We start from the raw sequence: 57,175 nt of genomic DNA, 5'->3' as shown, positions 1-57,175 counted from the left end.
ACGACCGCCGCCGCCGGCTGAGGCGGACCCCGGGAACGGAAGCGGGCGCGGCCCGACCACCGGTCCGGCCGGTGCCCGCCCGGTCCGGTGGTCGGGGGCGGTGCGCCGATCGGGGAGAATGGCCGCCATGAGCGATCGTTCCCCGTCCCAGCCCCGGCCGCAGGCCGCCCCGCACCGCGCGGGCTTCGCCTGCTTCGTCGGCCGCCCCAACGCGGGCAAGTCGACCCTCACCAACGCCCTGGTGGGGACGAAGGTGGCGATCACCTCCAGCCGGCCGCAGACCACCCGCCACACCGTCCGCGGCATCGTGCACCGCCCCGACGCCCAGCTCGTGCTGGTCGACACCCCGGGGCTGCACAAGCCGCGCACCCTGCTCGGCGAGCGGCTCAACGATGTCGTGCGGACGACCTGGGCCGAGGTCGACGTCATCGGCTTCTGCCTGCCCGCCGACCAGAAGCTGGGCCCCGGCGACCGGTTCATCGCCGGGGAACTGGCCAAGGTCAGGAAGACGCCGAAGATCGCCGTCGTCACCAAGACCGACCTGGTGGACTCCAAGCAGCTCGCCGAGCAGCTCATCGCGGTGGACCGGCTCGGGCAGGACCTGGGCCTGGACTGGGCGGAGATCATCCCCGTCTCGGCCGTCGCCGGGCAGCAGGTGTCCCTGCTGGCCGATCTGCTGGTGCCGCTGCTGCCGGAGGGGCCCGCGCTCTACCCGGAGGGCGATCTCACCGACGAGCCGGAGCAGATCATGGTCGCGGAGCTGATTCGCGAGGCCGCGCTGGAGGGCGTCCGGGACGAGCTGCCGCACTCGATCGCCGTCGTCGTGGAGGAGATGATCCCCCGCGAAGGGCGGCCCGAGAACAAGCCGCTGCTGGACATCCACGCCAATCTCTACATCGAGCGGCCCAGCCAGAAGGGCATCGTCATCGGCCCCAAGGGCGCCCGGCTGAAGGACGTCGGCATGAAGTCCCGCCAGCACATCGAGGCGCTGCTGGGCACCCCGGTCTACCTCGACCTCCATGTGAAGGTCGCCAAGGACTGGCAGCGGGACCCGCGGCAGCTCCGCAAGCTCGGCTTCTGACGGGCGTCCCGCGCGCGCCGGGGTCCGGAACATTCCGGAGTGCCGGGAATGAGGGATACCGCACGAACGCCCCCATGGCTCCCCGCCGTCCCGCATACTGGAATCACCCCACACGTCACGGCTCCCCTCGGCTAAGGTGCTGTGCACCATGCGTATCGGGCTGCTTCTCCTTAGCCGCCGCGGCGAGGGCCTGTAGTCGAGGCCGACCCCCTCCCCGCGGAGTTCGGTGATGCCACCGTCGGCCGTCGAGAATCCTTCGACAGGAGCCCCGCGCAGATGTCTTCCTCCCAGCCCGCCGCCGGTCACCGCCCCGTCGGCCGCACCACCCCCGTCACCGCCGCCACCGTCTCCCAGCGGCCCTCCGGGATGCCGGTCCACAAGTACGGGCCCTACGAGGCCGTGGCGATCCCCGACCGCACCTGGCCCGAGAAGCGGATCACGAAGGCCCCCCGCTGGCTGTCCACGGACCTGCGGGACGGCAACCAGGCGCTGATCGACCCGATGTCCCCGGCCCGCAAGCGGGCGATGTTCGATCTGCTGGTCTCCATGGGCTACAAGGAGATCGAGGTCGGCTTCCCCTCCTCCGGCCAGACCGACTTCGACTTCGTACGGTCGATCATCGAAGAGGACGCGATCCCCGAGGACGTGACGATCTCCGTCCTGACCCAGGCCCGCGAGGAACTGATCGAGCGCACGGTCGAGTCGCTGCGCGGCGCCCGCCGCGCGACCGTCCACCTGTACAACGCCACCGCGCCCGTCTTCCGCCGCGTCGTCTTCCGCGGCAGCCGCGAGCAGGTCAGGCAGATCGCCGTCGACGGCACCCGGCTGGTCATGGAGTACGCCGAGAAGCTGCTGGGCGAGGAGACCGTCTTCGGCTACCAGTACAGCCCGGAGATCTTCACCGACACCGAGCTGGACTTCGCGCTGGAGGTCTGCGAAAGCGTCATGGACGTCTGGCAGCCCGAGCCCGGCCGCGAGATCATCCTCAACCTCCCCGCCACGGTGGAGCGTTCGACGCCCAGCACCCACGCCGACCGCTTCGAGTGGATGTCGCGGAACCTCTCCCGCCGCGAGTTCGTCTGCCTGTCCACACACCCGCACAACGACCGCGGCACCGCCGTCGCCGCCGCCGAGCTGGCCGTCATGGCCGGCGCCGACCGCGTCGAGGGCTGCCTGTTCGGGCAGGGCGAGCGCACCGGCAACGTCGACCTGGTCACCCTGGGCATGAACCTGTTCTCGCAAGGGGTCGACCCGATGATCGACTTCTCCCGGATCGACGAGATCCGCCGCACCGCCGAGTACTGCAACCAGATGGAGATCCACCCGCGCCACCCCTACGCGGGCGACCTCGTCTACACCTCCTTCTCCGGCTCCCACCAGGACGCCATCAAGAAGGGCTTCGACGACATGGACGCCCGGGCCGCCGAGGCCGGGAAGACCGTGGACGAGATCGAGTGGGCCGTGCCGTACCTGCCCATCGACCCCAAGGACGTCGGCCGCTCCTACGAGGCCGTCATCCGGGTCAACTCGCAGTCCGGCAAGGGCGGCGTGGCCTACGTCCTCAAGAACGACCACAAGCTGGACCTGCCGCGCCGGATGCAGATCGAGTTCTCGAAGATCATCCAGGCGAAGACCGACAGCGAGGGCGGCGAGGTCACCCCGGCCCAGATCTGGTCCGTCTTCCAGGACGAGTACCTGCCCACCACCGACGCCCCCTGGGGCCGGATCGCGCTGCGCTCCGCCCAGACCTCGACCACCGGCGAGGGCGGCGACGCGCTCACCGTCGAGGCGGTCGTCGACGGGCAGGAGACCGTGCTGACCGGCAGCGGCAACGGCCCCATCGCCGCCTTCATCAACGCCCTCGGCTCGATCGGGGTGGACGTCCGCGTCCTGGACTACGCCGAGCACGCCCTGAGCGAGGGCGCCGGCGCCCGGGCCGCCGCCTACGTCGAGTGCGCCGTGGACGGCAAGGTCCTGTGGGGCGTCGGCATGGACCCCAACACGGTCCGCGCCTCCCTGAAGGCCGTGGTCTCCGCGGTCAACCGCTCCGTCCGCGCCGCCTGACCTCTCCCGGGCCGCGCGAGGCCAACCCGCGCCACGCGCTCCCCACCCGTGCCGCCGTCCCGTACCCGGGGTGGCGGCACGGTTGTTCTCCCGCTGGTCCCCGCTGTTTTTCCGCCGGTTCCGGCCAGGCCGGCCCGGCGTGAACCGCACGCTCCGCGAGGGCTGCGGCGCAGGTCGGGGCATGCGCACGGGGTTCGAACGGCCGTTCCCGGCCATCGCCGGCCGCCGCGGGGCCTCCGCATCCTCCGTCCGGGGTGCTGACGGCACCCGCCGGCTGTGGTTAACATCACGTCCATACGGCACCGTTGCCGCAGGGCGCGACCATCACGCGGCGCACGGTGCCCCGATGTTTTGGGATGAGCCGCCGGAGGTGCGCGAGATGCGCGTGTGGGGAGTGGGCGCCAGCTGGCACACGGTCGGCGACGGTGAGTTCTTCTGCCCGGACTGCGGCGGCGACCGCAACTACCGGCGCCGCACCGGGCGCCGCCGGTTCACCTTCCTCGGCATCCCCGTCCTGCCCCGGGGCAGCGCGGGCCCGGTCGTCGAGTGCTCCTCCTGCCGGGGCCACTTCGGCACCGAGACCCTGGACCACCCCACCACCGTCCGCTTCTCGGCGATGCTCCGCGACGCCGTGCACACCGTCGCGCTCGCCGTCCTCGCAGCGGGCGGCACCGAGGCCCGCCCGACCCGTGAGGCGGCCGTCTCCGTGGTGCGCGCCGCGGGCTTCGCGGACTGCACCGAGCAGCAGCTCCTCACCCTCGTCGAGGCGCTGGCCACCGACGCCGGACGGCTCCCCGGCTGGGCCGAGGACTTCGGCGAGGGCAGCGGCACGGCGCTGACCATAGAGCTCCACGAGGCCCTGGGCCCGCTGGCCCCGCATCTCGCCCCGGCCGGCCGGGAGAGCATCCTGCTGCAGGGCGCCCGGATCGCCCTCGCGGACGGGCCCTACCGCCCCGCCGAGCGGGAGGCCCTCTCCGCCGTCGGCACGGCCCTGACCATCCGCCGAGAGGAGACCGAGCGGCTCCTCACCGCCGCGGCCCGCACCCCCTCCTGAGCCCTCCCCGGAGCCGTACGGGCCGCCCCGGGCTTTCCCCGCCCCCGCGTCCGGCAGCGCTCTCCGTGCGGGACAATGGCCCGCATGACTCTGTTCCGCGACGACGGCATCGTGCTGCGCACCCAGAAGCTGGGTGAGGCGGACCGGATCATCACCCTGCTCACCCGGGGCCACGGCCGGGTGCGGGCGGTGGCGCGCGGGGTGCGGCGGACCAAGTCGAAGTTCGGGGCCCGGCTGGAGCCCTTCTCCCATGTGGACGTGCAGTTCTTCTCCCGGGGCGGGGAGCTCGTCGGCCGCGGTCTGCCGCTGTGCACCCAGAGCGAGACCATCGCTCCGTACGGCGGCGCCATCGTCACCGACTACGACCGCTACACGGCGGGCACGGCCATGCTGGAGACCGCCGAGCGGTTCACCGACCACGAGGGCGAGCCGGCCGTCCAGCAGTATCTGCTGCTGGTGGGGGCGCTGCGGACGCTCGCGGGCGGTGAGCACGAGCCGCGGCTGGTGCTCGACGCCTTCCTGCTCCGCTCGCTGGCCGTCAACGGCTACGCGCCCAGCTTCGCCGCCTGCGCCAAATGCGGCCTGCCGGGCCCGAACCGCTTCTTCTCGGTGTCGGCCGGCGGCGTGGTGTGCGGGGACTGCCGGGTGCCGGGGAGCGTCGTGCCCTCGGGGGAGGCCCTGGCCCTGCTCGGGGCGCTGCTGGCGGGCGACTGGGAGACGGCGGACGCGTGCGAGGCGCGGTACGTCAGGGAGGGCAGCGGGCTCGTGGCAGCCTATCTGCACTGGCACCTGGAGCGCGGACTGCGTTCCCTCAGGTATGTGGAGAAATAGGAGACGTGGACCGCATGGCACGACGCGGGATTCTGGGCCGTACCCGTCGCGAGTACCAGCAGCCGGAGCCGCACCCCAGCGGCGCGCGCCCGCCGGAGATCCCCGGGGAGCTGATCCCGAAGCACGTGGCGGTCGTCATGGACGGCAACGGGCGCTGGGCGAAGGAGCGCGGGCTGCCGCGCACCGAGGGGCACAAGGTCGGTGAGGGCGTCGTCCTGGACGTGCTCAAGGGCTGCCTGGAGATGGGTGTCAAGAACCTCTCGCTGTACGCCTTCTCCACGGAGAACTGGAAGCGCTCGCCCGAGGAGGTGCGCTTCCTGATGAACTTCAACCGGGACGTGATCCGCCGCCGCCGGGACGAGATGGACGCCCTGGGCATCCGCATCCGCTGGGTGGGGCGGATGCCCAAGCTGTGGAAGTCCGTGGTGCAGGAGCTGCAGATAGCGCAGGAGCAGACCAAGGACAACGACGCCATGACGCTGTACTTCTGCGTCAACTACGGCGGCCGCGCCGAGATCGCCGACGCCGCGGCGGCCATCGCGGCCGACGTGCGGGCCGGGAAGCTCGACCCGTCCAAGGTCACCGAGAAGACGGTGCAGCGGTACCTGTACTACCCGGACATGCCGGACGTGGATCTCTTCGTCCGGCCGTCGGGGGAGCAGCGCACCTCCAACTACCTGATATGGCAGAGCGCTTACGCCGAGATGGTCTTCCAGGACGTGCTGTGGCCGGACTTCGACCGCCGCGACCTGTGGCGGGCCTGCCTGGAGTTCGCCCGGCGCGACCGCCGCTTCGGGGGCGCGGAGCCGAACCCGGCGCAGCCGGGCGAGGGGGCGGCCGGGGCGTCCGCCTGACACTCTCCCCGGGCACGGAGCGGCCCCGGCCGGGTCTTCCCCGGCCGGGGCCGCTCTCGCCATCCGTTCCGCCCGCCTCCCGGGCGGGCGGGTCAGCGCTTGCCGCCGCCCGCCGCGGCCTTCGCCGCGCAGTCGCCGCAGGTGCCGAAGATCTCGATGGTGTGCGCGACGTCGACGAAGCCGTGCTCGGCCGCGATCTGCTCGGCCCAGGTCTCGACGGCCGGGCCCTCCACCTCGACCGCCCTGCCGCAGCCCCGGCAGACCAGGTGGTGGTGATGGTCGTCGGTGCTGCACCGGCGGTAGACGGCCTCGCCCTCGTCGGTGCGCAGGACGTCCACCTCGCCCGCGTCGGCGAGCGACTGCAGGGTGCGGTAGACGGTCGTCAGGCCGACGGAGTCGCCCCGGTGCTTGAGGACGTCGTGCAGCTCCTGGGCGCTGCGGAACTCGTCCACCTCGTCCAGGGCCGCGGCCACGGCCGCGCGCTGCCGCGTCGACCGGCCGCGTACCGGCGCCGTGCTCGTTCCGCCGCTCCCCGCTGTGGCCACCGTTGCCTCCTCCTCGCCGGCCCGCATCCGACTGGCCATTGTGCCAGCCCCCGCGGGCGCCCTCGCCGGTCCCGTCCGGGACCTCAGACCTTCACGTCGTCGCCCGCCGGGCGCTCCCCTGCCGCCTTCTCCACGCCGCACCGCTCCCCCTGCTCCGCCGCGGCCCGGCGGGCCCGGGCGCGGGCCAGCGGCGCTGTCACGGCCGCGAAGGCCAGGAAGACGGCGATGGCCAGCAGGACGATCGCGGCGCCCGAGGGCGCGTCCACGTAGTACGTCGTCACCGTACCGGTCAGCGAGACCGTGACGCCGATCCCCATCGCGATGGCCAGGGTGGCCGCGAAGCCGCGGGTGACCCGCTGGGCGGCGGCGACCGGGATCACCATCATCGCGCTGACCAGCAGCAGCCCGACGATGCGCATGGCGACGGTGACCGTCAGCGCGGCCGTGACCGCGAGCAGCAGGTTCAGCAGCCGCACCGGCAGCCCGGTGACCCGCGCGAACTCCTCGTCCTGGCACACCGCGAAGAGCTGGCGGCGCAGGCCGAGGGTGATCGCGATCACGAGGGCCGCGAGCAGGCAGATCGCCACCACGTCCTCGGGGGCGACGGTGGTGATGGAGCCGAAGAGATAGGTGGAGAGGTTGGCCGTGGAGCCGCCCGGCGCCAGGTTGATGATCATGACACCGCCGGCCATGCCGCCGTAGAACAGCAGGGCGAGCGCGACGTCGCCGCTGGTGCGGCCGCGGGAGCGGATCAGCTCCATGCCGACCGAGCCGGCCACCGCGACCAGGGTCGCCATCCACACCGGGCTGGTGTTCAGCAGGAAGCCGAGGGCGACGCCGGTCATGGCGACATGGCCGATGCCGTCGCCCATGATCGCCTGACGGCGCTGGACGAGGTAGATGCCGATGGCCGGCGCGGTGACGCCGACGAGCACGGCGGCGAGCAGGGCCCGCTGCATGAAGGCGTAGTTCAGGATCTCCATCAGCTCAGCAGCCCCGTCCGGGTCGGTTCCGCCGCCGGGCCGGCGTGCGGGTGGACATGGTCGTGGCCGGGCAGCGCGTGCTGGCCCACGGCCTCGGGCGGCGGCCCGTCGTGCACCACGCAGCCGTCGCGGAGGACGACCGCGCGGTCGATCAGCGGCTCCAGCGGGCCGAGTTCGTGCAGGACGAGGAGGACGGTGGCGCCGGCGGCGACCTGGGCGCGCAGGATGTCCGCGAGGACCTCCTGGCCGGCGAGGTCGACGCCCGCCATCGGCTCGTCCATGATCAGCAGTTCGGGTTCGGAGGCCAGCGCGCGGGCGATCAGCACCCGCTGGTGCTGGCCGCCGGAGAGGGCGTTCACGGAGTCACCGGCGCGGTGGTCCATGCCGACGAGCTCCAGCGCCCGGCCGACGGCGGCCCGGTCCGCCTTCCGCCGCGGCCGCAGCCCCGTACGGGCCAGCCGGCCGGAGGCCACGACCTCGCGCACGGTCGCGGGCACCCCGCTCGCGGCGGTGGTCCGCTGCGGTACGTAACCGACGCGGGCCCAGTCGCGGAAGCGGCGCAGCGGGGTGCCGAACAGCTCCAGGGAACCCTCCTCCAGCGGCACCTGGCCGACGACGGCCCGTACGGCGGTGGACTTGCCCGAGCCGTTGGCGCCGAGCAGGGCGACGACCTCGCCCCGGCCGACGGTCAGATCGACCCCGCGCAGCACGGTGCGCGCACCGAGCCGGGCGGTGGCACCGCGCAGGGAGACAACGGGCTGTACGGCCATGGTCCGGGCCTTTCGGGGACGGTCGTGGGGCGGTCGCGGGGGCGGGCGGGGCGGCCGGGGGAGGCCGCGCCGGGTGGCGGTGGGGTCAGCCGGAGCCGAGGGCCTTCCGCAGCGCGTCCAGGTTGGCGCGCATGACCTCGAAGTAGTCATCGCCGGCGGACCGGTCGGTGATTCCCTCCAGGGGGTCGAGCACATCCGTCTTGAGGCCGGTGTCCGCCGCCAGGGTCTTCGCGGTGGCGTCGCTGACCAGCGTCTCGAAGAAGACGGTGGTCACCTTCTCACGCTCCGCGACGGTGTGCAGTTCCCGCATCCGGGCGGGGCTCGGCTCGGCCTCGGGGTCGAGGCCGCCGATCGCCTCCTGCTCCAGGCCGTACCGGGAGGCGAGGTGGCCGAAGGCGGCGTGGGTGGTGATGAAGGTGTCGGTGGTGCGGTTCCGCAGGCCGTCCGCGAACTCCTTGTCGAGCGCGGTGAGCTTCTTCGCCAGGGCGCCGGCGTTCTTCTCGTAGGCGGCGGCGTGGTCGGGGTCGGCCTCGGCGAGGGTCTTGGCGAAACCTTCGGCGACCTCGGCGTACTGGGTCGGGTCGAGCCAGAGGTGGGGGTCGGAGGCGCCGCCGGAGTGGTCGTGGCCGTCTCCGCCGGACTCCGGCTCCCCGGAGGGCTCGTCGCCGTGTTCCTCCGCGTGCTCGTCGCCGTGCTCGCCGGCGCCGAGTTCCGCGGCGTCCACGGCGGTCTTCACACCGGACTGGGCCACGGCGGCGTCCACGGCGGGCTGCAGCCCCTTGAGGTAGAAGGCCACGTCGGCCTCGCTCAGCTCGGCCGTCTGGCGCGGCTTGATCTCCAGGTCGTGCGGCTCCACCCCGGGCTTCGTCAGCGTGGTGACGGAGACGTGCTCCCCGCCGACCTCCTCGGCGAGGTACTCCAGCGGGTAGAAGGACGCGACGACGTTCACCTTGCCGTCCCCGCCCGCGCCTCCCGCGCCGGTGCCGCAGGCGGTGAGGGTGACGAGGCCGAGGGCGGTGGCCCCGGCGGCGGCCGCGGCGGCGGTTATTCGGGAGGCGGGGCGGTTCCGGCGTACGTTCATGACATCCATTTTCAACAAAGGTGGAAACGATTGTCAATAAATCGGGTGAGAGGCCCGCCGCACGGACCCCCGCCGGGCCCGGATGGCCAAAGCCCGGACACCAATTGGTCCCGGAGGACCGCCCGCCGGTAGCCTGTGTCATTCCGCTGTTCGTCGTCATCATGAAGAGAGCACCGTGGCCGCCGACAAGATCGACACCATCGTCAGCCTCAGCAAGCGCCGTGGCTTCGTCTACCCGTGCAGTGAGATCTACGGCGGTCAGCGCGCCGCCTGGGATTACGGGCCGCTCGGTGTGGAGCTCAAGGAGAACATCAAGCGTCAGTGGTGGCGCGCCATGGTCACCTCGCGCGAGGACGTGGTCGGTATCGACTCGTCGGTGATCCTCGCCCCCGAGGTCTGGGAGGCCTCCGGCCACGTCGCCACCTTCAGCGACCCGCTCACCGAGTGCACCTCCTGCCACAAGCGGTTCCGCGCCGACCACCTGGAAGAGGCGTACGAGGCCAAGCACGGCCGGCTGCCGGCGAACGGCCTGGCCGACGTCAACTGCCCGCACTGCGGCAACAAGGGCGGCTTCACCGAGCCCAAGCAGTTCTCCGGGCTGCTCGCCACCCACCTCGGCCCGGCCCAGGACTCCGCCTCCGTCGCCTACCTCCGGCCCGAGACGGCCCAGGGCATCTTCACCAACTTCGCCGCGGTGCAGCAGACCTCGCGGAAGAAGCCGCCGTTCGGCATCGCGCAGATGGGCAAGTCCTTCCGGAACGAGATCACGCCCGGCAACTTCATCTTCCGGACCCGCGAGTTCGAGCAGATGGAGATGGAGTTCTTCGTCAAGCCCGGCGAGGACGAGAAGTGGCACATCTACTGGATGGAGGAGCGCTGGAACTGGTACCGCGACCTCGGTATCCAGGAGGAGAACATCCGCTGGTACGAGCACCCGGCGGAGAAGCTCTCCCACTACTCCAAGCGCACCGCCGACATCGAGTACCGCTTCAACTTCGGCGGCAGTGAGTTCTCCGAGCTCGAAGGTGTGGCCAACCGCACCGACTTCGACCTCGGCGCCCACTCCAAGGCCTCCGGCCACGACCTGTCGTACTTCGACCAGGAGGCCGGCGAGCGCTGGACGCCGTACGTCATCGAGCCGGCGGCCGGCGTCAACCGCGCCATGCTCGCCTTCATGCTCGACGCCTACGTCGAGGACGAGGCGCCCAACGCCAAGGGCAAGATGGAGAAGCGCACCGTGCTCCGCCTCGACCCGCGCCTCGCGCCGGTCAAGGCCGCCGTGCTGCCGCTCTCCCGCAACCCCGAGCTCTCGCCCAAGGCCAAGGGGCTCGCCGCCGACCTGCGGAAGAACTGGAACATCGAGTTCGACGACGCGGGCGCCATCGGCCGCCGCTACCGCCGCCAGGACGAGATCGGCACGCCGTTCTGCGTCACCGTCGACTTCGACACCCTCGACGACAACGCGGTGACCGTCCGTGAGCGCGACACCATGAAGCAGGAGCGTGTCTCCCTGGACCAGATCCAGGGCTACCTGGCCTCCCGCCTCCTGGGCTGCTGACCGCCGCCCTGCGCACCCACCGGCGCCCCGGTACCCGCTCACGGCGGGCGCCGGGGCGCCGGTGTGCGGGGCCTCCGGCACGGTCCGCGGCGTCCGGGGGATGCGGGACAATGGGAGGCCGCCCCTTCCGCCGCTGCCCCGTACACGGGCGGCCGGAACCGTACGAACCGAGGAAAGCCGCTCGATGTCGCAGTTGCAGATCGGCCCGCACACCGTGCAGCCACCGGTGGTGCTCGCCCCCATGGCCGGGATCACCAACGCGCCGTTCCGCACGCTCTGCCGGGAGTTCTCCGGCGGCAAGGGCCTGTTCGTCAGCGAGATGATCACGACCCGGGCGCTGGTCGAGCGGGACGCCAAGACGATGCGGCTGATCCACTTCGACGGCGCCGAGAAGCCCCGCTCCGTCCAGCTCTACGGCGTGGACCCGGCGACCGTCGGCAAGGCCGTCCGGATGATCGCCGACGAGAACCTGGCCGATCACATCGACCTCAACTTCGGCTGTCCGGTGCCCAAGGTGACCCGCAAGGGCGGCGGTTCGGCGCTGCCGTACAAGCGGCCGCTGCTGCGGGCGATCCTGCGGGAGGCCGTCGCGGGCGCGGGCGGGCTGCCGGTCACCATGAAGATGCGCAAGGGCATCGACGACGACCACCTCACCTATCTCGACGCCGGGCGGATCGCCGTCGAGGAGGGCGTCACCGCGATCGCCCTGCACGGCCGGACGGCGGCCCAGCACTACGGCGGCACCGCCGACTGGGAGGCCGTCGCCCGCCTCAGGGAAGCCGTCCCGGAGATCCCGGTGCTCGGCAACGGCGACATCTGGTCCGCCGCCGACGCCGTGCGCATGGTGCGCGAGACCGGCTGTGACGGCGTGGTGGTCGGCCGCGGCTGCCTGGGGCGGCCCTGGCTGTTCGGCGATCTGGTGGCGGCCTTCGAGGGCGGTGGCGAGATCGCGGCGCCCGCCTTCGGGGAGGTCGCCGCCGTGATGCGGCGCCACGCCCAGCTGCTGGGGGAGTGGCTGGAGGACGAGGCGCGCGGCGTCATCGACTTCCGCAAGCACATCGCCTGGTACACCAAGGGCTTCTCGGTCGGCTCCGAGCTGCGCAAGCGGCTGGCGACCGCCTCGTCCCTGGCCGAACTGGACGAGCTGCTCAGCCGGCTGGACCCGGACCAGCCCTGGCCGGCCCACGCGGACGGTCCGCGCGGGCGCACCTCGGGACGGAACCGGGTGGTGCTGCCGGACGGCTGGCTGGCCGACCCGTACGACAGCGCCTGCGTGGGCGCCGACGCGGAGCTGGACACCTCGGGCGGCTGACGCCGCCGGGCCGGGCCCGGGCCGTTAGGCCTCGCGGCGGGGCGGCCGCGGTCGCCGTACCAGGCTGACCCGGACCGGTACCGGCTCGCACACCTCGTCCGGAGCGTCCCCGCCGGTTTCCGCGCCGAGCACCGCCGCCTCGGCCGCGGCGACCACCGGGGACCGCACCGCGCGCGGCTCCGCGCCCGGCACCCCGGCCCCGGACTCCGCGCGTTCGGCCGCCGTCAGCAGGTCGAGGGCCAGCGCCGCCGTCCAGCCGAAGTCCCGGCTGCCGCGCGCCAGTCCGCTGTGCGGGTCGACGTACTCGGCGAAGCCCGAGGCGTCGGCCGCGGCCAGCGTCGCGGCGCGCAGCTCGTCGGCCGCCGCCACGGCGCCGTACTGCCGCAGGCCCCGCTCCAGCAGCCAGTTGACGTTGAACCAGGCCGGCCCGCGCCAGTAGCGGGACGGGTCGAAGGCCGGTCCGCGCAGGTCGTAGCTCGGCACCAGCCGCACCGTGCGGCCGAGGCCGAAGTGCGGTCCGGCGGCGGTGGCCAGCAGCCCGGTGACGACCTCGTCGGGCAGTCCGGGCACGGCGAGCGGCAGCAGCCCGGCGGCGCTGAGCCCGGAGAGCGGTTCGCCGCCCGGCACGTCGTGGCCCCGGAAGATCTCCGTCTCCGGGTCCCACAGGTGCTCGACCAGAGAGCGCGTGAGACGTTCGGCGCGGGCCCGGTGCTCCGCCGGATCGGTGCCGAGGGAGGCGGCGATCCGGGCGAGGGCGTGCTCGGAGACGATGAGCAGCGCGTTGAGGCCCACGTCCTCGACGGCGAAGGAGTGCGGGGCGTCGTCGCGGTAGCCGTGGTCGCGGTAGTCGGCGGCGAGCCGGACATAGCGGCCGTAGTCCAGGTCGGTGGGCCGGTCGGTGAGATCGCAGTGGTCGAGGTCCGCGCGCCGGAAGGTGCTGCGGCAGGCGGGCTCGACGCGTTCGAGCGGCGCGTCCCAGCAGGGGCTGTTGTCCATGCCCGACTCCCAGGGATGGACGATGGAGACCAGTCCGTGCCCCCGGAGGTCGCGGCGCTCCACGAGGTAGCGGTGCCAGGCGGCCAGCCGCGGATACAGCCGGGCCAGGAAGCCCTCGCGGGCGGAGGACTCCGGGTCCGCCTCGTGGACCAGCCAGGCGGCCAGCGCGTGGACGGGCGGCTGGACGATGCCGGAGGTCTCGGTGCGGGCGGGCGCCCCGGTGCCGGAGCCGGCCCGTGAGGAGCGCCAGAACTCGGGCCCGGGGAAGTAGGCGCCGGCCGGCACCTCCGGGTTGAAGACGATGTGCGGGACGCGCCCGTCCTCCCACTGCGCGTCGAGCAGCGTGGACAGCTCGCGCCGGGCGCGGGCGGGGGAGAGGTGGCGCAGGCCGATGGCGATGAACGCGGAGTCCCAGCTCCACTGGTGCGGGTAGAGGCCGCGGGAGGGGACGGTCGAGGTGCCGGTCCAGTTGCCCGCCAGGACGCGCTCGGCGCCGCGGCGCAGTGCGCCCGGGAGTGACGCGGGCATGGCGGGTCGCGGGAGGCGCGGGTTGCCGGCGGGGGCGACGCTTTCCACGAGAGGCTCCGGGACTCCGAGTAGGGGACGGCTTGTCGACGGGCTTGTCGATACCGCACGAACGTACCGGAGGGTTTTGTCCAGTCCCAGGGCAAAAGTCTCATTGTGATGCGTGCCTCAGCCGGGCCCGGCACCCTTATCGCTCATTCGAGCGATTGGCCGCCCTCATGTGTCCATGTCGTGAGACGGGGTACCTGGACAGTGCGTGATTCTCGCCACTGTGATCGGAGGCTCGCTCAGATGAGCGTTTTGCGGTGGCCTGCATCTCTCAAAGGGTGGCACCCAGTGCCACCCATCTTGCCTTCAAGAGGTCGCGGATCACGTGACGCGCTGTGGGGCCGCGACCGCGCTCCGGTCCCTCACGCCCGTTCTCCCGTCGCTGTGAGTTCACTTCCTGAACGCATAACGATTCCGCCAGGAGAGCGAGCTCACTTTCGATCCGGTGGCAGATGCGGGGTTACAACCCGATGACCACCAAGTGGACGTACTCATCAACCTTCGATCTGGGTACGCTCCCCGCCGTCAGGGCAGCCCCTCCCCCGAACCGCTCCGAGGGGGAACCCCACCACGAGGAGTGCGAGATCCCGTGTCGGAAACCACGAACCCCCATGTAGCCGCAGCCGAGCAGCAGAAGTTCGTTTACGACTTCACCGAGGGCAACAAGGATCTCAAGGATCTGCTGGGCGGCAAGGGCGCCAACCTGGCCGAGATGACGAACCTCGGTCTCCCCGTGCCGCCGGGGTTCACCATCACCACCGAGGCCTGCAAGGTCTACCTGGAGACCGGGGCCGAGCCCCCCGCCCTGCGCGACGAGGTGAGCGCTCACCTCACCGCCCTCGAGGCGAAGATGGGCAAGAAGCTCGGCCAGGCCGACGACCCGCTGCTGGTCTCCGTCCGCTCCGGCGCGAAGTTCTCCATGCCCGGCATGATGGACACCGTCCTCAACATCGGCCTCTCCGACGACTCCGTCGCGGGGCTCGCGCGGCAGGCCGGCGACGAGCGCTTCGCCTGGGACTCGTACCGCCGCCTCATCCAGATGTTCGGCAAGACCGTGCTGGGCGTCGACGGCGAGCTCTTCGAGGACGCCATCGACGAGGCCAAGCGGGCCAAGGGCGTCACGGTCGACATCGATCTCGACGCCGGCGACCTGAAGCGGATCGTCGAGCGCTTCAAGGGCATCGTGCGCGAGGAGACCGGCCGCTCCTTCCCGCAGGACCCGCGCGAGCAGATGGACCTGGCGGTGTGCGCGGTCTTCGAGTCCTGGAACACCGACCGGGCCAAGCTGTACCGCCGCCAGGAGCGCATCCCCGGCGACCTGGGCACCGCCGTCAACGTCTGCTCCATGGTCTTCGGAAACCTCGGGCCCGACTCCGGCACCGGTGTCGCCTTCACGCGCGACCCCGCCAGCGGCCAGCAGGGCGTCTACGGCGACTACCTGCAGAACGCGCAGGGCGAGGACGTCGTCGCCGGTATCCGCAACACCGTGCCGCTCGCCGATCTCGAACAGCTGGACAAGAAGTCCTACGACCAGCTGATGGAGATCATGGAGACCCTCGAAACGCACTACAAGGACCTGTGCGACATCGAGTTCACCATCGAGCGCGGCCAGCTCTGGATGCTGCAGACCCGGGTCGGCAAGCGCACCGCCGGTGCCGCCTTCCGGATCGCCACCCAGCTCGTCGACCAGGGGCTGATCGACGAGGCGGAGGCGCTGCAGCGCGTCAACGGCGCCCAGCTCGCGCAGCTGATGTTCCCGCGCTTCGACGAGACCGCCGCCTCCGAGCAGCTCGGCCGCGGCATCGCCGCCTCGCCGGGCGCCGCCGTCGGCAAGGCCGTCTTCGACTCGTACACCGCGGTCAAGTGGTCCCGCTCGGGCGAGAAGGTCATCCTCATCCGCCGCGAGACCAACCCGGACGACCTCAACGGCATGATCGCCGCCGAGGGCATCCTGACCTCGCGCGGCGGCAAGACCTCGCACGCCGCCGTCGTCGCCCGCGGCATGGGCAAGACCTGTGTCTGCGGCGCCGAGGAGCTGGAGGTCGACACCAAGAAGCGCTGCCTGACGGCCAAGTCGCCGGACGGCAAGGGCCGGGTCGTCGTCGAGGAGGGCGACGTCATCTCCATCGACGGCTCCACCGGCAAGGTGTACCTCGGTGAGGTCCCGGTCGTGCCGTCGCCGGTCGTGGAGTACTTCGAGGGCCGGATGCACGCCGGCGCCGAGGACGCCGACGACCTGGTCAAGGCCGTGCACCGGATCATGGCCTACGCCGACCGCGTCCGCCGGCTGCGGGTCCGCGCCAACGCCGACAACGCCGAGGACGCCTCCCGCGCCCGCCGCTTCGGCGCCCAGGGCATCGGCCTCTGCCGCACCGAGCACATGTTCCTCGGCGAGCGGCGCGAGCTGGTCGAGCGGTTGATCCTCGCCGACACCGACGAGGAGCGCGAGGAGTCGCTGGACGCGCTGCTGCCGCTCCAGAAGGCCGACTTCGTCGAGCTGTTCGAGGCCATGGACGGGCTGCCCGTCACCGTGCGGCTGCTCGACCCGCCGCTGCACGAGTTCCTGCCCGACATCACCGAGCTGTCGGTGCGCGTCGCCCTCGCCGAGGCCCGCAAGGACTCCAACGAGAACGACCTGCGGCTGCTCCAAGCCGTGCACAAGCTGCACGAGCAGAACCCGATGCTGGGTCTGCGCGGCGTGCGCCTCGGCCTCGTCATCCCCGGCCTCTTCGCCATGCAGGTCCGGGCGATCGCCGAGGCGGCGGCGGAGCGCCGGACGGCCAACGGCGACCCGCGCGCGGAGATCATGATCCCGCTGGTGGGCACCGTCCAGGAGCTGGAGTTCGTCCGCGAGGAGGCCGAGCGGGTCATCGCCGAGGTCGAGGCCGCCGCCGGCGCCGACCTCAAGCTGACCATCGGCACCATGATCGAGCTGCCCCGGGCCGCGCTGACCGCCGGCCAGATCGCCGAGGCCGCGGAGTTTTTCTCCTTCGGCACCAACGACCTGACCCAGACGGTGTGGGGCTTCTCCCGCGACGACGTGGAGGCGAGCTTCTTCACCGCCTACCTGGAGAAGGGCATCTTCGGCGTCAGCCCGTTCGAGACCATCGACCGCGACGGCGTCGGCTCGCTGGTGCGGAACGCCGTCGAGGCCGGCCGGGCCACCCGGCCCGACATCAAGCTCGGTGTCTGCGGTGAGCACGGCGGCGACCCGGAGTCCGTGCACTTCTTCCACGAGGTGGGCCTGGACTACGTCTCCTGCTCGCCGTTCCGCATCCCCGTCGCCCGCCTGGAGGCGGGCCGCGCGGCGGCGGAGAGCCTGGGCAGCGACAGCCGCTGACCGGGAAGCACCGACCGAACCGGAGCCGGCCGCCGCGGCCACGACCCTCACCGGCGGCGGCCGGGCCCGGGTTCCCCGGGGGAAGGGGGCGGCGCCTGTGCGGGGCGCCGCCCCCTTCCGCATGCCCGGACTTCCGCTTCCGCCCGTACGGGTCCGCGGCGGCAGCGGGCGGCGGGGCGGCGACGGGTGGAGCGGGACGGAGCGCCGGAGCGGCGAGGGCCCCGGCTTCCACGGCACGGGCGGGGACCGGGCGCCGGGGACCCGCGACGGCCGGGCGGCGGGCGGGGCGGGCGGGGCGGGTCGGCGGGAGCGGACCGATTGCCACCGCTAATTTCGCGCCCCTTTTCGGTGGCGGTTCGATGGCGCGCCCCCGGCCGCGGCGAGAAATGTTCGGGAATTCAACCTGACCGGAAAGCGCATTCTGCACCGGAAGCGACGGGACCGGACACCGGGGCGCACATAACTGGACTCCCGCGGTCCGGCGAGCTCGAGAATCACCGGACCGCGGTCCTCCACCCCATCGGGCCCATGGGCGGTACCCAGCCGCCCGGAAACGGTTTCCGCACTGCCCCCACGACAGCCTCACAACCGTTTCCCGGTGCCCGACGGGTTCCACCCTTCCGTGGACCGGGAGTCCGCCGCGACCCGTTTCAACTGTGGCCAAAAGCACGTGGTGACCCAATGTGTGCAGGTGCATACTCGTCGGGAAGCCGGACGGGGGGATACTTGTGGGGGTTTGGTGCTACGCATCCATTTCACCGGACGCGACCTCGGGCGCATACGCATAGCCGCGCGCCCGGACGCCTTGTGGGAAACCGTTCTGAGTTTCCACCGGCTGCGCGACAAACGTTCCGCGACCGTCTTCGGGGAATGGCGGAGGGAGACCCGCACCCGCTTGAACGGTGAAGCACGCCTGCTCGCTTCCCTGGTGCCCGTGCGCGGCTATTTTCCCGACTTTCTGACACCGCCGGAGGGTATTTGCGGGATGGAGCCCGCCATGGAGGCGCTCCGCGGGACCCCGGAGGAGCGCCTGCGCCGGGACCTGGGACTGCTCGCCGCCGGCGGGGGTTCCCACCCGTCCGGGCCCGCCCCGCGGCACGAGGAGCTGGCCGCCGGGCGGCCCAGGGCCCTGGGCGACCTCATCGCCGCGCTGCGCGGCTACCACCGGGCCGCCATCGCCCCGTACTGGCCGCACATCCGCGCGCAGATCGAGGCCGACCGGGCCGCCCGCGGCCGCGCGCTCCTCGACGGCGGCGCCGACCGGCTGCTGGCCTCGATGCCGGCGGCCATGCGCTGGCGCCCGCCGGTGCTGGAGGCGGACTACCCGGTGGACCGGGACCTCCATCTGGACGGCCGGGGCCTGCTCCTGCTGCCGTCCTTCTTCTGCCGGGTCACCCCGGTCGCCTTCCACGACCCGGAGCTGACCCCCGTGCTCGTCTACCCGGTGCGGCACTCCGGTGAGAACACCGCCCCCGCGCCGCTGCGGCCGTACGCGGCCGACGTCGGCTCGCTGGGCAAGCTCGTCGGCCAGACCCGCTCCGCCGTGCTGCGCACCATCGAGGGCGGATGCACCACCGGAGAGCTGGCCCGCCGGGTCGGCGTCTCCCCGGCCTCCGCCAGCCAGCACGCCAGCGTGCTCCGCGACGCCGGGCTCGTGGTGACCCTGCGGCACGGCAGCGCCGTCCTGCACACCCTGACGCCGCTCGGCGCCGCCCTCCTGCACGGCGGCGCCGACGATTCCCCGCCGGCGGACGGGGCGGGGCCGGCCGGCCGCTCCGCCGGCCCCGCCGCGGGCGCCCGGGCCGCCGCTACGAGCGGAACGGGCCGGTGACCTCGTAGGTGATGCCACCCGAGGAACGGCCGCTGGTGCCGCGCTGGCTGGAGAAGTAGAGCCGGCTGCCGTCGGGGGAGAAGGCCGGTCCGGTGATCTCGGAGGAGGACTGGCCGTCGACGCGCAGGAAGGGGGCGACCACGTTGTCCGGGGTGATGACGCAGATCTCCATATTGCCCCCGTCCTCGGCGACGAACAGGTCACCGGAGGCGGTACGCGTGACGTTGTCGACGCCGGTCAGCGGGGCGCCGCCGCTCACCAGCGAGTCGTCGTAGGCCAGTTCGATGGTCTGGGCGGCGGCGTTGTACTGCCAGACCCGGTTGTCGCCCTTGGTGGTGAACCAGCAGGTGTCGTCGGCGTAGTGGCAGCCCTCGCCGCCGTTGAAGCGCTTGGCGCCGGAGACCTGGTCGCGGGTGGCGGTGGAGGCGCCGCTCGGGTCGGGCACGGGGGCCCAGGTGACCGGACCGGAGGTGCCCGACCCCATCCGCAGCACCTCCAGCGTGCCGGAGGAGAGGTCGCCCCAGGTGGTGGGGCGGAAGCGGTAGAAGCAGCTGTCGGAGACGTCCTCGGTGAGGTAGACGACCTTGCGCACCGGGTCGGCCGCGGCGGCCTCGTGCTTGAAGCGGCCCATGGCGTCCCGGCGGACGGCCGCCTTCGCGCCCCACGGGTCGGTCTCGTAGACGTAGCCCCGGTCGACCTCCTCGCAGGAGAGCCAGGTGTTCCACGGGGTCTTGCCGCCCGCGCAGTTCTGCCGGGTGCCGGAGAGGATGCGGTACGCGCCGGTGATCGCGCCGGAGGAGGAGAAGCGGACCGCGCCCGCTCCGCCCGAGGGGTTGATCTCGGAGTTGGAGACGTAGATCCATCCGCTGCCGTCGGCGTAACAGGCGCCGCCGTCGGGGGCGTTGTGCCAGGTGTAGGAGGTGCCGGACACCTTCTGTCCGGACCGGGCGATCACTGCGCTGCTGAAACCGGCCGGCAGCCGGATGCCGTTGGCGTCCGCCGACCGCAGGGTGCCGTAGGGGCCGCTGCCGGGCTGGGCGGGTGCCGCGTACGCGGCACCGCGCCAGAGACTGCCGCCGAAGGCCGCGGCCGAACCGCCGACGACGGTGGTGCGCAGGAAGGTACGACGTTCCACAGATCCTCCCACCGGGATCGTGTCTGCCCCGCGCCGGACCGGGCGCGGAGTCGGGTGTCCGGAGTCTGTGGGGCGGTAGTTGACTGTGCATCAACAAGTGGTGACGGGCGGACGGCGGAGCGGGGACGACCGCGGCCGAACCGGGCACGGCTGCCCCCACGGCCCGGACGGCACGCGAGCACGGTGTCTCCTCGGTCGCCCCAAGGGCCGGGCCTGCCTCGCGGACCGCTCTTGTCCCGTGGTGGGGCGGGATGCGAAAGAGGCGGAAGGGCCGGGAAGGAGACGCGCTACCGCGGCCTACACCGACGGAGGCACGTCCAGGGCCTCGTAGCGGACGCCGGTGAGCTCCTCCGAGCGCCGCCACAGCCGTTCGGCCGCCCCGTCGTCCAGCGTCCGTGCCGCGCGCCGCGCGGGAGCCGGCCCGGTCCGGGGCGGCATCGCGCGGCCGGGGCCGTAGAAGCCGTCCGGGCGGACGTCCGGCGCGGTGGCCGCGTACAGCGAGGGCAGCGCGCCGGCCGCCGCGGGCTGGGCCAGCAGCCGGCCGCCGAGCCCCACCAGGCGCTCGGCCCCGCGGCGTCCCTCCATCCGCAGGCCCGCCGTCTGCAGATTGGTGGCGGCGTAGCCGGGGTGGGCGGCGGCGGCCACCACGTCCGAGCCGGCCCGCCGCAGCCGGCGGGACAGCTCGTGGGTGAAGAGCAGATTGGCGCTCTTGGAGCGGGCGTAGGCCGTCCAGCGGCGGTACGGTTCCTCGCCGGACGGATCACCCGGGTCGCCCGCGCCCGGCAGCAGGTGCATCGCGCTGGAGACCGTGACCACCCGCGCGCCAGGTGTCGCGAGCAGGGCCGGCAGCAGCAGGCCGGTGAGGGCGAAGTGGCCGAGGTGATTGACCCCGAACTGCGTTTCGAAGCCGTCGGCCGTTCGCCGGTACGGCAGCGCCATGACGCCCGCGTTGTTGACCAGCAGGTCCAGCCGGGCGGTGCCCCGGCTGCCGCCCGGGACGCCGGAGGCGCGCGCCGCGTCCCCGGAGCCGCCTTCCCCGGAACCGCCGTCGGCGGACCCGGACCCGCCGGTTCCGGAGGGTCCGGCGAAGGACCGGGCGAACTCCCGGACGGAGGCCAGGTCCGCCAGGTCGAGCAGGGCCAGCCGTACCCGCGCGCCCGGCACTTCCTCCGCGATCCGGGCCTCGGCGGCCCGGCCGCGCGTCTCGTCCCGGCAGGCGAGCACCACCTCGGCGCCGCGCCGGGCGAGTTCGCGGGCCGTGACGAGCCCGAGGCCGCTGTTGGCGCCGGTCACCACGGCCGTACGGCCGCTCTGGTCGGGGATGTCGCTCACGGTCCAGCGCCGCACGCCCTGCTCCTCGGATCGGCTGGTGGCGGGCCGCTCACGCGGCCCGCCGTCAGCCTAGAGGGACCGGCCCGAGGGCGCGACGGCCACGGTGCCGCTCTCCTCGCGCGCCGGCTCCGGCGCCGCCGGGGCCGCGCCCTGCCCGGGCACACCCAGCCGGTGCACCATGGCCGCACAGACCATCCGCCGGCAGTGCCCGACGGTGCGCTCCGCCCCGTTCAGCCGGAGCCGGGCCGTGTGCCGGATGTCGGCGCTGGACGCGCCGAGCCGCAGCTCCAGGTCGCCCGGCTCCACGATGCGGCGGCCGTCGCGCGTGGTGTACGCGGCGAGGTCGGTGTGGAAGCCGAACCGCACCTCCGCGGCCTCCCCCGGCCCGAGCGGCACGCGCGCGTAGCCGATGAGGCGGTTCACCGGACGGGTCGTCCGGGCCACCGGGTCGTGCAGATAGAGCTGGACGGTCTCGGTGCCGGGGCGGTCGCCGGTGTTGCGCACGGTGAGCCGGACGGTCGCCTCGCCGTCGGTGTCCAGCAGGACGGTTCCGTCGCCGTCACCATCGGCAGCGCCGGCCGCGGAGCCGTCCGCCGCCTCCACGCCCCCGCCGGTCCAGTCGAACGCGGTGTACGACAGGCCGTGCCCGAAGGGGTAGAGCGGCGTGGGGTCGAGCGAGCTGGCCTCGTTGTGCAGCCCGAGCTGCGGGGCCAGGTACGTCCAGGGCTGGCCGCCGGGACCGTACGGCACGCTGACCGGCAGCCGGCCGGAGGGGTTGACCTGCCCGGACAGCACACCGGCGACGGCCGGGCCGCCCTCCTCGCCGGGGAAGAACGCCTGGACCACGGCGGCGGCCCGGGGCGCGCCGGCGGAGCGGCCGGGGCCGGCGTACCGGCCGAGGGCGTACGGGCGCCCGGTCAGCAGGACCAGCACGACCGGGGTGCCGGTGGACAGCAGGGCGTCCAGCAGCGCGCCCTGCGAGCCGGGGAGTTCGAGGTCCGCGGCGTCGCAGCCCTCGCCGGAGGTGCCCCGGCCGAAGAGGCCGGAGCGGTCGCCGAGGACGGCCACGCAGACGTCCGCCCCGGCGGTCAGCGCGACCGCCTCGGTGAGCAGGTCCGCCTCGGCGTCGAGCAGTTCCGCGGCCGTGGGAAGCCCGGGACCGCCGGACGGCGTCTCCGCCTTGGTGAGGACGCCGCCGAGGGGCGCGGAGCCCGCGCCGGTGACGCCCGCGGACACCGCGCCGGACTTGTCCGGCTCCGGCGGGGCGCAGCCGGGCGCGTGCGAGATCTCCGCCCCGGGCAGCGCCTCGCGGACGGCCTCCAGCAGGGTGGGGACCTCCACGCCCAGCGACAGCTCCGGGTGCTCCACGCCGACGTGGCGGGGGAAGGTGTAGCAGCCGAGCATGGCGGCCGGGTCGTCGGCCATCGGGCCGACCACGGCGATCCGGGAGCCCGGGCCGGCGCTGAGCGGCAGCAGTCCCGTGTCGTTGGCGAGCAGCACGACGGACTCCTCCGCGAGCTGCCGGGCCACCGCGCGCATCTCGGCCGGGTCGAAGTCGGCGCCCGCGGTGCCCGGGACGGTGCCGGGCCGCAGGGACGCCGCGCGGGCGGCGGCCAGCGGGGCCACGGCGCTGCCGTCGTCCGCCGCGTCCGGGGCGGCGGCGCCGTTCTCCGTGGTGCCGTCCTGCGAGGCGCCGGCGGAGCCGGTGACCGCGGCGGGCGGTCCGGCGAGGACCGGCGGGGCCGGGTCCCAGTCCGGGTCGAGGAGGCCGAGTTCGCACTTCTGCCGGAGGACGCGGGTGACCGCGCGGTCCACCAGGGCTTCGGGGACGTCCCCGGCCCGTACGGCGTCCAGCAGCGGGGTGCCGTAGCAGCGGACGGCGGGCAGCTCGACGTCCACGCCGGCGGCCAGGGCCTGCGCGGCCGCGTCCCGGGGGGAGCCGGCGACGTGGTGGGCCGACTCCAGGAAGGAGATGCCGAAGTAGTCGGCGACGACGGTGCCGGTGAACCCCCACTCGTCGCGCAGCAGTTCGGTCAGCAGCCAGGAGTCGGCGGCGGCCGGCACCCCGTCGATCTCGTTGTACGCCTGCATGACGGAGCGCGCGCCGCCGTCCCGTACCGCCAGCTCGAACGGCGGCAGGAGGACATCGGCCAGCTCGCGCCGCCCGGCGGAGACCGGGCCGTGGTTGCGGCCGGCGCGGGAGGCCGAGTAGCCGGCGAAGTGCTTGAGGGTGGCGATGACGCCGCTGGACTCCAGCCCCCGGACGTAGGCGGTGCCGACGGTCGCCACCAGGTACGGGTCCTCGCTGATCGACTCCTCGGTGCGGCCCCAGCGGGGGTCGCGCACCACGTCGAGGACGGGGGAGAGGCCCTGGTGGATGCCCGCGGAGCGCATGGTGGAGCCGATCAGCTCCGCCGCCCGGCCGACCAGCGCCGGGTTGAAGGTGGCGCCCCAGGCCAGCGGGGTCGGGAAGACGGTGGCGCCCCAGGTGGTGAAGCCGGTGAGGCACTCCTCGTGGGCGATCGCCGGGATGCCGAAACGGTTCGCCGCCGCGATCCGGGCCTGGGTGCGGGCCAGGGCCGCGGCACCCGCCGCCGGTTCGAGGGGCGCGGTGCCGAAGGCCCGGGTGAGCTGGCCCAGTCCGTGGCGGATCAGGGCGTCGAGGTCCACGGGCTCGTCGGACGCCGTCATCTCGTGCTGCAGCGGGGCGACGTCCTCGCCCTCGTTGTCGGAGCCGGGCCAGATGCTGAACAGCTGGGCGAGCTTCTCCTCCAGGGTCATCCGGGCGAGCAGGTCGCTGACGCGGGCCCCGGCGGACAGCGAGGTGTCCTGCCAGGGGCCTTTCGTCTCGGGTTGCATGGGACTCCTGTCCGGCGCATGAAGTAGTGGGGGGCGGTGCCGTCTACTTGCCGCCGACACCCATCAGGCCGCTGACCAGCTGACGGCGGGCGAAGAGATAGACGACGAAGATGGGCACGATCGACAGCACGACCGCCGAGAGCAGCGCCGGGATGTCCACCCGGAACTGGCCGACGAAGTCGTAGAGGCCGAGGGTCAGCACCCGGGTCTCCGGGGACTGGGTGAGGATCAGGGGGAACAGGAAGTTGTTCCACGCCTGGAGCGAGGCATAGACGATCACCGTGGAGATGCCGGACCGGCTGAGCGGTACGACGAGCTTCCACAGGATGCGCAGCGAGTTGGCCCCGTCCAGGGCCATGGACTCGTACATCTCCTCGTCGATGTCGCGCATCGTGCCCGCCAGGATCACGACGCTGACCGGCAGCGTGAAGGCCGCGGTCGGCAGGATGATCGCCAGCAGCGAGTCGTACAGATGCATCTTGGTGATGATCAGATAGACCGGGATGATCACAGCCTGCGCGGGAATGGCCAGTCCCAGCAGGAAGACCTGGAAGATCCGGTTGGACATCCGGCTGCGGGTGCGGACGACGGTGTACCCGATCGTCACGGCGAGCACCACCACGAGGGCCGCGGTCGCCACGGTGACGATGGCCGTGTTGGTGAGATAGGTCAGGAAGTCGCTCTCGAAGACCTTGCGGTAGTTGTCCAGCGTCGGGTCGCTCGGCACCGACAGCGCACCGCTGTCGAGGTAGTCGTCCCGGGTCCTCAGGGTCGAGGTCAGCAGGGCGTAGAGCGGCACTCCGACGATGAGCAGCCAGATCAGGGAGGCGAAGCCGGCCGGGTAGTTCCAGCGCGGCAGCCGGAAGGACCGCCGTCCGGACGCGGGCCGGGGGCCGCCGTGCTCCGGTGAGCCGGTGGCGGGGCGCTTGGACAGCACGTCGGTCACATTCCCTCCCGGGTACTGCGCATGGCGCTGAAGCCGGTGAGTCGTACGAGGAGCAGGGAGATACCGGTGGCGATGGCGACCAGGATGGTGGCGATGGCGCTGGCGTAGCCCATGTCGAACGCGTCGAAGCCGGTGGTGTACATGAGGAACGGCACGATGGTGGTGTCCGTGCCGGGACCGCCCTCGGTCAGGATGAGCACGGTGTCGAAGAAGGTCAGCGCACCCACCACCATCAGCACCGACGAGGTGATGATGGTGTTCTTCAGCTGCGGCAGGGTGACGCTGAAGAACTGCCGGACGGTGCCGGCCCCGTCCACGTACGCCGCGTCGTAGAGCGACTTCGGGATCTGCCGCGCGCCGCCCTGGTAGAGCAGCGTGTGGAACGGGATGAACTGCCAGGAGGCGACGAACAGGACGGCGGCGAAGGCGCCCTGCGGGTCGCCGAGCAGATTGCCGTCCGGGAAGCCGATGTACGGGCCGATGTCGGCGATCAGGCCGAAGTTCGGGTCGAGCAGCGACTTCCACAGCAGGGCCAGCGCCACGGAGGACGCCAGCAGCGGCAGGAAGAAGATCGCGGAGAGGACGGCGCGGTTGCGCTGCTTTCCCGCGGCCCAGACGCCCAGCAGCAGCGCCACCGGGGTCTGGAAGAGCCAGGACAGCCCGGTGAGCAGCACGCTCAGCCAGATGGCCTGCCGCATCTCCGGGTCCTCCCAGAGACGGGACCAGTTGGCGCCGCCGGTCCACTCGGGGAGGCCGAGGCCCTGCCACGAGGTGAAGGACAGAGCCACGACCAGCAGCATCGGGACGATCGCGAAGAGGGTGAAGAAGAGCAGCCCGGGGACGGCCCAGCCGAGGCCCGGCCGCCCCGCGCCTGATGTGGCGCGGGACGGCCGGGCCCTGACCGCTCCCGTGGGGGGCTCTTTCACCGTGGTTCCAGGGGTGGCGGACGCCGGCATGTGACTTACAGACCCTTCATCGCTTCGACGAAGTCCTTCGGCGAGAGCTGGCCGTTGAAGAGCTTCTGGATGTTGGTGAGCATGGGCTCCGCCTGCTGGGACGGGAGCGCCTGGTCCCAGGAGAGGGTGAAGTCCGGGGCGGCCTTGACCATCTCGTACTGGAACTCCGCGTACTGCGGGGCGTCGTGGGCCTTCAGCCGCTCCTCGGCGTCGGAGGTGGTGGGCACGTCACCGTTGGCGACCAGGTCCTTGACGTACTCGTCCTGGGCGGCGGTCTTCACGAACTCCAGAGCCGCCTTCTGCTCCTTGGCCTTGGCGTTGATCGACCAGTAGTTCGTCGGGTTGCCGACGACGCTCTTCGGGTCGCCCTTGCCGCCGGGGATGGCCGGGAAGGAGGTCCAGCCGAGGCCGTCCTCGGCGAACTTGGGCTGGTTCGCCTTCTGGTTGGCGTACTCCCAGCTGCCCATCAGGTGCATGGCGGCGCGGTCCTTGGCGAAGAGGGTGGAGGCACCGTCCTCGGTGTAGTTGACCGACGCGTAGTTCTTGCCGAACGCGCCCTTGTCCACCAGCTCCTTGATCTGCTCGGCCGTCTTGAGGACGGCCGGGTCGCCCCAGGCCTCGGAGTCGCCGTCCTGGATGCGCTGGAAGACCTCGGCGCCGCCGTTGCGGTCGAGCAGGTACTCGACCCACATCAGCTCGGGCCAGGCGTCGGCGCCGGCCAGGGCGAACGGGGTGACGCCCTCCTTCTTGAAGGTGTCGACGAGGTCGAGCATGTCCTCCCACGACTGCGGGGGCTCGGCGCCGGCCTTCTCGAAGACGTTCTTGTTGTAGAACAGGATCACCGGCTGCATACCGCGCATGGGCACGCCGTAGTACTTGTCGTTGACCTTGCCCGCGCCGACAATCGAGTCGATGAACGCACCCTTGAGGTCCGGGTCCTTCTCGAACTCCGCGGTGAGGTCGACGAGCATGTCCTTCTCGACGAAGTTGGCGATGCTTCCGCCGCCCCAGTTGAAGAACACGTCCGGCGCGTTGGGGGTGCCCATCGCGGTACGGAGCTTGTCCTGGTAGCTGTCGCCGGGGACCTTGGTGAGCTTGGCCTTGACGTCGGAGGTCTTGTTGAACCGCTTGACGGCCTCGTCCTGCACCTTGGTGGAGGCGTCTCCGTAGACCCAGACGTTGAGGGTCCCCTCCTCGCCGCCCCCGGCGCCTTCGGGGCCGCTGCTGCCACAGGCGGCCAGGACGGATGAAGCGACGATCGTGGCCGTGAGCGCGGCGATGGCCCGGCCGCCTCTACGTGACAGTTTGTTCCGCATGGCACACCTTCCGGAAGCTTTCCGAAAATTATCGGTCGATGTTTCTGGAAGTTACGGATCCATCATGAGCTGTGTCAACGGCTGTAACGAAAATGGGATCAGAGGGTTCGTGCCGGGACGGTGCGGCGGGCCCCCGGGACCGGCCCGGCGATGCCCGAAAGCAGGCGTGAGAAGGGCCGGTTGACGAAACGTCGGAGGTCCTGGCGCCCGGCGCCGCCGGCGGAGTGGATGTGTGGATCCGGGAGGCCTACCGGTTGCCCGAGGCTACCGCTTGGGCTTTCCGCTGGACTTCCGTGGGGCTCCCGGCTGCCCGGAGTTGACGGTAGCCGGGCTCGGCACGAAGAGCCGGGGACGGCGCGCGGACCCGGCGGCTGCCGGGGCTGTCGTCCGCCGGGAGCGCCGGGGCTCGCCGGGAGGCGGGCGGCGCCAAGAGGAGCGCTGGGGCGTGCGGGGCCACAGGGAGCGCCGGCGCCCGGCTCCGGGGGTGCGCGGGCGCTCAAGGGGCCGCCCGGGGCCGGGAGAGGCGCCGGGGCGGGTCCGGCGGCGCTTCAGGACCTCGGGGCGGGCGCCGCCGAGCTGTGCCGGACGATCAGCTCGGTCGCCAGCTCGACCCGCGGGGAGTCCAGCTCCTCGCCCCGGGCCTGGCGCAGCACCGTACGCGCCGCGACCTTCCCCATCTCGGCCAGCGGCTGCCGCACCGTCGTCAGCGGGGGCGAGGACCACCGCATCTCGGGCAGGTCGTCGAAGCCCACGACGCTCACGTCGTCCGGCACCCGCAGCCCCCGGCGGCGCAGCGCCTCGATCGCGCCCAGGGCCATCTGGTCGCTGGAGGCGAAGATGGCGGTGGGCGGCTCGGGCAGGTCCAGCAGTTTCTGCGCCCCGGTGAAACCGGACTCGTGGTAGAAGTCGCCGCCCACCATCAGCTCGTCCAGCGCGGGGATGCCGGCCGCCTCCAGCGCGGTGCGGTAGCCGTCCATCCGGGCCCGGCTGCACAGCAGCCGCATGGGGCCGCCGATGAAGCCGATCCGGCGGTGCCCGAGCTCCAGGAGGTGCTCGGTGGCGGCCATGCCGCCCGCCCAGTTGGTGGCGCCGACGGTCGGGGCGTCCAGGGAGGGCGAGCCGGCCGGGTCCACCACCACGACGGGGACGTCCAGCCGCCGCAGTTCCTTCTGGAGCAGCGGTTCCAGGGCCGAGGTCACCAGGATGACGCCGTCGGAGGCGCGGTCCCGCAGATTCTCCAGCCACTGCCGGGTGGCGCCGGCCCGGCCGTGGGTGGCGGAGACGACCGTGCCCATGCCGGCCGCGTGCGCCACCTCCTCCACGCCGCGGATGATCTCCACGGCCCAGGGGCTGTCGAGGTCGCTGAACACCAGGTCGATCAGGCCCGCCCCCTCGCGGCCGGCGCTGCCCCGCCGCTGGTAGCCGTGGCGGCGCAGCAGGTCCTCCACCTTGGCGCGGGTCTCCGGCGCCACGTCGGACCGGCCGTTGACCACGCGCGAGACCGTCGGGACGGAAACACCCGCTTCCTGTGCGATCGCCGTGATCGTGACCTTGGGTCGCGACTGCCCGGCTTCGTCGACCGCCATGGAACCTCCTTGCACCACACCCGTTGACGGGTGTCCCAACCAGCTCTAGCGTTCCCGGCGCAGCCTCCGAAAACTTGCAGCATTCTTCCGGAAAACTGGAAGCGCGTGAAGCTGAGAGGGAACCTCATGAATTTACTGCGCGTTCGCAGGGCCGCGGTGGCGGCTCTCGCCGCGACCGCCCTGCTCGGTGGTCTCGGCGCCGTCTCGGCAACGCCCGCCTCCGCCGCGGAGGCCCCCGGAGGAGCCCACGGCAGACTCACGGCAGAACGCTGAGCGAGGCCGCTGCGGCCGGCCGGACGGGCGGTCCCACCTGCGAGCGTACAGTCGCCACGCAGTTCAGCCGGTTCTCGGGAGGAACCCCGGGTGTTCACGCCCGGGAGGAATCGCATCTTCCGGCCCCGGGCCGCGCAGCGGTCCGGTAGTCTCTTCGCATCCGTTTGGGAGCCTGCAAGGCACGAACCGGCTTGCCGGGGATACGGCTCAGATGGCGCTGACCGGGCGGATGTCGCCGGGCCTGCCCCGGCGTGGGGCCCTGTCAACGGTCCCGCACCGCAACCCCGCGGTGGATGTGACTCCGGGCGCGGAAGCCGGCCGCGCAGGAGAGCATGAACCGGTGTGACCGACTGAGCCGACAAGCTCGGTCCGTTCACGGTCGAGAAGTTGACTAGCATCACTCCCGACAACGCGGCACCTTTTGGGAGACCGTGAAGCCCGCCTGCACCGTGGTGGGATGGCAGCACCACCTGCCCGGACGCGGCGGTGACCGCCGGGGAGACAGCCGCGGAACAGCGACCGCACCGCATGGCTCCGGCGCGCCCCGGCCCGTGAGGGACCGGTGGCGCGCCGGACGCGTGTGAGGGCGACGGCAGAGGCAGGGGTGCCGGCCGTGGCGGTCTCAGCCCCTGCGCGCGGTGTACGCGGGCACGGCCACCGAGGCGTCGTCCAGGCACTGGCCGGTGGCCAGGTCGAAGCGCTGCTTGAGCAGCGGCGAGGCGACGAAGGGCCGGCCGTCCCGCCCCGTGCGGCCGATCAGCCCGCGGGAGAGGACGTAGGCGCCGGTGAACGGGTCCTGGTTGCCGATCGCGTACACCGCGCCCGCCCGGTCCAGGAAGACGGCCGCCTGCCGCCCGTCCGGCAGCAGCACCGCCACCCCGCGGCCGGGCGTGAGGTCGGCCGCGTCGCAGACCGCATGCCAGTGGCCGCCGGCCAGCAGTTCGACACGGGTCGCGGTGATCGTGGCCGTACCGGCGGACGCCGGGGCGGGCCGGTCCAGGGTGGTCTCGGGTGCGAGCGTCATCGGGCGGAGCTCCCTTCGAGGGTGCGGACGGGGAGGACGGGGCCGGCCAGGATGCCGAGGTCCGGCTTGACCTGGTCGCGCTCGGGCACGAAGCGCACGGACGGGTCGGGGGTGCCCGGGGCGTTGACGAAGGAGACGAAGCGGCGCAGCCGCTCCGGGTCCTCCAGCGTCGCGCCCCACTCGTCGCGGTAGCCGGCGACGTGGTCGGCCATCAGCCGCTCCAGTTCGCCGCAGATGCCGAGCGAGTCGTGCACCACCACGTCCCGGACGTGGTCGAGGCCCCCTTCGATCCGCTCCAGCCAGACGGAGGTGCGCTCCAGCCGGTCGGCGGTGCGGATGTAGAACATCAGGAACCGGTCGATGAGGCGGACCAGTTCGGCGTCGGACAGGTCCTGGGCGAGCAGGTCGGCGTGGCGCGGGTCGGCGCCGCCGTTGCCGCCGACGTACAGGTTCCAGCCGTTCGAGGTGGCGATGACCCCGAAGTCCTTGCCGCGCGCCTCCGCGCACTCGCGGGCGCAGCCGGAGACGGCGGACTTCAGCTTGTGCGGCGAGCGCAGGCCCCGGTAGCGCAGCTCCAGCTCGATGGCCATCCGCACCGAGTCCTGCACGCCGTAGCGGCACCAGGTCTGCCCGACGCAGGACTTCACGGTGCGCAGCGCCTTGCCGTACGCGTGTCCGGACTCGAAGCCCGCGTCCACCAGCCGGGCCCAGATCTGCGGGAGCTGGTCCACGCTGGCGCCGAACAGGTCGATCCGCTGACCACCGGTGATCTTCGTGTAGAGCCCGAAGTCGCGGGCCACCTCGCCGATCACGATCAGCTTCTCCGGGGTGATCTCACCGCCGGGGATGCGCGGGACGACCGAGTAGGAGCCGTTGCGCTGGATGTTGGCGAGGAAGTGGTCGTTGGTGTCCTGGAGGGCGGCCTGCTCGCCGTCCAGGACGTAGCCGTCGGCGCCGATGGAGGGGGCGAGGGAGGCGATGACCGAGGCGACGGTCGGCTTGCAGATCTCGCAGCCGTCGCCGCCGCGCGCCTCCTCGCGGCCGTGCTCGTCGAGCACCTGTGCGTACGAGGTCAGCCGCCGCACCCGGACGATCTCGTACAGCTCGGCGCGGGTGTGCGCGAAGCAGCCGCAGAGGCCCTTGTCGACGCTGACCCCCTGGGCCTCCAGCTCGTCGTTGACGAGCGTGGTGAGCACCTTGACGCAGCTGCCGCAGCCGGTGCCGGCCTTGGTGCACTTCTTGACCTCGGGCACCGTGGTGCAGCTGTGCTCGGTGACGGCGCCGCGGATGCTGCCCTTGGTGACGTTGTGGCAGCTGCAGATGACGGCCTCGTCGGGCAGCGAGGACGGTCCCAGCGCGACCGGCGCCCCGGCCCCCGCGGGCAGCACGAGCTGCTCCGGCGGCACCGGCGGCACGGAGCCGGTGAGCGGGCGCAGCATGCCGTAGGCGTCCGCGTCGCCGACCAGGACGCCGCCGAGCAGCGCGCCGTCGGAGCCGACGACCAGCTTCTTGTAGACGCCGGAGCGGGAGTCGGAGTAGACGACGTCGAGGCAGCCCTCGGTGGTGCCGTGCGCGTCGCCGAAGCTCGCCACGTCCACGCCGAGCAGCTTGAGCTTGGTGGAGGTGTCGGCGCCGGTGAAGGCGGCCTCCGCGCCGGCGATGGCGGCGGCGGCGGTCTCGGCCATCTCGTAGCCGGGGGCGACCAGTCCGTAGACCTTGCCGTCGGCGGCCAGCGCGCACTCGCCGATGGCGTAGACGGCCTGGTCGGAGGTGCGGCAGCTCGCGTCGACGGTGATGCCGCCGCGCTCGCCGACCGCCAGACCGCAGTCCCGGGCGAGCTGGTCGCGGGGGCGGATGCCGGCGGAGAAGACGACGAGGTCGGCGGCGAGCGCGGAGCCGTCGGAGAGGGCCATGCCGGTGACGGAGCCGTTGCCGCCAGTGGTGATCTCCTGGGTGCCGACGCCGGTGTGCACCTCGACGCCCATGTCCTCGACGGTGCGGCGGAGCGCGGCGCCGCCGCCCTCGTCCACCTGCACGGGCATCAGCCGGGGCGCGAACTCCACGACGTGCGTCTCCAGACCGAGGCCCCTGAGCGCCCCGGCGGCCTCCAGGCCGAGCAGTCCGCCGCCGACGACCGCGCCGGTGCGGGAGTTCTTCGCGTACTCCTCGATGGCGAGCAAGTCCTCGATGGTGCGGTAGACGAAGCAGCCCTCGGCGTCCTTGCCGGGCACCGGCGGAACGAAGGGGTACGAGCCGGTGGCGAGGACGAGGGTGTCGTACCGGAGCGTGCGCCCGGCGCGCGAGGTGATGGTGCGCGCCTCCCGGTCGACGGCCACGACCGGATCGCCGAGATGGAGCTCGATGCCGTGCTTCTCCATGAACTCCGGCTCGCCGAGCGCCAGATCCTCGGGCGTGCGGCCGGAGAAGTACGAGGTGAGCTGGACCCGGTCGTAGGCGGCGCGGGGCTCCTCGCAGAACACGGCGACGCGTGCCCGCTCCGTCAGCCCGCGCTCGGCGAGGGCCTCCAGGAAGCGCTGGCCGACCATGCCGTGGCCGACGAGGACGATGGTGGGGCGGGCGGTGCCGGGGGTGCCGACGGCGGCGGCCGCGGCGGACGTGCCGTTCGCGCCGTTCGAACCGGTCACGCCGTTGCGGCGGGTCGTCTGTTCGGGTGCCATCTCAGCAGCCTCCGTCGTGGGTGAGCAGATGGAGCAGGGGAGCGGAGGGCAGCGGCTCGTCGCCCTCCCAGGTGCGGGCGAGCGCGCCGACGGTGCCGAGATCGCCGAGAAGGATTCCTCCGACCAGCCGGTCGCCGCGGACGACGACCTTGCGGTACGCGCCGCGCGTGGCGTCGGAGAGATGGATGACATCGTCCCCGGGAGCGGGGGTGGTCTCGCCGAAGGCGGCGAGGTCGAGCGGGCCGGGCCAGGCCGGCAGGCTGAGCCGGGTCAGGGCGCGGGTGCCGCGGTAGCGCGGGGCCGCAACCCCCGGGGCGGTGGTCCCGGCCAGCACCCGGGCCAGCACGTCGGCCTGCTCCTGCGCGGCCCCGGCCAGTCCGTAGACGGTGCCGTCGTGCTCCGCGCAGTCGCCGATGGCGTGGACGCGGGGGTCGTCGGTGCGCAGCTCGTCGTCCACGACGATGCCGCGCGCGACCTTCAGCCCGGCCGCCAGGGCGAGCCCGGTGCGGGGCCGCACCCCGCACGCGAGGACGACGATCTCGGCGTCGAGCCGGAACCCGTCGGCGAGCTCCACGGCGGTCACCTCGCGGGTGGACGCGCCGCCGTCCCGGGTGGCGCCCCGGGTGCGCAGCCCGCGGACCCGGCACTCGGTGTGCACCTCCACGCCCAGCGTCTCCACATGGCGGCGGAGCAGGGCGGACGCGTCGGCGTCGAGCTGGCGTTCCATGAGGTGCTCGCCCTGCTGGGCCAGCACCACCTGCGCCCCGCGCCGGGCGAGGGCCCGGGCGGCGGAGACGCCGAGCAGTCCGCCGCCGATCACCACGGCGCGCACGCCGGGGCGCGCGGCCTCCGCGAGCGCCCGGCAGTCGTCCAGGGTCCGGAAGGGGTGCACCCCGGACGGCAGCTCGCGGCCGTCGGGCTCGAACAGGCCGCGCAGGGGCGGCAGCACGGGGTTGGAGCCGGTGGCCAGCACGAGTGAGTCGTAGGGAACGCGTTGCCCGTCGTCGCAGAGCACGAGCCGGGCGCCGCGGTCGATCCGCACGGCGCGCACGCCGGTGAGATGCCGGACGGAGGCGCCGGGGGCGGGAAGGGTGATCACCTCGGGCCCGTACCGTCCCGCGAGGACGTCCGCGAGCAGGACCCGGTTGTACGGACCGTGCGGTTCCTCGCCGATGACGGTGACGTCGGCGCCGCCGGCGGGGGCACCGCCGCCGAGGGCGGTCAGCTGCTGCACGAGCCGGGCACCGGCCATGCCACCGCCGATCACCACGGTGCGACGGCGGCCCGGGTCCCGGTCCGGCTCCTTCTTCGAGGTCATACGGAGAGCGTGCGCGCCGGCTGTTTCCCGACCGCATCCCCGCTGTTTCCCCCGGGCAACGCTGCCCTCAGCGGCGCCCGCCCCTCACTGTGAGCCGGACGGGCGGTGAGGCGGAGAAGGCTTGAGGAGGCTCAGGAGGCGCCGTCGCCGCCCTCGTCGGGAGCGTGGAACTCGCTGGTGTCGAGGTCGAAGTCGAACGGCTTCGGAACGTGGAGCCTCTCGCCGAAGGTGACCGTGGTCCGTGAGCGGTAGCCCTGCTCGGAGGGGTCCCAGAAGACGGTGGCCGTCTCCGCCTGCATGTCCACCAGCAGGTACACCGGCACCTGCCTGCCGTACACGGCGACCTTCTCCGCCCAGTCGTCGTCCTTGGTGGAGACGGAGGTCAGCTCGGCGACGAGGGAGAGCGCTTCGCCGGGGATACGGGGGCTCAGGTGTTCGAAAGCGGCTTCATCCGCGACGAAGAGGTCGGGCCCGTAGGCGCGCGCGGACCGGGGGAAGACGAAGAGGAAGGGGGCGCTGTCGGCGTCGTGGCCTTCGGGCGCGTGCGGCTGCAACTGGCGGCGCAGTGATCTCAGAGCCCGCCAGTGGCAAGCCCACGGCCGCGCCGCCAGGACGATCCTCCCTCCGCCGACCTCGGCCTTGCGGCCGTCTGGCGGGTGCAGCTCTTCCACGGCCTGGCAGAGCTGGTCGAACGACACGGAGGCGAGATTGCCGATGGGCCCGGATCGCTCAGGCATCGACGTCATGGCTCTCCTTCCTTCCCGGGGAGCCCGTGGGCGCCCCGGCTCACGGTAGCGAGAGCCGTCGGCCGCAGTCGGCTCTTTCCCTCGTCCGTGCCTGCCCGGCGGACTGCCGTCCCCGGCCGGTTCCGGGCTTCCGGCCGGACGCACGTACGATTCCCCAGGCTGTGCGGTTGCCGGCGTAGCGCTTCCGCCGTGAACGGGAACAGCGGGGATGGACGACATATCACTGGCGACCGTGGCCCTGCTGTGCCTGGCGGCCCTCTCCGCCGGGTGGATCGACGCCGTCGTCGGCGGTGGCGGGCTGCTCCAGCTCCCGGCGCTGCTCGTGGGCTTCCCGCACCTTCCGCCCGCGTATCTCCTCGGCACCAACAAGGCCGTCTCCATCGTCGGCACGACCGCCGCGGCCGTCACGTACACCCGCAAGGCCCCGGTGGACGTCCGGACGGCCGTGCGGATCGGGCTGACGGCGCTCGGCGGCTCCCTGCTCGGGGCGTTCTTCGCCGCCGGGGTCGAGAGCGCGGTGCTCCGCCCGCTGATCATCGTGATCCTGCTGGGCGTGCTGGCCTTCGTCCTGCTGCGCCCGTCCTTCGGCACGACGGTCCCGGTGGTGACCGGCCCGGTGACCCGGCGGCGCGTCCTGACGGCGATCCTCGTTGCGGGCCTGGGCATCGGCTTCTACGACGGCCTGATCGGCCCCGGCACCGGAACGTTCCTGGTCATCGCGCTGGTGGCGATCCTCCACATGGACCTGGTGACGGCCTCCGCCACGACCAAGATCGTCAACGTGTGCACCAACTTCGGCGCCCTGGTGGTCTTCACCGCGCAGGGCACGGTGCTGTGGAAACTGGCCGCCCTGATGGCCCTCTTCAACCTCGCGGGCGGCACCCTCGGCGCCCATACGGCGCTCAAGCGGGGCAGCGGATTCGTCCGCGTGGTGCTGGTCGTCGTGGTCCTCGGCCTGGTCGCCAAGCTGGCGTACGACCAGTGGCTGGGCTGAGGGCCCTCACCCGGCGGCGGGATCCCCGCCACGCTCCTCCGAAACGAGATCGGCCTTCCGGACTGCCGCCGGTGCGGCGGGACCGACCGAACTGATGGGACCGGCGGGACCGGCGGGCAGATCGAGCTCGCACCAGACCGTCTTGCCGACCGTCCGGTGCGCAACCCCCCAACGGGAGGCCAGCGTCCGGACGATGAGCAGCCCTCGCCCGGACGTACCGGTGAGCGCCGCCGGGCGGGGACGCGGCAGCGCCTCGCCGCGCGCGTCCGAGACGGCGATCCGCAGCGCGCCGCGGCCGAGCGACAGCTCCACCCGGAAGAGACGGCCCGGAACGTGGCCGTGCACCAGGGCGTTGGTGGCCAGCTCGGACAGGAGCAGCGCCGTGTCCCCCGCCAGCCCGGGATGCCCCCACTCGCCGACGAGCCGAGCGGCCCGCCGCCGCGCGAGCCCGACACTGCGCGGGCTCAGCGTGTAGTCCAACGCGTCCACGCGAAGCGCGGGTTCGGGGGAGAAGTGTGCTTCGGGCATGGTTGCGTGCCTCCTGGTGCGGGCTGCGGGCGTGACGGCTTCCGGGCGGTCAGCGAGGAAACGCGACTGCTCGGTGCCACGCGGTGAGTGGTTCGGCACGGAACGTATCCACACTCGTCCCAGCATCCTCAAGCTCTACCTGGAAGATTTCCACCTATCGAGTTTGCCTGTGACCGTCGACGCACAGCAGACTGAGTGTCCTCACGCAGGAGGAGCGACAGGTGACAGAGGGTCCCGCCAAGCAGGGAAACAGCACGTCAAGCGTCCTGGGACGCAGGCTGGGCGGAGAGCTGACGAGACTGCGCACGGCGGCGGGCCTGACCCAGCCGCAGGCCGCGAACGCCCTGACGGCGTCCACAGCGAAGGTCGCCAAGCTGGAGCGCGGCTGGGTCCCCATCCGGGACCCGGACATCCACGCGCTCTGCAAGCTCTACGGCGTCGAGGGCACCGACACCGAACGCTCGCTCCTCGACCTGGCCCGCGTCGACCGCGAACGCCGCAAGGCGAAGGGGTGGTGGAACAACCACCCCGAACTCGGCGACATGCAGGAGTACGTCGCCCTGGAGAACGCGGCGACCGTGATCAGAACATGGCAGCTCTGCTTCGTCCCCGGGCTGCTGCAGACCCCTGCGTACGCCCGGGCGCTCGCGCTGGGCAACTCTTTGCGCGGCCACAGCGACAACGGTGACCGATTGGTCGCCACACGGGTCGCGCGCCAGCAGCGCCTGGACGACGATCCGCCGCTCAAGCTGACAGCAGTGGTCCACGAAGCCGCACTACGCCACTTGGTGGGCGGGGCGCCGACCATGCGCGAGCAGTTGGACCACTTGGTGGCAGTGGCTCGGAAGCCTCATGTGCGTATCCACGTGCTTCCCTTCTCGCACGGTGAACACGTGGGCATGGGCGGCACCTTCAACATCCTGTCCTTTGCGGTACCGGGCGCGATGGACGTGGTGTATACAGAGACCGCCCTCGGGCAGCTCTGGATCGAGGGCGGTGACGGGGCTGCCGCTCACGAAGCGCTCTTCGAACGACTCACCCGCAGTGCTCTCTGCGAGAGGGAGTCCACTGCCTATATCCGTTATCTCGGCAAGGAGTTGTGAGCCATGCCGCTTTTTCATTTCCGCAAGTCCAGCCACAGCAGCGCTGATCGTGAGTGCGTCGAGGTGGCCATGAACGTCCCCGGCACCGTCGCGATCCGCGACTCCAAAGCCCCGGACGGCCCGATACTCCGCGTCGCGGCACCGAGCTGGGCCGCGTTCACCAGCAGTGTCGCGTCCGTCGGCCTCCGGCCCGGCGGGTGAGGGCTGCGGTTGTGCGGGCCCGGTACCGTGGCGCCGAGCCCGCACAGGAGACGGAGATCAGGCCTCGCCGTTGAGCAGGGCGGCGGTCAGGACGTTGCCGGCGACGCCCCAGCCGCCGTCAGGGACTTCGTCGACGAGGACCACGGTGGTGGGGCGGGCCCGCTCGCCGTAAATCTCCGCGTACAGGTCGGTGGTGCGCTCGATGATCTTCTTCTTGTCCTCCGCGGTGACGGTGCCCGCGGGGACCTTGAAATGCGCGAAGGGCATGGCTGTTTCTCCTTGGGCTGGTTTCTTCCGTGGTGGGGGAGCGCGTGTCCGGGGGCGGGCGCCGTTACCGCGCAGCCAGGGGCCGCTTCCCGGCCGGGACCGGCCTGATCGGAGCGGGCCCGGTCACAGGCCGGCACGGTGAGTGAGCGGTCTCAGACCATGCCCCCGTTGGCCCGGAGGACCTGGCCGTTCACCCAGCGCCCTTCCGGGCCGGTGAGGAAGGCGACCACCCGGGCGATGTCCTCCGGGGTGCCCAGCCGCTCCAGTGGCGGGGCCTTGGCCAACTGGTCGATCTGCTCGGGTGTCTTGCCGTCGAGGAACATGTCGGTGGCCGTGGGGCCGGGGGCGACGGTGTTCACCGTGACGTCCCGCCCGCGCAGCTCGCGGGCGAGGATCAGCGTGAGCGCCTCGACGGCCCCCTTGCTCGCCGCGTAGGCGCCGTACGCCGGGAACCAGGTACCGATCACGGAGGTCGAGAAGCCCACGAACGAGCCGCCCGCGCGCAGCCGCCGGGCGGCCTGCTGGGCGACGACGAAGGTGCCGCGGATGTTGGTGCGGTGCACGGCGTCGAGGACGGCCAGGTCGAGGTCGGCGACGGGGGACAGGGCGAGCCGGCCGGCGCAGTTGACGACGACGTCCACGCCGCCGAACTCCTGCTCCGCCCGGTCGAACAGCGCGGCGATCGCGTGCTCGTCCGCCACGTCCGCCCGCACGCTGATCGCCCGCCCGCCGGCGGCGGTGATCGCCGCCACCGTCTCCTCGGCGGCGGCCGTGTCGCGGGTGTAGTTCACCACGACGGCCAGGCCGTCCCGGGCGAGCCGGTGGGAGACCGCCCGGCCGATACCGCGTGATCCGCCGGTGACGATGGCGGCCCGTACGGCCGCCGGAGGGGCGTGGTTCGTGGTGTTCGTGGTCATGTCTCCACGGTGCGCGGCACCGGCGGACGGAACCAGGGGATGTCATCCCCTGTGTCCGCGGCCCGGCCGGACGCAGAATGAGGGGCATGGGCGCTGCGAAGTACACCGAACTGGGGGCCTTCCTGCGGTCGCGGCGCGGACGCATCCGCCCGGCCGACGTGGGGCTGCCCCACGGGCCCCGGCGGCGTGTGCCCGGGCTGCGCCGCGACGAGGTCGCCCAGCTCGCCGGAGCCTCGGTGGACTACTACACCGAACTGGAACGCGGAGCAGGCTCCCAGCCCTCCGAGCAGATGATCGCCGCGCTGGCGAGGGCGCTGCGCCTGACCGCCGACGAGCGCGACTACCTGTACCGCCTGGCGGACCGCCCGGTGCCCGCGCCCGGCTCGTCCGCCTCGCACGTCCACCCGGGGATGCTCGACCTGCTCACCCGGCTCGCGTCGACACCCGCGCAGGTCATCACCGACCTGCACGTCACCCTCGTACAGAACCCGCTCGCCGTGGCGCTGCTCGGGGACCACTCCGGCTTCCGGGGGCCCCGGGCCAGCTTCGTCCACCGGTGGTTCACCGAGCCCGGGGCCCGGCGGCTGTATCCCGAAGCCGACCACGAGAGCCACTCCCGCGCCTTCGTCGCCGACCTGCGGGCGGCCGCCGCCCGGCGGGACGCCAAGGACGGGGAAGCCCGCTCGATGATCAGCTCGCTGCTCGGCACCTCACCCGAATTCGCCGCCCTGTGGGCCGAGCACGACGTGGCGTTCCGGCGCATGGACCGCAAACGTCTCAATCACCCGGCGCTCGGCCTGATCGAGGTCAACTGCCTCAACCTGTTCAGCGAGGACGGCCGGCAGCGGCTGCTCTGGTTCACCCCCGCGGTCGGCACCGACAGCGCCGGCCTCCTCGACCTGCTCGCCGTCATCGGCACCCAGGACGTCACCGAACCGGCGCGCTGAGGGACGGTCCTGTCCGCACCTGCCGGAGCAACTGCTGCCAGCCGCCATGGGCACGCCGGTCGGCGGCGCGGACTCGCCAGGGACGCGGACGCGGGAGTTCCCGGCCCCGAGCGCTCATGCCGCGTCCCCCTCAGGCCGGCCCAGCTCGGGCCCGTTGCCCTCGAACGGGCCCTGCAGCTTCTGGGCCAGTTCCGGGTCGGACCAAGCCTCGGCGGTGGCGCGCCAGGCGGCCAGGTTGCGGGCGAAGGGCAGGAGCAGACCTGTCTCGGCGCCGGCGCGAAGGTCGGCGAGCAATTCGCGCACACACTGCGGACGCTCGTGCTCCGGGAGCCAGTGCAGCCAGGGCAGTTCCTCGGCCAGCACTTCCTCGGCGAGAGCCTCGTGGCGGGCTGCGAGGACGGAGAGAGACCTAGCAGCGAAGTTCAGGCTCGTGAGGGCGGCGCCGAACCGCTCTTCCCGCATGAGGACAAGATTCTCCTCGTCGCGGCGCTCCAGTATGACGTCGGCGTGGTCCAAGGAAGGAATGTGACTCCGGGCGCGGAAGCCGGCCGCGCAGGAGAGCATGAATCGGTGTGACCGACTGAGCCAACAAGCTCGGTCCGTTCACGGCCGAGAAGTTGACATATGCGTCTGGCTTGCTTGACGGCGGGGCCTCGCGGGGAGTCCCGTTCCCGTGCCCCGGTGGTCCCGTCATGGCAGTGACCGCGCGGCAAGGCGGAGTGGCATCAGCGGTCTCGGGCCTCTGCGCGCACTGGCCCGGCACGCGCCGTGTGTCCTCCGGCCGGTCGGTGCGTTCGCGCAGGGGCTGTCTCGCTGTGCCGTCCGCTTCCCGCAGCCTGGGCATAGCCTGTCGCTCGTCGGTCGCGGAAAGTGACGGGGCCGGTAACCGGTGTCCGGCGCTCGGTGATGGGGGGCCAACATGGTCGGTCGGGTGGAGTTGCGGCGGATGGACGAGGCGGGCCTCGGAGAACTCCTCGCCGTGGCCGTCGGCGACGCGGCGCCCGAGGAGGTCATGCCTCCCGTGGCCGGTCCACCGGGATGGACGCCCGAACGGGAGGAAGCCTTCCGGGCTTGGCACCGCGCCCGGCGCGCCGGGCTTGCCGGCCCGCTCCGGGAGTCCACCTACGCGATCACTCACGACGGGGAGATCGTGGGCGCGGCCCGCCTGGCTGTACGCGGCAGCGGGGAAGCCCTCGAAACGGGTATGTGGCTGGCCCGTTCCCACCGGGGCCACGGCATCGGTACCGCCGCACTGCGCCTGCTTCTCGACGAAGCCGGCAGGGCCGGTGCGCGGGTCGTCGTCGCGGACACCACGGCTCACAACGCGGCGGCGCTCGCGGCGCTGCGCAGCAATGGCGCGACCCTCACCCCGAGCGAGGACACCGCCGATGTGCACGCCGAGTTGGTGCCGAGGGAGAGGCCGTCGCCTGCGCCTCCCACGGCGAATCCGTGAGGATCCGGTCAGTCGACCAGGCCGAGGCGGGCCGCGCGGAGGCTGCGCATCCGCAGTGGGCGGGAGAGGCGATGCGGCGGGTGCCGTCCCAGCCCGGTTCACGCTTCTCCAGGTGAGATGGTGCGATGGGCCGGGGTGGCGGCGGTGGCCGGAGCGATAGGCTCTGAACCGCAGACCGAGCGGAGTGGGAGAGTGCCGTGAGCGGTCAGCCGACCGAGACCGATGGCCCCATCATTCCCATGCCGTCGCTCACGCCGGATGCCCTGCGGGAGGCCGTGGCGCACATCGTTCCGAGCCGTCTTCCGGAGCTGAACCGGCATCTCGCCCGGGCCGCGACGAACGCGCAGCGCACCAGCAGCCTCGGGCCTCTGCGGGCCTTCACCCTGCACTGGGGCGCCATCGTCAACATCGAAAGATGGCCGCAGCGCGCGGCTCGCTTCCGCGCCTGCCAGGAGCGGGCCGCCTGTCCGCTCGCCGATCCCGAGGAAGCGCGTTCCGCAGCCGCTGAGGTCGGCCGCATCCTTCGTGCGGCGAGTGAGGAACTGGATCCTGAGTGACGCCTGGGTCTGGGAGTACGACCCCCGGATGCCGAGCATGTCGTCGGTGGGCTCCCGGCGCATGTCGTCACCGAAGTCGAACGCCTCGCACGGGAACTGGCCGTTCTCGGCCGTGACGCCGGCGAAGTCGGCGAGGGCGGTGCTCTGCGGACACTCGACTTCCTGGGTGCGGGGCTGCTCTGGTTTCTGCCCGTGCCGAGTCGGCAGGTGATCGTCGTGGTGCGGGTCACTTGGGCCGGTGAGCTGCGCTGCCCAGTTCGTTTGTTTCCGGGGCCTCGTGGGCCGGTGGTCGCTGTCAGTCCACCAGGCCCAGGCGGGCCGCGCGGACGCCGGCCGCGAAGCGGCTCTCCACGCCGAGTTTGTCGACCAGTTGGTTCATCAGGCGGCGCAGGGTGCGTTCGGAGATGCCGAGGCGGCGGGCGATGCTCTCGTCCTTGGCGCCGGTGGCGAGAAGGGCGAGCACCTCGCGTTCCCGGGGCGTGTAGTCCTGGGCTGACTGGGCCCGGGCGCCGGGGGCGCCGGACGCGTGCGGGGAGGCGGCGGCCCAGCTGTGCTCGAAGACCTGGACGAAGCACGAGGCGATGAGGGGGCCGTGCAGGGCGACGTCACCGCGGTCGCGGTCGGAGCCCAGACCGGCCCACATGACGGTGAGTTCCCGGTCGACGATCAGGAGGTAGAGCGGTACGGACGTGGCGACGCGGACCTCCGCGCCGGCCTCGGCCACGCTCTCCACATAGCGGGCCGCGCCCGGTTTGCGCAGGGCGCTCGCCGAGACGAGCAGCCGGCAGGCGGCGCCCCGGGCGAGCACTTCGAGGTCGGTGACCAGGCTCTCCTCCAGCACCTCCGGCTCGGGGAAAGTGGTGCGCATGGACAGCAGTTCATGCCGGGTCAGCGGATGGAACGCGTCGATGCGCTTGCGCAGTTGGGCGCGGTCCGTGAAGAACTCGACGGGCACGGTGTCGTGTCCGTGCAGCCGGGGCGGCGGCAGGAGCCGCGCCACGTCCTCCACGGCCCTGAGGTCGCGTTGCAGCGTCGTGCAGGCGCTCAGCAGCCGTTCCCTGTGCCCGGTCAGCAGCTCGACGATGGCCCGCTCGGGTGAACTGACGTCGGTGCGTGAGGGGTTGAGAAGGCGGCGCTCGGTGAGCCAGCGGGCCACGTCCTCGGGCAGGGCGTCCGTCGTGGCGTCCCCCGGGATGCCTCCGGGCGGGCTGCCGGGCCCCGTCCCGCCCGGCTCCGTCCCGCCCGGATCGGGCTGGGAACCGCCGGGTTCCGTGCCGTCCGGTTCCGTGCGGCCCGGCTCCGTGTGGTCCGGGCCTGTCGGCGTGCGGTCCGGGCCTGGCGCCGGGCCGCCCGGCTCCGCGCGGCCCGCCCCGGTGCCGGTGGCCGGATCCGTTCCCTCCGGCCCCGTGCGACCCGGGCCGCGGGCGGTCTCCGCCCCCGGCACCGCGTCCCGGCCGGTGTTCGCCTGTCGTAGCGTCAACTGCCGCAGCAGCGCGGCATAGGCCGCTCGCGCCCTGGCCTCGGTGCCGCCGTCGGCAGGGGCGGCCGCGGCGCCGGGCGAGGGCTTCTCCCGCCCGCTGTGCGGGGCGTCCGGCCGCCCGGCCGGCCGGTTGTCGTCTCCGGCAGACATGTGCATGACGATAGGGGGCCATGCCGCCTTTGCCAAAAAGTCGGACGCCCCACACCGGTGAGCGGTGACTGGCCGGGACCGGTCATGCCTGATCCGGCCGGGGTCAACTCACGCCAACCAGCCCTAACGTGAGCCGCACAGCGCCGGGTTACCGGCGGTCCGGCGGTGTCCCCCAACCCTCCGGATCGCCGGCCGGCGTGCCGCGCCGCGCGCGTCTCACGGGGACGCACGCGTCGCGGTGGCTCTCCCGCCCGTACGGGTGCTCGAGACCGTACGGGCGAGCCTCCACCGTGCCACCCCAGTGCGGACGCCCGCCCGGACTCCCCGGTCCGAGCGGGCGCCGGAGGTCTCCCCAGAAGCGGCGGCCACCCCTGCCGCCGCGAGACGAAAGGGTCTCTTCTGTCATGAAGCGTTCCCACATCGGCGCACTGCTGCTCGCCGTGCCGCTGGCCCTCACCCCCACCGCCGGAGCGGTCGCGGCCCCCGACGAGGCGCCCGCCCCGCTGGTCACCGTCCAGCAGGCCCCGCAGGAACTGGAAGTGACGGGCAGCTACATCGTCACTCTCAAGGCCGGCGAGAAGGCCAAGGACGTCGCGAAGGCCGAGGGCATCAGAACCCGCCACGTCTACTCCAAGGCCCTGAACGGCTTCGCCGCCAAGCTCACCTCCGCGCAGCTCACCGAACTGCGCGGCAACGACTCCGTGGCCGCCATCGAGGAGGACCAGCGGATCACGGCCGACGCGACCCAGTACAACGCCCCCTGGGGCCTGGACCGCATCGACCAGCGGAACCGCCCGCTGTCCGGCTCCTACACCTACAGCCGCAACGGCTCCGGCGTCACGGCCTACATCATCGACACCGGCATCCAGACCTCGCACCCGGACTTCGGCACCCGGGCCCGCAACGTGTTCGACGCGTTCGGCGGCAACGGACAGGACTGCCAGGGCCACGGCACCCACGTGGCCGGTACGGTCGGCGGCAGCACCTACGGCGTCGCCAAGGGCGTGCAGCTCCGCGGCGTCCGTGTGCTCAACTGCTCCGGTTCCGGCACCACCGCCGGGGTCGTCGCCGGATTCGACTGGGTCCGGCAGAACGCGGTGAAGCCCGCCGTGGCCAACGCCTCGCTCGGCGGCGGCTACTCCTCGGCCATCAACAACGCGGCGACCAACCTCGCCAACTCCGGCGTGCACCTCTCCGTGGCGGCGGGCAACGAGAACCAGAACGCCTGCAACGTCTCCCCGGCCAGCGCGCCCGGCACGATCACCGTCGCCGCCTCCGACAGCTCTGACCGCAAGGCGTCGTTCAGCAACTACGGCTCCTGCACCGACGTCTACGCCCCCGGCGTGTCGATCACCTCGACGCGGCTGGGCGGCGGCAGCACCTCGCTCAGCGGCACCTCGATGGCGTCCCCGCACGTCGCCGGTGTCGCCGCGCTCTACAAGTCGGCCTACGGTGACGCCTCGTCGTCCACGGTGAACAACTGGATCACCTCCAACGCCACGACGTACGTCATCAGCGGCAACTACAGCGGCACCCCGAACCGGCTGCTGTACAAGTCGGGCCTCTGATCCGCGGCTTGTCGATCCGCGGCCTGTGACCGCGGGTCCGTGACCGCGGTCCGTGATCGTGGCTCCGGCCCGCGCCGCCGCCGCTGACGGAACCGGCGGCTGCACCCGCCGGGGCCCGCGGCGGGACCGCCCGCCCTCCGCTCCGCACCCGTGGCCGCCACGGGAGCGCGGGGCGGAGGGCGGGCGCCGTTGTTGCGGCCGGTCCGGCCCCGCCGGTTACCGTGCACCGGACGAAGTGAACGCACCGGCAGCACGAGGAGGACCCCGCCATGGCCGAGTTCCTGACCGTCATGACGACCACCGACAGCGCCGAGAAGGCCGAGGCCCTGGCGCGCGGAGCAGTGGAGGCACGGGTCGCGGCGTGCGCGCAGATCAGTGCGCCGGTCACCTCCGTCTACCACTGGGACGGCGCGGTCGAGACCGCCCGCGAGTGGCAGGTGCTCTTCAAGACCGCGAGCGTCCGCTTCGGCGAACTGGAGACCTATATCCGGGGCGCCCACGACTACGACGTCCCCGAGATCATCGCCACGCCCGTCACCCAGGGCGGCGCCGACTACCTCGCCTGGGTCGCCGCGGAGACGGCGGCCCGGTGAGACCGGAGGAGGAGCCGCCGCCCGGCCCCTGGGAGCAGGGCGACCGGCTGCCCGTCTTCGTTTACGGCACCCTCCGCCCCGGCGGACGCCACCACACCCGCCTGCTGCGCGGCCGCACCGACCACGAGGAGCCCGCCCGGCTCCCGGGCGCCGCGCTCTACGAAGGGCCCGGCTTCCCGTACGCCGTCGAGGAGCCGGGCGGCGAGGTCCACGGCCACCTCATCGCGCCGCGCGCCGCCGAGTACGGCGAACTGCTCGCCGCGCTGGACGCGTTGGAGGGCTACACCCCCGGGGAGCCCGCCACCTTCTACGAGCGGCGCGCGCGGGACGTGCTGCGCGCCGACGGGCGGGCCGTGCGCGCCTGGGTGTACTTCGCGGCCGAGCCGGTCGCCCGCGAGCTGCGGGCCCACGGCACCCGCGTCCCGGACGGCCGCTGGCCGCCTGAACGGGTTGAGCACGGCGGCCCCGGACACGGCTGAACCGCGCGGCCGAGGCCGGGGCAGCGATCAGCCGCCGTCGTCCGCCGCCTCCACCCGGACCGCGCAGACCTTGAACTCCGGCATCCGCGAGACCGGGTCCAGCGCCGGATTCGTCAGGGTGTTCGCCCGGCCCTCGCCCGGCCAGTGGAACGGCATGAACACCGTGTCCGGCCGGATGTCCCGCGTCACCCGCGCGGGCGCCACGGCCCGCCCCCGCCGCGAGGTGACCGCCACCGCCTCGCCCTCCGCGACCCCGATCCGCTCCGCCAGCCGCGGATGCAGCTCCACGAACGGACCGGGCGCGGCGGCGTTCAGCTCGGCGACCCGCCGGGTCTGCGCGCCCGACTGGTACTGGGCGACCACCCGCCCCGTCGTCAGGAACACCGGATACTCCCCGTCCGGCTCCTCCGCGGCCGGCCGGTGGCTCACGGGGACGAAGCGGGCCCGGCCGTCCTCCGTCGCGAACCGCTCCAGGAACAGCCGGCGCGTCCCCGGATGCCCCTCGTCCGGGCAGGGCCAGAACACGCCGTCCTCCTCGGCGATCCGCCGGTAGCTGATGCCCGCGTAGTCCGCCGGGCCACCCGCCGACGCGCGCCGCAGCTCCTCGAACACCTCCTCCGGGTCGACGGGGAAGCCCTTCTCGCGGCCCATCCGCCGCGCCAGCCCGTGCAGCACCTCCAGATCCGACCGCACGCCCGCCGGCGGATCGACCGCCCGGCGGCGCAGGATGACCCGGCCCTCCAGGTTCGTCGTCGTCCCCGTCTCCTCGGCCCACTGCGTCACCGGCAGCACCACGTCCGCCATCGCCGCCGTCTCCGACAGCACCACGTCGGCCACCACCAGGAAGTCCAGCGCCGCGAACCGCTCGGCGACATGGGCCGCGCGCGGCGCGGACACCACCGGGTTCGACCCCATCAGCAGCAGCGACCGCACCTCACCGCCCAGCGCGTCCAGCAGTTCGTACGCGCTGCGCCCCGGGCCCGGCAGCGACTCCGGGTCGACACCCCAGACTCCCGCCACGTGGGCGCGTGCCGCCGGGTCCGCCAGCTTGCGGTAGCCGGGCAACTGGTCGGCCTTCTGGCCGTGTTCGCGCCCGCCCTGGCCGTTGCCCTGGCCGGTCAGACAGCCGTAGCCGGACAGCGGTCGGCCGGCGCGGCCCGTGGCGAGGCACAGGTTGATCCAGGCGCCGACCGTGTCGGTGCCCTTCGACTGCTGCTCCGGTCCGCGCGCCGTCAGCACCATGCCGCTCTCCGCGCCGCAGAACAGCTCCACGGCCTCCCGGACCGCCGGCAGCGGCACCCCGGTGATCCGCTCCACCAGCTCCGGCCAGTGCGCCATCGCCGCCGACCGGGCCTCGGGCCAGCCGGTGGTCCGTTCCGCGACGAATTCCTCGTCCACCCGGCCCTCGGCCACCACCAGGTGCAGCATCCCCAGCGCCAGCGCCAGGTCCGTGCCCGGGCGCGGCGCCAGATGGAGATCGGCCTGCTCGGCGGTCCGGGTCCGGCGCGGATCGACGACGATCAGCTTGCCGCCGTTCTCCCGCAGCTCCCGCAGATAGCGCAGCGCGGGCGGCATCGTCTCGGCGAGGTTCGAGCCGACGAGGATGACGCAGCCGGTGCGGGCCACGTCCTCCAGCGGGAACGGCAGCCCCCGGTCCAGCCCGAAGGCGCGCTGGTGGGCGGCCGCCGCCGAGGACATGCAGAAGCGGCCGTTGTAGTCGATCTGCGAGGTGGAGAGCGCGACCCGGGCGAACTTGCCCAGCGCGTACGCCTTCTCATTGGTGAGCCCGCCGCCGCCGAACACCCCGACGGCGTCCGGGCCGTGGTCCGCGCGGGTGCGGGTCAGCCCCTCGGCGGCCCGGTCCAGCGCCTCCTCCCAGCCCGCCGGCACCAGTTCGCCGTCCCGGCGCACCAGCGGGCCGGTGAGCCGCAGCCGCGGGTCGAGCACGGCGGCGGCCGTACGGCCCTTGCCGCACAGGGCGCCGAGGTTCACGGGGAAGGCCGCCCGCTCCACCACCTCGGGCGGTTCCCCGGCCGCGCCCGTCCGCAGCCCCATCCCGCACTGCAGGGCGCAGTACGGGCAGTGGGTGTCGACGGCGGTGCGCCGGGGCGGAACGGCGGCGGCGGGAAGCGTGGCACTCATGCACGCCAGCTTGCGCGGCCCGTGTTACGCACCGCTCCCCGCCGGGTTACGCGCCTCGGACGGAGACCTCAGCGCGGCCGGCGGGCCGCCGTGAGGTGGCGCCAAGAGGTGGCCCGAGGAGGGGCGCCGCATGCGGCCCCGCCGGGAACCCCGGCCGCGCGGATGCCCCGGAGGCCGCACGCCCCGCACGGGACCGGGCCCGTCCCCCGCGACGGTGTTCGTCCACCGGGCCGGATCCGGGAACCCGCGTGGCCAGTCGTGGGCAGCGCCACGAGGGGGCGCTCACGAGGGGCGGGGGAGTGGCGTCTCCCCGCGCGCCCCTCACAGGGTCCGCCCCCGCCCGTGAAGCAGCGGAAACCAGCCGTCATCACGGCGCAACGGCGCGGCAACGAGCGCCCGGCAGACTCGTCGCATGACGGCGTCGACCCCGCACCCGGGCCCCCACGGCCACCGTGACGGCCACGGCCCCCACAGCCCCCACGGCCCGCTCGCTCTCGACAGCACGGCGCAGCTCATGCACCGGATCGGCAGCCGGCTCGGCACCGCCCTCCACTCCATCGGCGCCCGCGGCGGGCACCCGTACCCCGCACCCCGCCGCTCCGGGGCCCGGCCACCCGTCCTGGTCGCCGTGGCGCATGGCAGCCGCGACCCCGAGGCCCTGCGCACGGTCACCGCACTCCTCGACCGGGTCCGCGCGCTGCGTCCAGGCCTCCCGGTGCGCCTCGGGCACATCGAGCTGAACGAACCCCTGCTGCCGGACACCCTGGCGGAGACGGCGGCCGCCACCGGGGCGAGCGGCCCGGCCGGCTCCGGGTCCGGCGCCCACGCCGGCTCCGTCGCCCACCCGGGCCCCGTCCCCGGACACGGCCCCGCCCCCGCCCACGGTGGCAGCGCCGCCCGGGACGCTGTCCTCGTGCCCCTGCTGCTCAGCCGCGGCTACCACGTCAAGCACGACATCCCGCGAACCCTCGCCGAGGCGGCTCCCGCCCTGCGGGCCGTCGTCGCCGCACCGCTCGGCCCGCACCCCCTGCTCGCCGAGGCCCTGCACGCCCGGCTGACCGAGGCCGCCGCCAATTCCCTTCACCCGGACGGCGGTTACGACGGCGTGGTGCTGGCCGCGGCCGGATCGCGCGATCCCGACGGAGCCCGCGACACCGGCCGCACCGCGCGGCTGCTCGGCGCACGCCTCGGCGGCATCCCGGTGCTCCCGGCCTACGCCTCGGCCGCGGCGCCCACCGTGCCGGAAGCGGTCGGTGAACTGCGCGCCCGGGGCTGCCGCCGTGTGGCCGTGGCCTCGTACTTCACCGCGCCCGGCCGCTTCGCCACCGTCTGCGCCCAGGCCGCGCCGGACGGCCTGGCGGCCGCCCCCCTGGGGGCGCACAGCGCGATGGCACGCCTGATCCTGCACCGCTACGACGAGGCGCTCGCCGCCGCGGCCGAACCGGCCGTCCGGGACTTCTCGGCCCCGGCCCGGCTTGAGGCCCCCCGCCCGGGCTCAGCCTCCGCCCCGGCCGCGTAGCACGGCGCGAGCGCCACACTCTCGTCCGGCCGCCCGCGCCGACCGGCCCCGCCGCCTCCGTCCGCACCCAAGGCAACCGCGTCGCTTACCGGCAGGTCCGGACCGGAGAGGCTTGAGGGAAGTCACCGGGCCACCAGTCACCGGGCCACCAGTCACCGGGCGACCAGTCACCGGGCCGGGCCGCCCGGCCCGGCCACAGCAGCGCCGTCGCCCTGCCCGTTTGTGGGCCCACCCGATGGCGTCCGGCTCGAACGGACTGACCGGACCGGCCGGACCGCACGCGCCGCCTCCGGCACCGCCGGCCGAACCGGGCACCGCCGGGCGGCCGGGCCACCTCGGCGCCGACGCCCTCGCCGTACCGGTCGACGCGGCGGAACAGGGCACCACGCCGGGCTCGCTCGCGCGCCCGGTGCTCCGGCCCGAACGGCTCATGAATGCCGTCGTCGGCTGCGGATACGGTCAGGACATGAACGGTGAAGGCACACCAGCGCCCCTGTCCTCGGGGGACCCGGGGAACCCCGGGGTCCCCGGTGACCGCCCCGTACCCGGCGGCCGGGAGCACCCCGGCTCGCCCCGCACGCCCGTGCCCGGCTACGACCGGGCGGACGTCGAGCGCTGGTCGCCCGAGCCGGACAAGCGTCCCGGCCGGACCGATTTCCAGCGCGACCGCGCCCGCGTCCTGCACTCCGCCGCCCTGCGCCGCCTCGCCGGGAAGACGCAGGTGGTGACGCCCGGCATCGCACAGGAGGCCGCCGGCGCGGCGGCGGGCGGTGCCGGGACCCGGCCCGTCCGGACCTCCGCCTGGGACGCCAGCCCTCGCACCCGCCTCACCCACTCCCTGGAGTGCGCCCAGGTCGGCCGGGAGCTGGGGGCCGCGCTCGGCTGCGACCCCGATCTCGTCGAGGTGGCCTGTCTGGCGCACGACCTCGGCCACCCGCCCTTCGGGCACAACGGCGAACAGGTGCTCGACGACTTCGCCAAGGACAGCGGCGGCTTCGAGGGCAACGCCCAGTCCCTGCGGCTGCTGACCCGCATCGAGCCGAAGCGCTTCGTCCGCACGGACGACGGCGACCTGGTGAGCGTGGGCCTCAACCTCACCCGCGCCGCCCTCGACGCCGCCACCAAGTACCCGTGGCCGCGCGGCGCCCACCCCGCCGGACCGGCCTCCCCGAAGTTCGGCGTCTACGAGGACGACCGGCCCGTCTTCGACTGGCTCCGGCAGGGCACGCCCCCGGGGCGGCAGTGTTTCGAGGCCCAGGTCATGGACTGGTCCGACGACGTGGCGTACTCCGTCCACGACGTCGAGGACGGCCTCCACGCCGGCCACATCGACCCCAACCTCCTCCTCGCGGAACCGGAGCGGCAGGACATCTTCCGGGTCGCGCGGGCCCGTTACGCGCCCCCGGGCACCGAGGCGGACGAACTGGCCGAGGCCCTGGACCGGTTGACGGACCAGGAGTGGTGGCCGCACGGCTACGACGGCTCCGCCGTGGCGCAGGCCCGGCTGAAGGACGCCACCAGCCAGCTCATCGGCCGCTTCTGCCTCGCCGCCGAGGGCGCGACGCGGGCCGCGTACGGCTCCGGGCGGCTCACCCGCTACGCCGCCGAGCTGGTGGTCCCCCGCGCCACGCGCCTGGAGTGCGCCGTGCTCAAGGCGGTCGCCGACCGGTACGTGATGCAGCACCCGGAGCAGGAGCGGCTCCGCGCCGACCAGCGCGTCGTCCTCGGCGAGCTGGCCGAGGCGCTGAGCGCCCGGGCTCCCGACGGCATGGACCCGCAGTTCCGCGCTGAGTACGCGGCGGCCGGGGACGACCGGGCGCGGCAGCGGGTGGTCGTCGACCAGATCGCCTCGCTCACCGACACCTCGGCCCGCGACCTGCACGCCCGGCTCACCGAACGGCCGGGCCATCGCGACGGCTGAACGGCCGGCCGGCGGGGATGGGGACGACCCGTGAAGGTGTGCCCCGCACCCCCCGCTCCCTCTTCACCCGGCACGCCCGTTGCGGGACGCTCGCTTGGGGCGGGACGCCCGGGGGACTATGAACGCAGGCCCATACGCCGGTAGCGAGGAGGCATCACGTGGTCGACGCACATCAGACCTTCGTCATCGTCGGGGGAGGACTGGCGGGGGCGAAGGCGGCCGAGACCCTGCGGTCCGAGGGGTTCACCGGCCGGGTCATCCTCATCTGCGACGAGCGCGACCAGCCCTATGAGCGTCCGCCCCTCTCCAAGGGCTTCCTCATCGGCAAGGAGGAGCGGGACAGCGTCTTCGTCCACGAACCGGCCTGGTACGCGCGAGCCGACATCGAGCTGCACCTCGGCCAGCCCGCCGTCCACCTGGACCCGGCCGCCAAGACCGTCGGCCTGGGCGACGGCACCCGCTGTCACTACGACAAGCTGCTGCTCGCCACCGGCGCGGAGCCCCGCCGCCTCGACATCCCCGGCACCGACCTGGCCGGCGTCCACCATCTGCGCCGGCTGGCGCACGCCGAGCGGCTGCGCGGTGTCCTCGCCTCCCTTGGCCGGGACAACGGCCATCTCCTGATCGCCGGCGCCGGCTGGATCGGCCTCGAAGTGGCCGCGGCCGCCCGCGGTTACGGCGCCGAGGTGACGGTGGTCGAGCGATCCGCCACCCCGCTGCACGGCATCCTCGGCCCCGAGCTGGGCGGCCTCTTCACCGATCTCCACGCGGAGCGCGGCGTCCGCTTCCACTTCGGCGCGAGCCTCACGGAGATCACCGGCCAGGACGGCATGGTCCTCGCGGCCCGCACGGACGACGGCGAGGAGCACCCGGCGCACGCCGTCCTCGCCGCCATCGGCGCGGCCCCGCGCACCGCCCTCGCCGAATCCGCCGGACTGGAGCTGGCCGATCCGGCCACCGGCGGCGGCATCGCCGTCGACGCCTCCCTGCGCACCAGCGACCCGGACATCTACGCCGCCGGCGACGTCGCCGCTGCCGCGCACCCCCTGCTCGGCGGCCGGCTGCGCGTCGAGCACTGGGCCAACGCCCTCAACGGCGGCCCGGCGGCGGCCCGTTCGATGCTCGGCCGCGAGGTGGTCTACGACCGGGTGCCGTACTTCTTCTCCGACCAGTACGACGTGGGCCTGGAGTACTCCGGCTACGCACCGCCCGGCAGCTACGACCAGGTGGTGATCCGGGGCGACGCGGGCCGCCGGGAGTTCATCGCCTTCTGGCTGGCCGCCGACGGCCGGGTGCTCGCCGGCATGAACGTCAACGTGTGGGACGTCACGGACAAGATCCAGCGGCTGGTCCGCGCCGGCCGGCCCGTGGACCCGTCGGCGCTCGCCGACCCCTCCGTACCGCTGGGAGCGCTCACGGACCAGCCGGCCGAGTAGGCCGGACGGGACGCGCGGACGGCCGGGCGAGGGGACGGAGGCCGGGGAAGCGCCAGGTGGAGCGGCCGCCCGGGTCCGGAGTAGCGTCGCACCCATGGCGATACCCACAGCTGTCGTGCCCGTGGCGGAGATCTTCGCGCTGCGGTGGAAGGTGCTCCGCCCCGGCCGCCCCGAGGAGTCCGCGGTGTTCCCGGAGGACTCGGCGCCCGGCACCTTCCACATCGCCGCCTACGACGAGACCCGCGCGGTACGGGCCTGCGTCACCTTCTTCCCCGAGCCCTTCCCCGAGCCCTTCTCCGAGTCCGGCAGCCGGGCGCCCGCCCACCGCTTCCGCGGGATGGCCAGCGATCCGTCGGTCCGGGGCCGGGGCTTCGGCCGGGCCGTGCTGGCGGCGGGGATCGCCGAGGCCCGTTCGCGGGGGGCCGGTGTCGTCTGGTGCCACGGCCGCACCGGCGCGCGGGGCTTCTACGAGCGCGAGGGCTTCACGGTCGTCGGTGAGGAGTTCGAGATCGAGGGCGTGGGCCCGCACGTGGTCCTGGCGAGAACGGTCGGAGCCGGCCAGGACTGACCGCTGCCCGGGATCACCGGGACCGCCCGGGAGCGCCGCCCGGGCGCGCCGCCGGCCTGCCACCGGCCGGAGAACCGGCCGGTCCGAGGTGTCGTAGGGCCACCGTAGACTTCACCGCGTGGCAGGCAGGATCAACGACGACGATGTGAAGGCGGTCCGGGACGCGGTCCCGATCGACGCCGTCGTGTCCGAGTACCTCCAGTTGCGGAGCGCCGGCGGCGGCAACCTCAAGGGCCTCTGCCCCTTCCACGACGAGAAGAGCCCGTCCTTCCAGGTCAGCCCCAGCAAGGGGCTCTACTACTGCTTCGGCTGCCAGGAGGGCGGGGACACCCTCGACTTCGTGATGAAGCTCGACCACCTCTCCTTCTCGGAGGCCGTCGAGCGGCTGGCCGCCCAGGCCGGCATCACCCTGCGCTACGAGGAGGGCGGCTACAACCCGGGCCGCCAGCAGGGCGAGAAGATCCGCCTGGTCGAGGCGCACCGGGCCGCCGCCCGCTACTACGCCGAGCAGCTCGGCGGCGCCGAGGCGGAGATCGGCCGGAAGTTCCTCGCCGAGCGCGGCTTCGACCAGGCCGCGGCCGAGCACTTCGGCGTCGGCTACTCCCCGGCCGGCTGGGACCACCTCGTCCGCTTCCTGCGCGGCAAGGGCTTCACCGACAAGGAGCTGATCCTCTCCGGTCTCGCCCAGGACGGCCGCCGCGGCCCCATCGACCGGTTCCGCGGCCGGCTGATGTGGCCCATCCGCGACATCACCGGCGAGGTGATCGGCTTCGGCGCCCGCAAGCTCCGCGAGGACGACAACGGCCCGAAGTACCTCAACACCCCGGAGACCCCGCTCTACCGCAAGTCGCAGGTCCTCTACGGCATCGACCTCGCCAAGAAGGACATCGCCAAGGGCAGCCGGGCCGTCGTCGTCGAGGGGTACACCGACGTCATGGCCTGCCACCTCGCCGGGGTCACCACCGCCATCGCCACCTGCGGCACCTCCTTCGGCGGCGAGCACATCAAGATCCTCCGCCGGCTGCTGATGGACAACTCGGGAGCCGAGGTCGTCTTCACGTTCGACGGTGACGCGGCCGGCCAGAAGGCCGCCCTCCGCGCCTTCGAGGACGACCAGAAGTTCGCCGCCGAGACCTCCATCGCCATCACCCCCGGCGGCATGGACCCCTGCGAACTGCGGCTCGCCCAGGGCGACGAGGCCGTGCGCTCCCTGATCGACTCCCGTACCCCGCTGTTCGCCTTCGCGCTCCGCTCGATCGTCTCCGGCTACCACCTCGACGCCGAGGAGGGCCAGGTCGCCGCGCTCAACGCGGGCGTGCCCGTGGTGGCCCGGATCAAGGACCGCAGCCTGCGCGACCGCTACGCCACCCGGCTCGGCGGCATGGTCGGCCTCACCTCCCCGGCCGAGGAGGAGGCGGTGCGCCGCCGCGTGCACGCCCTGGCGCGCAGCTACGAGCGCGGCACGCCGGAACCGGCCCTGTCGGGCGCCGCGCCGGGCCGCGGTCCGCAGGGCGGGGGCCGGGGCCGGCAGCCGGAGCCGCAGCGCCCGGCGGCGCCGCGGGGCCCGCGGCTGGATCTGCGCAGCCCGGCGCACCGCGTGGAGCGCGAGCTGCTCAAGCTGGCGCTCCAGCGGCCCGACTTGGTCGCCCCCGTGTTCGACGCCTACGGAGCGGACGAGTTCACCGCCGCCCCGTACGCCACGGTGCGCGAGGCCATCGCCGAGGCGGGCGGCACCACGGACGCGGACGCCGGTTTCCTCACCCGGGCCCGCGAGGCGGCGCCGGACGACACCGTGCGCTCGCTGATCACGGAGCTGGCCGTCGAGCCGCTGCTGACCCGCAAGGACCCGGACGACTTCTACGCCGGCACCCAGCTCGCCGCCGTGCGGCTGGCCGCCGTGGACCGGCGGATCGGGCAGATCCAGGGCTCGATGCGCCGCTGCGAGGCCGGCGGCGACATGTCGGCGTACGCCTCCCTGCAGGAGGAGCTGTGGGTGCTGGAGCAGTACCGGCAGGATCTGCGGAACCGCGGCGCCGCCGCGCTGTGAACCGCGCCGCCGCGCTGTGAACCGCGGCGCCGCCGCATCCGGGCCGGGTGTCAGTCCGGCCGCCTATCCGCCGTTCCGCCCGCCCTGCCGGACGGCCTTGTCGGTCATGTCGGCCGTGTCGGCGGCGGGCGGCGGCTCGACGTCCACCTCCGTGCCGAACTCGCCCAGCTTCAGCGTCGTGGCGACACTGACCTCGTCGGGGCTCGCGCTCCGCTCCCCGCCCGCCCCGGAGGCGTTGATGTCGAGCTCCATCGTCTGCTGGCGGAGCCGTCCCTCGTCGTCCAGCCAGATGTGCAGCGGCAGGGTGCTGCCGACCGTGTCCTCCAGCGCCTCGCCCATCAGCTCGTTGTTCCGCACCAGCGACCGCACGTCCACGGCCACCTCGTAGTGCGTGGTCGAGACGCCGTCGAGGGTCTCCTCACCGATCTTCTCGACGTCCTTCTCGGTGATGCCCTTGGCGTAGGCGAGGGTCGAGGCCGGGTCGGCGATCTGGGCGCCGGTGCCCGCCTGCGCGCCCAGCTTCCGGAGGTCGTAACTCATCCAGGTCTTGCCGTCGGGGAGTTGCTCCCGCTGCCCGGCGGGCCGCTTCTGGTAGACGACGCCGTCCACGGTGCGCTGCTCGATCCGCGTGCCGGGAGCCTTCAGGACCATGTCGCTGGTGCCCCGCTTCAGGTCGATGACGCCGGAGCCGCGGAGGACGGCGTCCTCCTCCCCGGTCTCGACCTCGGTGATCAGGGTGATCTCGGCGGTCCGCGCCTCCGCCGTCTTCTGGTAGGCGGCCGCGACCGTGCCGCCGTCGCCGTCCGTGCCGCCCTTCCCGTCACCACCGCTCTTCCGGTCGCCGTCCCCGTCCGTTCGCGCCGCTCCCGGCGAGCCGTCGCCGCCCGCCGCCCCGTCCTCCGGGCCGCAGCCGGCCAGAACTCCGGTGACCAGCAGCCCGCCGGCCGCGACCGCCATGATCCGAACGCGCTTGCCCGTACGCATCGTTGAGCCTCCCTGTGCTGTCCGCGGGGCGCCCTCGCGCGTCCGCCCGTGGCGCGAGCGCCGATGGCGCGGCAGAGGGCCGCCTGATGCCCTTTCGGCAGCGCGACTACCCGGAGGGGAGGGCTCCATGCCGGAACGGACCGGGGCGGTCGCACGTTCGGTGGCGACGGGGTGGCGAAGCGTGACGGCCCCGTCCAGAAAGTGGGCGCAGCACCCTCGTACCGGGCATGTGCGGTGCCTCACACTGGTGTGCGGTGCCCGATTCCTCGGAGCGCGGCG

At 73.2% G+C, this 57,175-nt stretch carries 47 protein-coding genes and 1 pseudogene (1 of these 48 cut by a window edge); 25 read left to right on the top strand and 23 right to left on the bottom strand.

Annotated features, from left to right (window positions below; genetic code table 11):
- The 6 genes from IF83_RS0118855 to IF83_RS0118830 all read left to right on the top strand — a co-directional run.
- Window positions 1-21, top strand: partial view of a cytidine deaminase gene (locus IF83_RS0118855; protein ID WP_030545620.1) — the end only. The gene continues 345 nt to the left of window position 1, outside the view; only the last 21 of its 366 coding nucleotides appear in the window; its start codon lies off the left edge, out of view; the stop codon is at window positions 19-21.
- A 97-nt stretch (window positions 22-118) separates the two neighbouring features.
- A complete protein-coding gene (gene era, locus IF83_RS0118850; protein ID WP_030545618.1) occupies window positions 119-1,081 on the top strand; it encodes a GTPase Era in 963 nt (320 codons plus the stop codon).
- A 276-nt stretch (window positions 1,082-1,357) separates the two neighbouring features.
- Window positions 1,358-3,145: a 2-isopropylmalate synthase gene (leuA, locus tag IF83_RS0118845; protein WP_030545615.1), complete on the top strand. Its 1,788-nt coding sequence runs from the start codon at window positions 1,358-1,360 to the stop codon at window positions 3,143-3,145.
- A 346-nt stretch (window positions 3,146-3,491) separates the two neighbouring features.
- The gene (locus IF83_RS0118840; RefSeq protein ID WP_030545613.1) at window positions 3,492-4,199 is read left to right on the top strand and encodes a TerB family tellurite resistance protein; all 708 of its coding nucleotides are present in this window, start codon (window positions 3,492-3,494) and stop codon (window positions 4,197-4,199) included.
- A gap of 84 nt (window positions 4,200-4,283) precedes the next feature.
- Window positions 4,284-5,030 carry a DNA repair protein RecO gene (gene recO / locus IF83_RS0118835; protein WP_030545611.1) on the top strand — a complete coding sequence of 249 codons (747 nt, stop codon included), beginning with the start codon at window positions 4,284-4,286 and terminating at the stop codon, window positions 5,028-5,030.
- 14 nt (window positions 5,031-5,044) lie between these two features.
- Complete coding sequence (locus IF83_RS0118830) at window positions 5,045-5,884, top strand: isoprenyl transferase (RefSeq protein ID WP_030545609.1); 840 nt, start codon at window positions 5,045-5,047, stop codon at window positions 5,882-5,884.
- A 92-nt stretch (window positions 5,885-5,976) separates the two neighbouring features.
- Here IF83_RS0118830 and IF83_RS0118825 read toward each other — a convergent pair whose 3' ends face one another.
- The 4 genes from IF83_RS0118825 to IF83_RS0118810 form a co-directional block, all read right to left on the bottom strand.
- Complete coding sequence (locus IF83_RS0118825) at window positions 5,977-6,429, bottom strand: Fur family transcriptional regulator (RefSeq protein ID WP_030545607.1); 453 nt, start codon at window positions 6,427-6,429, stop codon at window positions 5,977-5,979.
- An 83-nt stretch (window positions 6,430-6,512) separates the two neighbouring features.
- Entirely contained in the window at window positions 6,513-7,412 is a 900-nt protein-coding gene (locus IF83_RS0118820) for a metal ABC transporter permease (RefSeq protein ID WP_030545605.1), read from the bottom strand.
- Window positions 7,412-8,182, bottom strand: coding sequence for a metal ABC transporter ATP-binding protein (locus IF83_RS0118815; protein WP_030545603.1), 771 nt, complete (start codon window positions 8,180-8,182; stop codon window positions 7,412-7,414). Before IF83_RS0118815 ends, IF83_RS0118820 begins: the two co-directional genes overlap by 1 nt.
- Window positions 8,183-8,267: 85 nt before the next feature.
- Window positions 8,268-9,263: a metal ABC transporter substrate-binding protein gene (locus IF83_RS0118810; protein ID WP_030545601.1), complete on the bottom strand. Its 996-nt coding sequence runs from the start codon at window positions 9,261-9,263 to the stop codon at window positions 8,268-8,270.
- A 175-nt stretch (window positions 9,264-9,438) separates the two neighbouring features.
- On the opposite strand from IF83_RS0118810, the gene IF83_RS0118805 reads away from it, so the two are divergent.
- On the top strand, window positions 9,439-10,821 hold the full coding sequence (locus tag IF83_RS0118805) for a glycine--tRNA ligase (RefSeq protein ID WP_030545599.1): 1,383 nt from the start codon (window positions 9,439-9,441) through the stop codon (window positions 10,819-10,821).
- Between the two features lie 184 nt (window positions 10,822-11,005).
- Window positions 11,006-12,133 (top strand): tRNA dihydrouridine synthase DusB, encoded by a 1,128-nt coding sequence (dusB, locus tag IF83_RS0118800; RefSeq protein ID WP_030545597.1) that lies wholly within the window; start codon window positions 11,006-11,008, stop codon window positions 12,131-12,133.
- A 24-nt stretch (window positions 12,134-12,157) separates the two neighbouring features.
- Here the strand turns inward: dusB and IF83_RS0118795 are convergent, their stop codons facing one another.
- On the bottom strand, window positions 12,158-13,657 hold the full coding sequence (locus tag IF83_RS0118795; protein ID WP_107046815.1) for an MGH1-like glycoside hydrolase domain-containing protein: 1,500 nt from the start codon (window positions 13,655-13,657) through the stop codon (window positions 12,158-12,160).
- 634 nt (window positions 13,658-14,291) lie between these two features.
- On the opposite strand from IF83_RS0118795, the gene ppdK reads away from it, so the two are divergent.
- Window positions 14,292-17,042: a pyruvate, phosphate dikinase gene (gene ppdK, locus IF83_RS0118790; RefSeq protein ID WP_030545593.1), complete on the top strand. Its 2,751-nt coding sequence runs from the start codon at window positions 14,292-14,294 to the stop codon at window positions 17,040-17,042.
- A gap of 739 nt (window positions 17,043-17,781) precedes the next feature.
- Complete coding sequence (locus IF83_RS35335) at window positions 17,782-18,873, top strand: ArsR/SmtB family transcription factor (protein WP_208605901.1); 1,092 nt, start codon at window positions 17,782-17,784, stop codon at window positions 18,871-18,873.
- Here IF83_RS35335 and IF83_RS0118780 read toward each other — a convergent pair.
- The 7 genes and pseudogenes from IF83_RS0118780 to IF83_RS0118750 form a co-directional block, all read right to left on the bottom strand.
- Entirely contained in the window at window positions 18,851-20,008 is a 1,158-nt protein-coding gene (locus tag IF83_RS0118780; protein WP_030545589.1) for an alkaline phosphatase PhoX, read from the bottom strand. The genes IF83_RS35335 and IF83_RS0118780 overlap by 23 nt on opposite strands.
- Before the next feature lie 297 nt (window positions 20,009-20,305).
- Complete coding sequence (locus IF83_RS34870) at window positions 20,306-21,355, bottom strand: SDR family NAD(P)-dependent oxidoreductase (protein ID WP_030545587.1); 1,050 nt, start codon at window positions 21,353-21,355, stop codon at window positions 20,306-20,308.
- 159 nt (window positions 21,356-21,514) lie between these two features.
- Window positions 21,515-24,199: pseudogene (locus tag IF83_RS30410) on the bottom strand (glycosyl hydrolase); the annotation flags it as partial.
- A 43-nt stretch (window positions 24,200-24,242) separates the two neighbouring features.
- Window positions 24,243-25,145, bottom strand: a complete 903-nt coding sequence (locus IF83_RS0118765; protein WP_078843596.1) for a carbohydrate ABC transporter permease — start codon at window positions 25,143-25,145, stop codon at window positions 24,243-24,245.
- Window positions 25,142-26,101 carry a carbohydrate ABC transporter permease gene (locus IF83_RS0118760; RefSeq protein ID WP_078843595.1) on the bottom strand — a complete coding sequence of 320 codons (960 nt, stop codon included), beginning with the start codon at window positions 26,099-26,101 and terminating at the stop codon, window positions 25,142-25,144. The genes IF83_RS0118765 and IF83_RS0118760 overlap by 4 nt, the downstream gene beginning before the upstream one ends.
- 5 nt (window positions 26,102-26,106) lie before the next feature.
- Window positions 26,107-27,417 (bottom strand): ABC transporter substrate-binding protein, encoded by a 1,311-nt coding sequence (locus IF83_RS0118755; protein WP_051722909.1) that lies wholly within the window; start codon window positions 27,415-27,417, stop codon window positions 26,107-26,109.
- Window positions 27,418-27,965: 548 nt separating this feature from the next.
- Entirely contained in the window at window positions 27,966-29,003 is a 1,038-nt protein-coding gene (locus tag IF83_RS0118750) for a LacI family DNA-binding transcriptional regulator (protein WP_030545578.1), read from the bottom strand.
- Between the two features lie 126 nt (window positions 29,004-29,129).
- Here IF83_RS0118750 and IF83_RS33790 point away from each other — a divergent pair, with 126 nt between their 5' ends.
- Window positions 29,130-29,276, top strand: coding sequence for a hypothetical protein (locus tag IF83_RS33790; RefSeq protein WP_158711066.1), 147 nt, complete (start codon window positions 29,130-29,132; stop codon window positions 29,274-29,276).
- 622 nt (window positions 29,277-29,898) lie between these two features.
- On the opposite strand, the gene nirD is transcribed toward IF83_RS33790, so the two are convergent.
- The 4 genes from nirD to IF83_RS0118730 all read right to left on the bottom strand — a co-directional run bounded on the left by nirD (window position 29,899) and on the right by IF83_RS0118730 (window position 35,042).
- Entirely contained in the window at window positions 29,899-30,300 is a 402-nt protein-coding gene (nirD, locus tag IF83_RS0118745; RefSeq protein WP_051722908.1) for a nitrite reductase small subunit NirD, read from the bottom strand.
- On the bottom strand, window positions 30,297-32,846 hold the full coding sequence (gene nirB, locus IF83_RS0118740) for a nitrite reductase large subunit NirB (protein WP_244177125.1): 2,550 nt from the start codon (window positions 32,844-32,846) through the stop codon (window positions 30,297-30,299). The genes nirD and nirB overlap by 4 nt, the downstream gene beginning before the upstream one ends.
- Before the next feature lie 133 nt (window positions 32,847-32,979).
- On the bottom strand, window positions 32,980-34,296 hold the full coding sequence (locus IF83_RS0118735) for an NAD(P)/FAD-dependent oxidoreductase (protein ID WP_051722907.1): 1,317 nt from the start codon (window positions 34,294-34,296) through the stop codon (window positions 32,980-32,982).
- A 131-nt stretch (window positions 34,297-34,427) separates the two neighbouring features.
- Window positions 34,428-35,042, bottom strand: coding sequence for a Uma2 family endonuclease (locus tag IF83_RS0118730; RefSeq protein WP_037680384.1), 615 nt, complete (start codon window positions 35,040-35,042; stop codon window positions 34,428-34,430).
- A gap of 208 nt (window positions 35,043-35,250) precedes the next feature.
- Between IF83_RS0118730 and IF83_RS0118725 the strand changes: the two genes are divergently transcribed.
- Window positions 35,251-36,036, top strand: a complete 786-nt coding sequence (locus IF83_RS0118725; RefSeq protein WP_030545568.1) for a sulfite exporter TauE/SafE family protein — start codon at window positions 35,251-35,253, stop codon at window positions 36,034-36,036.
- A 6-nt stretch (window positions 36,037-36,042) separates the two neighbouring features.
- Here IF83_RS0118725 and IF83_RS0118720 read toward each other — a convergent pair whose 3' ends face one another.
- Complete coding sequence (locus IF83_RS0118720; protein WP_078843593.1) at window positions 36,043-36,564, bottom strand: ATP-binding protein; 522 nt, start codon at window positions 36,562-36,564, stop codon at window positions 36,043-36,045.
- A 221-nt stretch (window positions 36,565-36,785) separates the two neighbouring features.
- Here IF83_RS0118720 and IF83_RS0118715 point away from each other — a divergent pair, with 221 nt between their 5' ends.
- On the top strand, window positions 36,786-37,667 hold the full coding sequence (locus IF83_RS0118715; RefSeq protein ID WP_030545563.1) for a helix-turn-helix domain-containing protein: 882 nt from the start codon (window positions 36,786-36,788) through the stop codon (window positions 37,665-37,667).
- A 3-nt stretch (window positions 37,668-37,670) separates the two neighbouring features.
- Window positions 37,671-37,868: a DUF397 domain-containing protein gene (locus IF83_RS0118710; protein WP_030545561.1), complete on the top strand. Its 198-nt coding sequence runs from the start codon at window positions 37,671-37,673 to the stop codon at window positions 37,866-37,868.
- Between the two features lie 57 nt (window positions 37,869-37,925).
- On the opposite strand, the gene IF83_RS0118705 is transcribed toward IF83_RS0118710, so the two are convergent.
- Window positions 37,926-38,135 (bottom strand): 4-oxalocrotonate tautomerase family protein, encoded by a 210-nt coding sequence (locus tag IF83_RS0118705; protein ID WP_030545559.1) that lies wholly within the window; start codon window positions 38,133-38,135, stop codon window positions 37,926-37,928.
- Window positions 38,136-38,287: 152 nt separating this feature from the next.
- A complete protein-coding gene (locus IF83_RS0118700; RefSeq protein ID WP_030545557.1) occupies window positions 38,288-39,052 on the bottom strand; it encodes an SDR family oxidoreductase in 765 nt (254 codons plus the stop codon).
- Between the two features lie 77 nt (window positions 39,053-39,129).
- On the opposite strand from IF83_RS0118700, the gene IF83_RS0118695 reads away from it, so the two are divergent.
- Window positions 39,130-39,999: a helix-turn-helix transcriptional regulator gene (locus IF83_RS0118695; protein ID WP_030545556.1), complete on the top strand. Its 870-nt coding sequence runs from the start codon at window positions 39,130-39,132 to the stop codon at window positions 39,997-39,999.
- A 114-nt stretch (window positions 40,000-40,113) separates the two neighbouring features.
- On the opposite strand, the gene IF83_RS0118690 is transcribed toward IF83_RS0118695, so the two are convergent.
- Window positions 40,114-40,515: a hypothetical protein gene (locus IF83_RS0118690; RefSeq protein WP_208605900.1), complete on the bottom strand. Its 402-nt coding sequence runs from the start codon at window positions 40,513-40,515 to the stop codon at window positions 40,114-40,116.
- 403 nt (window positions 40,516-40,918) lie between these two features.
- Here IF83_RS0118690 and IF83_RS0118685 point away from each other — a divergent pair, with 403 nt between their 5' ends.
- The gene (locus IF83_RS0118685) at window positions 40,919-41,452 is read left to right on the top strand and encodes a GNAT family N-acetyltransferase (RefSeq protein ID WP_030545552.1); all 534 of its coding nucleotides are present in this window, start codon (window positions 40,919-40,921) and stop codon (window positions 41,450-41,452) included.
- A 197-nt stretch (window positions 41,453-41,649) separates the two neighbouring features.
- A complete protein-coding gene (locus tag IF83_RS0118680) occupies window positions 41,650-42,009 on the top strand; it encodes a hypothetical protein (RefSeq protein ID WP_030545551.1) in 360 nt (119 codons plus the stop codon).
- Window positions 42,010-42,304: 295 nt separating this feature from the next.
- Here IF83_RS0118680 and IF83_RS31265 read toward each other — a convergent pair whose 3' ends face one another.
- The gene (locus tag IF83_RS31265) at window positions 42,305-43,639 is read right to left on the bottom strand and encodes a helix-turn-helix transcriptional regulator (RefSeq protein WP_158711065.1); all 1,335 of its coding nucleotides are present in this window, start codon (window positions 43,637-43,639) and stop codon (window positions 42,305-42,307) included.
- A 404-nt stretch (window positions 43,640-44,043) separates the two neighbouring features.
- Between IF83_RS31265 and IF83_RS0118670 the strand changes: the two genes are divergently transcribed.
- From IF83_RS0118670 to IF83_RS0118660, 3 genes are all read left to right on the top strand, one after another.
- Window positions 44,044-45,207 (top strand): S8 family peptidase, encoded by a 1,164-nt coding sequence (locus IF83_RS0118670; RefSeq protein ID WP_030545547.1) that lies wholly within the window; start codon window positions 44,044-44,046, stop codon window positions 45,205-45,207.
- 269 nt (window positions 45,208-45,476) lie between these two features.
- Complete coding sequence (cutA, locus tag IF83_RS0118665) at window positions 45,477-45,800, top strand: divalent-cation tolerance protein CutA (protein WP_030545545.1); 324 nt, start codon at window positions 45,477-45,479, stop codon at window positions 45,798-45,800.
- On the top strand, window positions 45,797-46,279 hold the full coding sequence (locus tag IF83_RS0118660; protein WP_208605899.1) for a gamma-glutamylcyclotransferase family protein: 483 nt from the start codon (window positions 45,797-45,799) through the stop codon (window positions 46,277-46,279). Before cutA ends, IF83_RS0118660 begins: the two co-directional genes overlap by 4 nt.
- 27 nt (window positions 46,280-46,306) lie before the next feature.
- Here IF83_RS0118660 and IF83_RS0118655 read toward each other — a convergent pair whose 3' ends face one another.
- Window positions 46,307-48,421, bottom strand: coding sequence for a molybdopterin oxidoreductase family protein (locus IF83_RS0118655; protein WP_030545541.1), 2,115 nt, complete (start codon window positions 48,419-48,421; stop codon window positions 46,307-46,309).
- Between the two features lie 412 nt (window positions 48,422-48,833).
- Here IF83_RS0118655 and IF83_RS30400 point away from each other — a divergent pair, with 412 nt between their 5' ends.
- From IF83_RS30400 to dnaG, 5 genes are all read left to right on the top strand, one after another.
- Entirely contained in the window at window positions 48,834-49,940 is a 1,107-nt protein-coding gene (locus IF83_RS30400; RefSeq protein WP_051722905.1) for a sirohydrochlorin chelatase, read from the top strand.
- Between the two features lie 466 nt (window positions 49,941-50,406).
- Complete coding sequence (locus IF83_RS0118645) at window positions 50,407-51,861, top strand: deoxyguanosinetriphosphate triphosphohydrolase (RefSeq protein WP_078843617.1); 1,455 nt, start codon at window positions 50,407-50,409, stop codon at window positions 51,859-51,861.
- A gap of 158 nt (window positions 51,862-52,019) precedes the next feature.
- Window positions 52,020-53,297, top strand: coding sequence for an NAD(P)/FAD-dependent oxidoreductase (locus IF83_RS0118640; RefSeq protein WP_030545536.1), 1,278 nt, complete (start codon window positions 52,020-52,022; stop codon window positions 53,295-53,297).
- A 94-nt stretch (window positions 53,298-53,391) separates the two neighbouring features.
- On the top strand, window positions 53,392-53,865 hold the full coding sequence (locus IF83_RS0118635; RefSeq protein ID WP_030545535.1) for a GNAT family N-acetyltransferase: 474 nt from the start codon (window positions 53,392-53,394) through the stop codon (window positions 53,863-53,865).
- A gap of 118 nt (window positions 53,866-53,983) precedes the next feature.
- Window positions 53,984-55,912 (top strand): DNA primase, encoded by a 1,929-nt coding sequence (gene dnaG, locus IF83_RS0118630; RefSeq protein ID WP_030545534.1) that lies wholly within the window; start codon window positions 53,984-53,986, stop codon window positions 55,910-55,912.
- Between the two features lie 63 nt (window positions 55,913-55,975).
- Here dnaG and IF83_RS0118625 read toward each other — a convergent pair whose 3' ends face one another.
- Window positions 55,976-56,896, bottom strand: a complete 921-nt coding sequence (locus IF83_RS0118625) for an SCO4651 family lipoprotein (RefSeq protein ID WP_051722903.1) — start codon at window positions 56,894-56,896, stop codon at window positions 55,976-55,978.
- Between the last annotated feature and the right edge of the window lie 279 nt (window positions 56,897-57,175).

The sequence above is a fragment of the Streptomyces albus subsp. albus genome, from assembly GCF_000719865.1.
GTDB lineage: Bacteria > Actinomycetota > Actinomycetes > Streptomycetales > Streptomycetaceae > Streptomyces > Streptomyces albus_E.
This window is presented reverse-complemented; position numbering and strand designations above follow the sequence as displayed.

Excerpts from the sequence above, each read along its gene's own strand:
- era (WP_030545618.1), top strand. The coding sequence starts at position 119 with ATGGCCGCCATGAGCGATCGTTCCCCGTCCCAGCCCCGGCCGCAGGCC.
- leuA (WP_030545615.1), top strand. The coding sequence starts at position 1,358 with ATGTCTTCCTCCCAGCCCGCCGCCGGTCACCGCCCCGTCGGCCGCACC.
- IF83_RS0118840 (WP_030545613.1), top strand. The coding sequence starts at position 3,492 with ATGTTTTGGGATGAGCCGCCGGAGGTGCGCGAGATGCGCGTGTGGGGA.
- recO (WP_030545611.1), top strand. The coding sequence starts at position 4,284 with ATGACTCTGTTCCGCGACGACGGCATCGTGCTGCGCACCCAGAAGCTG.
- IF83_RS0118830 (WP_030545609.1), top strand. The coding sequence starts at position 5,045 with ATGGCACGACGCGGGATTCTGGGCCGTACCCGTCGCGAGTACCAGCAG.
- IF83_RS0118820 (WP_030545605.1), bottom strand. The coding sequence starts at position 7,412 with ATGGAGATCCTGAACTACGCCTTCATGCAGCGGGCCCTGCTCGCCGCC.
- IF83_RS0118815 (WP_030545603.1), bottom strand. The coding sequence starts at position 8,182 with ATGGCCGTACAGCCCGTTGTCTCCCTGCGCGGTGCCACCGCCCGGCTC.
- IF83_RS0118810 (WP_030545601.1), bottom strand. The coding sequence starts at position 9,263 with ATGAACGTACGCCGGAACCGCCCCGCCTCCCGAATAACCGCCGCCGCG.
- dusB (WP_030545597.1), top strand. The coding sequence starts at position 11,006 with ATGTCGCAGTTGCAGATCGGCCCGCACACCGTGCAGCCACCGGTGGTG.
- IF83_RS0118795 (WP_107046815.1), bottom strand. The coding sequence starts at position 13,657 with ATGCCCGCGTCACTCCCGGGCGCACTGCGCCGCGGCGCCGAGCGCGTC.
- IF83_RS0118760 (WP_078843595.1), bottom strand. The coding sequence starts at position 26,101 with ATGCCGGCGTCCGCCACCCCTGGAACCACGGTGAAAGAGCCCCCCACG.
- IF83_RS0118755 (WP_051722909.1), bottom strand. The coding sequence starts at position 27,417 with ATGCGGAACAAACTGTCACGTAGAGGCGGCCGGGCCATCGCCGCGCTC.
- IF83_RS0118750 (WP_030545578.1), bottom strand. The coding sequence starts at position 29,003 with ATGGCGGTCGACGAAGCCGGGCAGTCGCGACCCAAGGTCACGATCACG.
- IF83_RS33790 (WP_158711066.1), top strand. The coding sequence starts at position 29,130 with ATGAATTTACTGCGCGTTCGCAGGGCCGCGGTGGCGGCTCTCGCCGCG.
- nirD (WP_051722908.1), bottom strand. The coding sequence starts at position 30,300 with ATGACGCTCGCACCCGAGACCACCCTGGACCGGCCCGCCCCGGCGTCC.
- nirB (WP_244177125.1), bottom strand. The coding sequence starts at position 32,846 with ATGGTCGGCCAGCGCTTCCTGGAGGCCCTCGCCGAGCGCGGGCTGACG.
- IF83_RS0118735 (WP_051722907.1), bottom strand. The coding sequence starts at position 34,296 with ATGACCTCGAAGAAGGAGCCGGACCGGGACCCGGGCCGCCGTCGCACC.
- IF83_RS0118730 (WP_037680384.1), bottom strand. The coding sequence starts at position 35,042 with ATGACGTCGATGCCTGAGCGATCCGGGCCCATCGGCAATCTCGCCTCC.
- IF83_RS0118725 (WP_030545568.1), top strand. The coding sequence starts at position 35,251 with ATGGACGACATATCACTGGCGACCGTGGCCCTGCTGTGCCTGGCGGCC.
- IF83_RS0118720 (WP_078843593.1), bottom strand. The coding sequence starts at position 36,564 with ATGCCCGAAGCACACTTCTCCCCCGAACCCGCGCTTCGCGTGGACGCG.
- IF83_RS0118710 (WP_030545561.1), top strand. The coding sequence starts at position 37,671 with ATGCCGCTTTTTCATTTCCGCAAGTCCAGCCACAGCAGCGCTGATCGT.
- IF83_RS0118705 (WP_030545559.1), bottom strand. The coding sequence starts at position 38,135 with ATGCCCTTCGCGCATTTCAAGGTCCCCGCGGGCACCGTCACCGCGGAG.
- IF83_RS0118700 (WP_030545557.1), bottom strand. The coding sequence starts at position 39,052 with ATGACCACGAACACCACGAACCACGCCCCTCCGGCGGCCGTACGGGCC.
- IF83_RS0118695 (WP_030545556.1), top strand. The coding sequence starts at position 39,130 with ATGAGGGGCATGGGCGCTGCGAAGTACACCGAACTGGGGGCCTTCCTG.
- IF83_RS0118685 (WP_030545552.1), top strand. The coding sequence starts at position 40,919 with ATGGTCGGTCGGGTGGAGTTGCGGCGGATGGACGAGGCGGGCCTCGGA.
- IF83_RS31265 (WP_158711065.1), bottom strand. The coding sequence starts at position 43,639 with ATGTCTGCCGGAGACGACAACCGGCCGGCCGGGCGGCCGGACGCCCCG.
- IF83_RS0118670 (WP_030545547.1), top strand. The coding sequence starts at position 44,044 with ATGAAGCGTTCCCACATCGGCGCACTGCTGCTCGCCGTGCCGCTGGCC.
- cutA (WP_030545545.1), top strand. The coding sequence starts at position 45,477 with ATGGCCGAGTTCCTGACCGTCATGACGACCACCGACAGCGCCGAGAAG.
- IF83_RS0118655 (WP_030545541.1), bottom strand. The coding sequence starts at position 48,421 with ATGAGTGCCACGCTTCCCGCCGCCGCCGTTCCGCCCCGGCGCACCGCC.
- IF83_RS30400 (WP_051722905.1), top strand. The coding sequence starts at position 48,834 with ATGACGGCGTCGACCCCGCACCCGGGCCCCCACGGCCACCGTGACGGC.
- IF83_RS0118645 (WP_078843617.1), top strand. The coding sequence starts at position 50,407 with ATGAACGGTGAAGGCACACCAGCGCCCCTGTCCTCGGGGGACCCGGGG.
- IF83_RS0118635 (WP_030545535.1), top strand. The coding sequence starts at position 53,392 with ATGGCGATACCCACAGCTGTCGTGCCCGTGGCGGAGATCTTCGCGCTG.
- IF83_RS0118625 (WP_051722903.1), bottom strand. The coding sequence starts at position 56,896 with ATGCGTACGGGCAAGCGCGTTCGGATCATGGCGGTCGCGGCCGGCGGG.